This window comes from Tabrizicola sp. TH137 (assembly GCF_002855575.1).
Lineage (GTDB): Bacteria > Pseudomonadota > Alphaproteobacteria > Rhodobacterales > Rhodobacteraceae > Paragemmobacter.
The window spans coordinates 613,366-667,584 of the sequence record NZ_PKRQ01000002.1 but is presented as its reverse complement, the minus strand read 5'-3'; the positions used below and the strand labels follow the sequence as shown (position 1 = coordinate 667,584).

Below are 54,219 nucleotides of genomic sequence, written 5' to 3'. Positions count from 1 at the left end.
AAATGACAAGGCGAACCGCGAGATGGGGTCGGAGGATTTCTCCTACATGCTCGAAGCCCGTCCCGGCGCCTATCTCTTCCTTGGCACCGGACCGGGCGCGGGCCTCCACCACCCCGCCTATGACTTCAACGACGAGGCCGCCCCCATCGGCGCCAGCTTCTTCGCCCGCCTCGTCGAACGCGCCCAGCCCCTCGCCTGACCAGGCGGAGCGCTGCGCGCGTTCCTTTTGTCTCGCCTGCGCGCGTTCCGCGCTCCGGCTCGGGGTCAGGGGGCGCACGCGCCCCCTCTTGGCCTGCGGCCAATTCACCCCCTGTGGATATTTTCCGACAGAAAGTGGACAGGCCGCCGCGCCTGAGTCCCTAGGTTTCAGGTCTGCTGCACTTTCTGTCTGCAAATATCCTCGGGGGTGAATTGGCGCGCCGCAGGCGGGACAAGAGGGGGGCGAGCCCCCCTGACGCCGAGCCGGACGCGCGCAGGCGCGGGAGGCGAGACAAGAGGAACGCGCGCAGCGCGCCGCAGGATCACCGCCCACCGCTCTGGCGCGAATGGCCCCGATTTGTTATACTAATGTGCAATAACTCACTGCACGGATTCTCCCGATGTCGCCCCTCGCCGCGCTCAATTCGCCCTCTCCCGCCGATCTCTGGGAGATGGATCACAGCCACGCCCTTCATCCCTGGACGAATTTCGGCAGCTTCCAGAAGGAAGGCGCGCTGGTCATCACGCGGGGCGAGGGCTGCTGGCTCTGGGATGCCGATGGCAAGCGCTATCTCGATTCGGTGGGCGGGCTCTGGTGCACCAATATCGGGCTCGGGCGGCGCGAGATGGCGCAGGCCATCGCCGAACAGGCGGAACGGCTGGCCTTTTCCAATACCTTCGTGGACATGGCCAATGACCCCTCCGCCCGGCTGGCCGCGAAACTGGCCTCGCTGGCGCCCGGCGATCTGAACCGCGTGATGTTCACCACCGGCGGCTCGACCGCCGTGGATACCGCGATCCGCATGGTGGCCTATGTGCAATCCTGCCTCGGCCATCCCGACAAGACCGGGATCGTCGCGCGGGACCACAGCTATCACGGCTCCACCTATCTGTCGCAAAGCGTGGGCAAGCGTCCGGGCGACCGGGTGCCGGAATTCCGCTACAAGGAGGATGGCATCTGGCATCTTTCGCCGCCCGACACCTATCGCCGTCCGGAGGGGATGACAGAGGCCGAGTTCTGCGATGCGCTGGTGCAGGAATATGAAGACCTCATCGCCCGCGTGGGGGCCGACCGCATCGGCGGTTTCATCGCCGAGCCGATCCAGGCCTCGGGGGGCGTGATCGTCCCGCCCGAGGGCTATCTGCACCGGATGTGGCAGGTCTGCCAGCGTCACGGCATCCTCTTCATCGCCGATGAGGTGGTCACCGCCTTCGGCCGCCTCGGCCATTGGTTCGCCTCCGAAGATGTCTTCGGCGTCACGCCCGACATCATCACCACGGCCAAGGGCCTGACCTCGGGCTATGTGCCGCTGGGCGCGATGATCTTTTCCGATCGGCTGTGGCAGATCATGGGGCAGGACCCCGACCGCTGGTTCACCGCCGGGTTCACCTATTCCGGCCATCCCGTCGCCTGTGCCGCGGGCCTGAAGAACATCGAGATCATGGAACGCGAGGGTCTTCTGGCCAATGCCGCGCGCATGGGCGCGCTGTTCCAGGCGCGGCTGAAGCGGCTGGAAGACCTGCCGCTGGTGGGGCAGGTGCGGGGCCGGGGCCTGATGATCTGCACCGAGAATGTGATGGACAAGGCGACGAAGGCGCCGCTCCCCGATGGGGTGAATGAAAGCAAGCGCATCTCGAACGCGGCCGAGGCGATGGGTCTGATCGTGCGTCCGCTGGCGCATCTGAACGTGATGTCGCCGCCCCTCGTCATCTCTGAAGACGAGGTGGAATTCGTCGCCGTCACGCTGGAAAAGGCGATCCGTCAGGTGACGGATGAACTGGTGCGCGAAGGCTATCGTCTCGGCTGACCCTGAAACCCCGCCCCGGCGGCTGCACGCCCCGTGACCGTCCAGCCGCCGATTCGCGCGGCTTGGTTAACGCAACCTGCCGGTAAACCCGCCGTGCGCTGCGTGGCCACAGTTTGCTGCACAGAAGGCGGCACAGCATCCGGCACAGCCGGTGACGGGAAATCTTTCGCCATGTCAGAGGGTTACATCACCGCGCGCCGGATCGCCGCAGCCCGCCGCTTGACATGGCCACCCGGCATGGCACCTTCGCGGCACCCGATCCGCGCGTCTCGGCTTTCCAAACGACTGCGCTGCTGTTCAGGGACATCCCCATCATGGCACTTCTGGAAGACGCAAAGTCTGACATTGATACCGCTTTCACCCGCAAGGGCCTGCGCGGCCATTCCTTCGAGAATGCCTTCGCCGGCGCCACCTCCTTCCTGCGGCGGACCTATACCAAGGACCTGACCGGGGTAGATATCGCCATCACTGGCGTCTGCTTCGATCAGGCCACCAGCCACCGCGCCGGCACCCGCTTCGGCCCCCGCGCGATCCGCGAGGCATCCAGCCTCATCGCCTATGACCCGCCCTTCGGCTGGGGCACCGATCCGCTGGAGGAGATGGCGGTGGTCGATTACGGCGACCTCGCCTTCGACTATGCCCATACGCCCAGCTTTCCGGGCGCGCTGACCGACCATATCCGCACGATCCTGAACGCAGGCGCGGGGGCGATCACGCTGGGGGGCGATCACTACATCACCTATCCGATCCTGAAGGCCCATGCCGAAAAGCATGGCCCCCTCGGCGTGATCCATTTCGACGCCCATTCCGACCTCTGGCCCGATGACAACCCGGACCGGATCGACCATGGCACCATGCTCTACAAGGCCGTGAAGGAAGGCTATGTGGACCCCAAACGGTCGCTCCAGATCGGCATCCGCACGACGACCGAGGATTACCTTGGCGTCAACGTCCTCTCCGCGCGGGAGTTGCACGAAAAGGGCGTGGCCCATGCCGTGGCCCTGGCCAAGGAGATCGTGGGGGACAAGCCCGCCTATGTCACCTTCGACATCGACGCGCTCGACCCCGCCTATGCGCCGGGGACCGGCACGCCGGTCTGGGGCGGCCTGCATTCCTGGCAGGCGGCGGCGATCCTGCGGGATCTGGCGGGGATCAACATGGTGGGCGGCGATGTGGTGGAGGTTTCGCCCCCCTATGACACGACCGGGGCCACGGCGATTGCCGGGGCGCATGTCGCCTATGATCTGATCTGCCTCTATCATTGGGCGAGGACGCGGCGCTAAATGGCGGCAGGCAATCGGAAAAGGTGAATCGAGGTGGGCAGGATGGGCTTTGTCGCGGGGTTTCTGATCTTTCTGGTGATCGGCTTCGCCGCCTATGTCCGGCTTGCCCCCTCGGACCCGGCGCGCTGGCATGTCTCGCCCGCGCCCGCCCAGCAGCCCGATTGCAGCATCGCGGCGGGCGAGGGTGATGCCCGCGTCACCTGCCTGATCCCCGGCACGGCGGCAGAGGCTCTGGCGCGGATCGAGGCTGTCGCGATGGCCACGCCCCGCACCATCCGCCTGGCCGGATCGCCCGCCGAGGGCCGGATCACATGGATCACCCGTTCCGCGCTCTGGGGCTTTCCCGACTACACCACGGCCGAAGCCGTGGCGGAGGGTGCGCAAGCCCGCGTCACCCTCCATGCCCGCCTCCGCTTTGGCCGCAGCGATATGGGCGTGAACGCCGCCCGCCTGCGCGACTGGCTTGCCGCGCTCAACCCTTGACCGACCGCGCCGAACCCGCCAAACCCGCGCGCATGGTTCCGCTCGACAAACTCGCCCAGATCACCCAGCGCTTCGAATATCTCGAGGCCCGGCTGAACGCGGGCGCAAACCCGGCAGAGATTGCGAAAATCTCGCGCGAATACAGCGACCTGCGGCCCGTGGCGGACCAGATCGCCGCCTATCGCCGCGCGCTGGATGACCTTGCCGAAGCCGAGGCGATGCTGTCCGACCCGGAGATGAAGGCGCTGGCCGAGGATGAAATTCCCCGCCTGCGCGCCCTGATCCCCGTCTATGAACAGGCGCTGCGCATCGCGCTCCTGCCCAAGGATGCCGCCGATGCCCGCCCCGCCATCCTTGAAATCCGCCCCGGCACGGGGGGGGAAGAGGCGGCGCTCTTCGCGGGCGATCTCCTCCGCATGTATCAGCGTTATGCCGAACGGCAGGGCTGGCGCTTCGACATTCTGGATCAGCAATTGTCCGATCTTGGCGGGATCAAGGAGGTTACCGCCCATGTGCAGGGCGAAGGCGTCTTCGCCAAGCTGAAATTCGAATCCGGCGTCCACCGCGTGCAGCGCGTGCCAGAGACCGAGGCAGGTGGCCGCATCCACACCTCTGCCGCCACAGTCGCCGTCCTGCCCGAGGCCGAGGAGGTGGATATCGACATTCCCGCCGCCGACATCCGCATCGACACGATGCGCAGCAGCGGGGCAGGGGGCCAGCATGTGAACACCACCGACTCGGCGGTGCGCATCACCCATGTTCCCACCGGGATCGTCGTCACCTCATCAGAGAAATCCCAGCACCAGAACCGCGCCATCGCCATGCAGGTGCTGCGCGCAAGGCTTTACGAGATGGAACGCGAACGCCAGGCGCAGGACCGCGCCGCCGATCGCAAGGCGCAGGTGGGATCGGGCGACCGCTCCGAACGCATCCGCACCTACAACTTTCCGCAGGGCCGGATGACCGATCACCGCATCAACCTGACGCTCTATGCCCTGCCGCAGATCATGGGCGGCGAGCTGGATGCCGTGGTGGATGCGCTGGTTGCCCATGACCAGGCCGAAAAACTGGCCGAGATGGAAGGATGACGGGGAACGAGGCGCTGCGCGCCGCCATTCCCCGCCTTGCCGCGGCGGGCATCCCCGACGCCCCCCGCGATGCCCGCGCCCTGCTGGCCCATGCGGCAGGCATAGCGCCGGACCGGCTGACCCTGCATCTGGCCGATCCGCTGTCTCCCGAAGCTGCCGCCGCCTTCGAGGCCGCCATCACCCGCCGTGCCGCCCGCGACCCCGTCAGCCACATCACCGGCGCGCGGCTCTTCTGGGGGCGCAGCTTCCGCGTCACGCCCGATACGCTCGACCCCCGGCCCGAGACGGAAATCCTTGTTTCTGCCGCGCTTTCGGAACCTTTTTTCAAGCTTCTCGACCTTGGCACCGGCACCGGCTGCATCCTGCTCTCCTGCCTGGCCGACAGGCCGCTGGCGCGGGGCATCGGCACCGATATCCACCCCGCGACCCTAGCTGTGGCCGAGGCGAATGCCCGCGACCTCGGCCTCGCCGACCGCGCCGAATTCCTGGTGTCCGACTGGTTTGCCGCGGTTCCGGGGCGCTTTGACCTGATCCTGTCGAACCCGCCCTATATCGCCGAGGACGAGATGCCCGACCTCGCGCCCGAGGTGTTGCGCGAACCCCGCCGTGCCCTGACGCCGGGGGGCGACGGTCTGAATGCCTATCGTGCCATTGCGCGCGGCGCCCCGGCGCGGCTCATGCCCGGCGGGCGGCTGATCGTGGAGATCGGGCCGACCCAAGGGCAGGCGGTTGCCGCGCTTTTCGCCGCGCAGGGGCTGACGGAGCTTGCCATCCTGCCCGATCTGGATGGCCGGGACCGCGTCGTCGCCGCGCGCAAACCGATGGATGATACCGGCTGCGGCTCGGCCTGATCTGCGGGAATTCGGCCACATCCGCGCGCCCGAAACCGCGGAATCCGGCCCCCGGCAGCGTTCGCTGCGAGAATCAGCTTGTCATGCGCCGCCAAGAATGTTTAGTCGAAAGCAGGAGACGGGGCCGGGCGCAGGCTCCCCTGTCCCGGAACTGCCAGACAGCTTGAACGCCTTCCGGTCCCGCAAGGGACCACGCGACCCGAAGGCGCTTCGCAGAAAGCCAGGTCATCTGGACCAAAGGACAAGATGAGATCTTCCAAGTCCCGCTCGCGCAACAAGGCGAACCGCCCGCGCACCCTCGGCAACATCATCAACCGCGTGTTCGACAGCTCCGGCCCCGAAGGCAAGGTGCGCGGCACGCCGCAGCAGATCATCGAGAAATACCAGCTTCTCGCCCGTGATGCGCAGCTTTCCAATGACCGCGTGGCGGCGGAGAATTTCCTGCAACATGCGGAACATTACACCCGGATGTTGGGCGAGGCGCAGCGCGAAATGGCGGCCGAGCAGGAAGAACGCCAGCGCCAGCAACAGCAGAACGGTGGCGGAAACAACGGCAACAACGGCAATCGCGACGGGTTCCGTGACCGGGATCGCGACCGCGAACCCTGGCGCGACCGGCAGGATCGTGGCGACTATCGCGACAACCGCGACGAGCGCGGGGAAGACTCGGGCAGCGCCGAAGTGATCGAACTGGGCGAGGGCGAGGCGCAGCTTGTGGAAACGCCGGAGGCGCGCCCCTTCCAGTCGCGCCGCGATGACCGGGGCGAACGCCGCGATGATCGCGGTGACCGCCAGAACGACCGCCCCAATGACCGCCCCAATGATCGGCAGAATGATCGTCAGGGTGGCGGCGACCGCCCGAACGAACGCCGCAACGAACAGCAGGGCGGCGAACGCCGCGAATTCCGTCGCGACCGGGATCGCAACCGCGACCGTGACCGCGACGCCCGGCCCGATCAGGCCCCTGCCGCCGCAGCGCCCAAGCCCGAAGTGGTGACCATCGCCATCGAGACGCCCGTCGCGCCCAAGGCGGAAGCCCCGGTAAAGGACGCCCCGGTCAAGGACGCTCCGGCCAAGGAGGCTGCCGCCGAGGCGCCGAAAAAGGCCCGCGCCCCGCGCAAACCCAAGGCTGACAAGGCCCCGCCCGAAGGCGGCCCCGCCGAAGCGGCGGAATGAACGGCTGACTGGTTAACGTTTTCTTAATGACATCCGAAGACAGGCCGGGGCACCCCCCCGGCCTTTCTCATTCCGCAATCAGGCGGGCGAGGGCGCAGAACCGCTCCAGCGAAATCTCCTCCGCCCGCGCCGTGGGCTCGATCCCCGCAGCGACCAGCTTTTCCTCGATATCCGGCCCCAGCCCCTTCAGCGAGGATCGCAGCATCTTGCGCCGCTGGTTGAAGGCCATCGCCGTGATCCGCTGCAACACCGCCCCGTCCGCCGGGAAACGCGGCTCGGCCAGCCGGGTGATATGCACGACCGAGGAATGCACCTTCGGCGCTGGGGTAAAGGCTTCGGGCGGCAGATGCATCACGATCTTCGCCTCGGCCCGCCATTGCACCAGAAGGGCCAGCCGCCCGTAATGATCGCTGCGCGGCTTGGCCACGATCCGCTCCGCCACCTCCTTCTGGAACATGAGCGTCAGGCTCTCCCAGAAGGGCGGCCACTGGGCGGGTGTCAGCCAGCGGATCAGAAGCTCCGTCCCCACATTATAGGGCAGGTTCGCCACCACCCGAACGGGCGGCGTCAGATGTGCCAGCGCATCCACCTCCAGCGCGTCGCCATTGATGACCTGCAACCGCCCCGGATAGGCCGCCGCCACCTCGGCCAGCGCGGGCAGGCAGCGGGCATCCTTTTCTACCGCCAGCACTCGCCGCGCGCCTTCGGCCAGTAGGCCCCGCGTCAACCCGCCCGGTCCCGGCCCCACCTCCAGCACATCGCAGGCCGACAGGTCGCCCGCTTGCCGCGCGATCTTGGCCGTCAGGTTCAGGTCCAGAAGGAAGTTCTGGCCAAGCTGCTTTCTCGCCACCAGATCATGCGCCCGTATCACCTCGCGCAAGGGCGGCAGCCCGTCGATCGTCGCCATCCCTGAACCCGTCCCTTCATCTTGGCGAAAATACTCCGGGGTCCGGGGCGGCGCCCCGGTCCCGAACGTCACATCCCGCGTGCCGCCGCCATCTGTTGCGCCATCCGCAGCGCCGCGACAAGGCTTGTCGGATTGGCGATGCCCTGTCCCGCGATGTCGAAGGCCGTGCCGTGATCGGGCGAGGTGCGGATGAAGGGCAGGCCCAGCGTCACATTCACCCCCCCGTCGAAATCCACCGTCTTGATCGGGATCAGCGCCTGATCGTGATACATGCAGACCGCCACGTCATAACGCGCCCGCGCCGCCTTGTGGAACATCGTGTCGGGCGGCAGCGGCCCGGAAATCGCCATGCCTTCCGCCGCCAGCCGGGCGACCAGGGGGGCGATCCAGTCGAGCTCTTCCCGCCCCATCACCCCGCCTTCACCGGCATGAGGGTTCAGCCCCGCCACCACGATCCGGGGCCGGGCAATCCCGCAATCGCGGATCAGCCCGGCCTCGGTGATGCGGATCGTTTCTTCCAGCAGGGCAGGGGTAAGGGCCCGCGGCACCTCGGACAGGGCGATATGGATGGTCGCAGGCACCACCCGCAATTCGGGGCAGGCCAGCATCATCACCACCCGCTCCACCCCCGCCAGATGGGCGAGAAACTCGGTATGGCCGGGATAGGCGAAATCCGCGCCGTCCTTCAGCACCTTCTTGCTGATCGGCAGGGTGCACAGGGCAGAGGCCGCCCCCGCCTGCACCAGGGCCACCGCCCGTTCCAGCACGGCGATGACGGCGGCGGCATTGCGCAGGTCGGGACGGCCCGGCGGGGCAGGATGCGGAAAAGGATGGGCCAGCACCGGCAGCACCTCTGCCGCCACGCCCGCCGCCGCCTCTGGCGCGGCGATCACCGCATGGGCGGTGCCAGGGGGCAGATGCGCCGGATCACCGATCCAGAAGAAGGGCACCTCCCCGGCCAGGGCCTGCCGGGCCTGGATGGCCAGTTCCGTGCCGATGCCGGAAGGATCGCCACAGCTCAGCGCGATGGGGCGCGGGGCAGTCACCGTTCCTCGATGATGGCTTCCGACCGCAGCTCTTCCATATAGGCCTCGGCCATGGCGGTAAGCTGCGCATTGCCCAGCCGGTTGCGCAGCGCCTCGCGGTCCACCAGCGGCGTGGCCTCGGCCTCCTCGCCTTCCACCGCTTCGGCCTCTTCCGTCGTCACCGGCACCTGCGCGGCGGCGGCAGGGTCGGTCTCCGGCACCCCTGTCCGCAGGCAGAGCATCAGCAACTCGGTATATCCCGCGCGCTGGCGCAGGACGAATTCGCCGACGTCCAGCTTGGCCAGTTCCAGCCCGATATCCTGCGGCACCGCGCCCATCATCTGGGTCGTCAGGCGCAACTGTTCGGGCGGCAGGCCGCGGGCCAGCGGGTAAAGATCACCGCAGCCATCGACCTGGGCGCGGATCGTGGCCGGGTCGAGGTTCGGGGGCAGGGCGAATTGGGCATATTCCACTTCCACCTGCGCGGGCATGGCGCTTTCCACATCGCTGATGCCGTTCAACTGGAACAGGACCACCGCCTGCGGCACCACGATGGGATCGGAAACCTCGCCGGGCGACAGGGTCAGGACCTGGCTCACGATGGCCGGGGGAAGGTTCGTCACCTCCAGCCAGTCCAGCCGCCCGCCGCGCGCTGCCGAAGGGGCGGCGGAAAACTCGCGCGCCGCCGCGGCAAAGCCGTCGCCCGCCGCCTCGGCCTTGATGGCGCGGGCCTGATCCAGTGCCGGGGTCACGTCATCGCCCTGAATGGGCAGGATGAGTTCCGACAGCAGGATGCGGATCTGCGTCTTCTTGGCGTTCTCCGCCAGGGCGCGGTCGATCTGCGCTTCGGAAATGCGGATCTGCGGGCCGAATTTCGACCGCACCACCTCGCGCCACAAAAGGCCATTGGCGACGAAATCGCGGAAGGTTTCGGGCGCCACACCTTCGTCGGCCAGGGCGGCGGTAAACTGCTCCGCCGTCATGTTGGCGCGGGAGGCGAATTCCTCCAGCCCTTCCGACACCTGTTCGGCGGTGACCGTGATCCCGGCATCCTCGGCGGCCTGCGCCCCGAGCCGGTCGCGCATCAGCGCCTTGATCGCCTCCTTTTCCGGGTCGCCCGGTGCGCGCAGGGCGCGCAGGAACAGCATCCGCTGCTCCACCTCGAAATTCGTGATGGTCTGGCCGTTGATCACCATGCGGGGCGCGAAGAGGCTGCCGTCCTGCGCCGCCGCAGGCGCGGCCATGGCCCCGCCCCAGAGCACCAGACCGATGGCCGCCACCCGAAGGGCCGGCGCCGTCCTGTTCCGCAAAGCTTCCGTCATTCTCGTTTCCTGTTGTCCTGCCCGTCGCTTCATTCCCGGCACATCCGCGCGGCCCCGCTTTTCCCGGTGCCAAAGCCGATGAGGCCGAAGGAAAGATCGACCGTCGTGCTGGGCTGGAGATTAGTCGAGGAAGTCAGGCGACGCGAGATGGAAAGATTGAAGCTGACGCACTCGTTTCTATAGGCCAGTCCCAGATCGACACGGCTGTAGCTGTCGCCCTCGAAGTCATAGCGGCCCGAGGCCGTGCCGTTCCATTGCGGGGTGAACTGATAGCTTCCCGCTAGCACGATGTCGGACACGTCATCGACCCGCGCCTCCACCGCATCGGCGATGGAATTGATGTAGCCCGCGCTGATCGACATGCGGTTGTTGGAATAGGCGGCATGAACCTCGCCGCGCGTGACGTCCAGATCGGAAGAGGCGATCAGACGCCCCGCCAGTTGCAGACCGTTTGGCGCATCCACCGTCGCGCCCAGCATCCAGTCCGAGGTCGATCCGCTCAGCCCCGAAGCCTCGCCAAAGCTGGCGACCGGGTCTTCCCGCAAGACGCGCCCGCCGGTGACGCCGAAGCTCCAGCCCGAAGGCGCGATCCGCGTCCAGGACAGGCCAAGCGCCAGCCGCGCGCCCGTCTCCACCGCATCCGACCCCGGGAACCGGTTGAGCGAGAAGAGATTGCCTTCGTCGAATTCGACCAGACGGCTGTCCTCGTTCGGGATCAGCCCGCCATTGGCCGATGACCAGACGATCTGCGCGATCGGTTCGATCACCTGCGTCGCCTGCTCTCCGGCGCGGACCCAGGGCCAGCGCAGCTCCACCGCCCCCGCGCCGAAGCTGCGGGTGGATGAGCCGCCATAGGTCGCATCGTCCTGCACGTGATAGGCGTCAAGCCGCACCTCGCCCAGGGCGGCCAGCACCAGACCGCCGGGCGCGATCCAGTCGCGCCGCCAATCCGCCCCCAGCGACAACCGCCCGAGATCGGCCCCCTCGGCCACATCGTCGCTGTCATCGACGGAATCGGTGGTGACAGAGGATTGCCGCGTATGGGTGTGACCGCTCAGCCGCAGCATCCCCTCGCCCCCAAGGGCACCCAGGGTGAAGCGGCGCAGATAGGTGACATCGGTCACCAGATAGGGCGTGGCAGAACCCAGCTCGCCCTCGCGCAGCGACTGGAAGTTGATCACGCGCCCTTCAAAGAAACTCTCCCGCTGCACCTTGTCGATCAGCAGCGTATTGGTCAGCCGGTCGGTATCGCTGATGTCGTAATCGGCCAGATAGGCGTCATCGCTCACCCCTTCGGCATGGAAGGCAAGGCGGTGGCCGCTGGACAGCATGAAGGTGCCGTCGGCCATCACATAGCCGCGCATCTGCCCCGGTTGCAGATCGTCGCGGCTCACCGCGCCCTCGATCGACAGGCTGCCATTGTCGAAGGCCTGCCGGTAGCGCAGGCCCAGGGTGAAGGCCCCGGTCGTGGTCAGTGTGGGCGAGAAGGTCAGGTCGCGCGACGGGCCGAGCGTGACGAAATAGGGCAGGGTGAGGCCTGTCCCCAGATCGGTGCGCGCGACCAGAGAGGGTTGCAGAAAGCCGGTGCTGCGGTCGAGCGAGGGGTCGGGCATCCGGAGCCGCGGGATGTAGAAGACCGGCACCCCGCCGACGCGCATCTGCGCGTGGTCGAAATAGATCTGCCGTTCCACGGTATCGTGCAGGATGCGCCTTGCGCGGATTTCCCAAAGCGGCGTGCTGCTGCCGTTGCAGATGCGGCAACTGGAGGCGACGGCGTTGTCCAGTTGCATGTAGCGCCCGCCGCTGCGGCGCAATTCGGCGGCGGCGACCTGAAGCTGTTCCTGAAGGACGATCCGCGCGCTCTGCATCAGGCCTTCGGTCAGGTCGGCGGCCAGATCGGCCTGCGCCGCGACGATGACAGTGGTGCCTGCCTCATCGGTGAGGCGTATCGGGCCTTCGATGCGCAGGCGGTCGGTCGTCTGGTCGTAGATCACCTTGCTCGCCGTCAGGCGGCGGCCCTGATGGAACACCTCCACCGCGCCATCGGCGATCAGCGTGCTGTCGCCCGCGATCTCCAGCCGGTCGGCGATGAGGGTGGCCGTTTCCTGCGCCCGGACCGGATCGGTCGGCGCGGGCGCGACCACGAAGGTCGCGCAGAGAAGAAAGGCGATCAGATGCCGACGCATGGGTGTTCAGCCATCCTCGACATGCAGAAGAAGGCCCAGCGCCATCATGAAGGCTGCGACGGGCGGAGTCCATGCCGCCCAGATCACCGGGATCTGCCCGTTCGCCCCCAGAACCTGCGCGAAGTTCCGCAGGAAGAAGATCAGAAAGCCGCTCAGGATCGCCAGCAGCACAAGAATGCCGGTCCGGCCAAAGCGGGCCGGGCGCATGGTGAAGCCCGCCGCCACCAGAACCATGGCCGCCAGAAGCAGCGGCTGGGCCAGTTCCATCTGGAACCAGACACGATGGGCCAGCGAAGAGAACCCGGCGCGGTCAAGACCCTGAATATACTCGGGCAAGGCCCAGAAGGCGATTTCCGCAGGGGTGCCGAAACTGTCGCGTATGCCCTCGGCCGTCAGGTCGGAGTCGATCCGGCTGCCCTCTGGCATGGCTTCCACCCGGCTGGCGGGGTTGCTTTCCGACAGGGGCCAGCGCATCGCGCCCGACACCACCCAGGCCCCCGGTTCCAGCCGCGCGGACTCGGCCTCGATCCGGGTTTCGGGCTTGCCGTCCGGCCCGTAGAGAAGAAAGGTCACATCCAGCAGTTCCGTGCCGAAGGCATTGGCCCGCGCGGCCTGAATCACCGTCTGCCCGTTCGCCCCGCCCTGCCGCAGCCAGAGCCCGGTGGATGAGATCGACAACCGGCTTTCGCCGCTGCCCGTCAGTTGCGCGCGGGTGATTTCGTAACGGTTCGTGGTCGCCGCGACGAGGGGGTTGAACACCGCGACGGCCAGCATCCCGCACAGAAGCGAGACGATGATGGGGGCCACCAGAAAGCGCAGCCCCGACCGGCCCGCAGCGCGGATGATGACCAGCTCGCTCGTCCGGGCGAGGTTCATGAACAGCGCCACGGCGGCAAGAACCGTGATCAAGGGCAAGATGCGATACAGGCTTTCCGGCACGTTCAGAACCGCCAGGCGCAGCGCCGAGGCGAGGCCGGACTCCTGCCCGCTAAGCTGCCGAAGCTGGTCGATCACGTCGATCAGAAGCATGACGCCGAAAAAAATCGCCAGCACGACGAGGAAGGTCGTGAAGAAGCGACGGGCGATGTAGAAGCTCAGCGTCATGCGGGCCGCCTCCGCCAGGGCGGTACGCTTTGCGACAGATGCAGCATCGCCATGGCGATGGCGAACCCGGCCAGGGGCGCGATATAGATCGCAGGCCAGGCCGCAGCGTTCCGCCCGGCCATCGAGGCCCCGGTCGTGTTCAGAAGCTGAAGCACGATCAGCACCAGCACCGCCCCGAGGATCTGCCGCATCAGCCCAAAACGGCTGAAGGCGCCCAGTTGCAGCGCGGCAAAGCCCACGAGGGCCGCCGCAGCCGACAGGAAGGGCTGCGCAAGCCGCGAATGCAGTTCCTGCACGATGTATTCGTAGGAACTGTTGAAGCTTGTGCTCCAGTCCGCCGAGCCCATCTTCAGCAGGGCAAGCGTCGTCGTCGTCTCGACCGTGGGCGCAAAACCGCCCTCCGCTTCGATCAGCGAGAGGAGGTCGAAGCTGTAATCGCTGTAGCGCGTCACCGACAGCCGCCCATCGGCCCGCGCGATGGACTGGATCATGCCGTCGAACATCAGAAGAACCGGCCCCGCCGCCCCCTGGGCCAGAAGCGCGCGCTGTGCGGTATAGGTGCTGCTCGACGTCTCGTCGCGGTCGTCAAAGAGGAAGACGTTGCGCAATTGCCCGTCCTGCGACATCTCGCCGATGAAGAGGGTCACCCCCGCCGAGGGATGCATGAATTCGCCCACCTTCAGGTAACGGGCGGTCACGTCCTGCGACACCTGCGCCTCGCGTTCCTTCAGAAGGGCATCGCTGCGTGGCACCAGCACATTCATCAGCAGAAGATGCAGGCTTGTCACGATCAACCCGAAGATCAGCACCGGGCGGGCCAGGCGGAAGGCGCTGCTGCCGGTGGCCTGCATGGTGACCAGCTCGCTTTCCCGCATCATGCGGTTGGTCACATAGACGGCCGCGGCAAAGGCCGCGATGGGCAGGACTAGGCGGATCACATTGGGCAAGGCAAGCAGCGAGAATTCCACGAAGACGACGGCAGATTGCCCATCCCCGATCAGCCGGTCGAACAGGCCGACGGCCCGGTTCACCCAATAGACGGAAACAAGGACCAGCGCGAAGAAGCCGAAGACTGCCAGCAGTTGCGACAGCAGATATCGGTCAAATCTCGACAAGCCCTGGATGCCCCATTGTTTCTGCTTCGGACCCTATCGGAATTCCCCCGGAGGGAAAACTCATATCTGGTCATTCCGGGCCACAGCAGGTAGCGTTTTGCCGATCACGGTCGCCCCTCTGCCTGATAGCGCCCGCGGCGCAGGGTGTGGTGCCCCTCCTCCCGTCGAGAGAATGACCCATGACCCATCCCGTTCCGATCCATTTCCGCCCTGTGGAACTGGACCAGCTTGCCAGATTGACCGGCCGCATCGTGGCCTTCGCCGATGCGGCGGGCAGCCCTTCGCCCGGAGTCCGGCGGCTGGACCGGCTGACGAAGGGCGCGGTGCTGCGCTTTCTGAACAGCGAGGCATTCGGGCGGCTGAAACCCGGCGAGTCGGTGGAACTCGCCTGGCCTGCGGGATTGCTGGCCGAGGCGGTGCAGATCATCCGCCTGCCGCGCCGCGCCGATGCGGCCCTCGCGCGCAAGGCGGGCGGGGCCATCGGCAAGGTCCTGTCACCTGCCGGGACGACGGTTCTCGCCGAAAGCCATCCGATGGCTGCCGAGATCGCCTTCGGGGTTGCGATGCGGGCCTATGACTTCTCGGCCCACAAGACGGGAGAGAAGAAGGAACCGGGTTCCGTGCATGTGATGACCGCCAATCCCGAGGCCGTGGCCACCGCCGCGGCGCCGGGGGCGGCCGTTGCCGAAGGGGTGTTCTTCACCCGCGATCTGGTCAATGAACCGGCCAATATCCTGACCACCTATGATTTCGCGGCCCGCCTTGCCGCGATGCAGGAACTGGGGCTCGATGTCGAAATCCTTGAGGAAGAGCAGCTTGCCAAGCTGGGCATGGGTGCGCTTCTGGGCGTGGGGCAGGGGTCGGAAAGCCCGTCCAAGGTCGTGGTGATGCAATGGCATGGCGGTGAAAAGGGGGCGGCCCCCTTCGCCCTTGTGGGCAAGGGCGTGGTCTTCGATACCGGCGGCATCTCGATCAAGCCCGCCGCGGGCATGGAAGAGATGACGATGGACATGGGCGGCGCCGCCGTGGTGGCGGGCGTGATGCGGACGCTGGCCCTGCGCAAGGCGAAGGCCAATGTCGTGGGTCTGGTCGGTCTGGTCGAGAACATGCCCGACGGGCGCGCGCAGCGCCCGGGCGACGTGGTGCGCAGCATGAAGGGCGACACGATCGAGGTGATCAATACCGATGCCGAAGGCCGCCTCGTTCTGGCCGATGTGCTCTGGTACGCGCAGGAGCGGTTCAAGCCCGTGGGAATGATCGACCTCGCCACCCTGACCGGGGCGATCATCATCGCGCTCGGGCATGAGAATACAGGGGTCTTTTCCAACAACGATGACCTCTGCAACGCCTTTCTCAAGGCCGCGAAGGCCGAAGGCGAAGGGGCCTGGCGGATGCCGATGGGCGATGCCTATGACGCCAAACTGAAATCGCGCATCGCCGACATGATGAATGTGGGCGGGCGCGATGGCGGCGCCATCACGGCGGCGCAGTTCCTGCAACGCTTCGTGAAGCCTGAAACGCCCTGGTGCCATCTGGATATCGCAGGCACCGCCCTGCTGAAATCCGACAGCACGCTGGCGCCGAAGGGGGCGACGGGCTGGGGCGTGATGGCGCTGAACCGCCTGATCCAAGAGAAGTTCGAAGGCAAGTGAGGCCGCCATGGGCGTGGTGATGTTCTATCACCTGACCCGGTCTTCGCCGGATGACACGCTGGCCATGCTGCTGCCCCGCGCCCTGGGGCAGGGCTGGCGCGTCATGGTGCGCGGGCGGGATCCTGCCGTGCTGGAGCGGCTGGACACCCGGCTCTGGCTGGACGAGGCGCATCCCTTCCTGCCGCACGGGGTGCAGGGCGGACCGCATGATGCGGATCAGCCGATCCTGCTGGGCACAGGGGCCATCGCGAACGGGGCGCAGGGGCTGTTCCTGATCGACGGGGCCGAAACGACGGCCGAGGAAGCGCGGCCGCTGGAGCGGGTCTGGCTTCTGTTCGATGGATCGGACGGGGGGCAGCTTGCCGCCGCACGGGCAAAGTGGAAGGCCCTGACCGAGGCCGGACTGCCCGCGCAATATTGGTCTGAGGAAAGCGGGCGCTGGGAAAAGAAGGCCGAGAAGGGCTGATGCCCTCAGCGCCGCAGGATCATGCGGTCGCCCGCGATCTCCACCCGGTAGAGCGACAGGTAATCCATGCCGAGCAGGGATTTGTCCATCTCTCCCTGATTGACCCAGGCGGGGAAGACCTGCTCGCGATAGGGGCCAAGTTCGACCTGCTGCAATTCCACCCGCGCGGTGGCCACCATGCCATTGGCCGTCTGCGCCCGACCGATATAGACCAGCGCGTCAAGGTCGATTCCCAGACGGCGCGCATCATCGGCAGATAGAACCATGTTGGTCGCCCCGGTATCGGCCATGAATTGCACCGGCGTCCCGTTGATTGTCAGCGTCACATAGTAATGCCCGTCGGCGGCGCGCGGAATTTCGATCATGCCATCCTGCGTGACCATCTGCTGCGGCGCGAGATCGGTCTTCAGGTCCGCCCAAAGCCCGTAACCCGCCATCACCCCGACAAAGATCAACCCCCAGGCGGCGAAGTTCCGCAGGGCCTGACCCATCCGGTTGCGGTATTCGACCATGACATAGCCCGCCACCGCCACCAGCAGCAGGAGCAGATAGAACAGGCGACCGGTCGTTTCACCATCCATCAGGCAAACCCTCCTTTCTGTCGGATATGGGGGTGATCGGAACTGGGTGAAAGGGTCAGCCGATCAGCCCGGTGCCCTTGACCCCGTCGATGACGAATTGCACCGACAGGGCCGCCAGCAGCATCCCGAGCAGCCGGGTGATCACGATGGTTCCGGTCCGACCCAGCAGCCGCTCCAGCGGCGGCGAGGCCAGCAGGAAGAGAAAGGTCGTCATCATCACCACGGCCATCAGGCCAAGAACGGCAACAGTGCCGGGCCACCCCGGAGCCTCGCCCACCAGAAGGATCATCGTGGCAATCGCGCCCGGCCCCGCGATCAGGGGTATGGCGAGGGGGAAGACCGAAGGGTCGTGGTCATGTTCCGCCTTCTGCCCCTCGCGCCGCTGGGTCCGCCTCTCGAAGAGCATGTCGAGCGCCGTCAGGAACAGCAGGATGCCGCCCGCGATGCGGAAGGCGGGCATGGAGATGCCGATGAAATTCAGGATCGACTCCCCCGCCAGCCCGAAGAGCAGAAGCAGGAAGCCCGCGATCACGCAGGCCCGCAGCGCAAGACGGCGGCGGTGATCCGAACCCATGCCCTGGGTCAGAGCGATGAAAAGCGGCACAAGACCGGGCGGGTCGATCACCACGAAGAGGGTGGCGAAGGCCGTGATCAGAAAGGCGGTTTCGGGCAAGGGGCTGCCTTTCGCTGTTTGCCCGAGCTTAGGATGGACTGGCGGCCCGGCGCAACCTTGCGCACAGCCTTTCGCAGGTGCAGGCCCACGACGGTTCCCTGTCTATGGGCTGTGGTTGGACGCCGCGATCAGCCGGAGTTGCGCAAGAGTTTCTGCAACTCTTCCGTCAGGTCGCTCACGCTGCTGGCGCGGGTGGTGGTTTCATTGGCGATCCGCCCCACCTCACCTGCGACCACGGCAAAGCCGGCCCCCGCCTGGCCTGCCCGCGCCGCCTCGATCCGGGCATTGATGGCAAGGATGCGCAACTCGCGCAGAACGCTGAGGATCGGCTTGGTCTCCGAGACGAGGTTGCGGCAGAAGGCGGTGATCTGCTGGTTGCGGGCGCCGCGCGTCTCTTCCTCGCGCTTGCGGGCTTCGTGATCCAGAACGATACCTTCGAGGAATTGCAGCGTCCCGTTTGCATCGAAGACACCGCCGCCCACCTCATGCACCCAGCGGGTGGTGCCGTCCGGCCGGACGAGGCGGTAATCGACGGACCAGTTTTCGCCCTTTTCCAGCGCGGCATCGACGGCGGCGAAGACGGTTTCGGTATCCTCGGGGTGGGCGAGGCCGGAGTAGGAGCGTTGCGGTGTGGAGATGAAATCCTCGGCCGGATAGCCGGTCAGCGCGGTGACCGCGCCTTCCATCAGGATCATGGAATAGTCGCGGTCATTGCGGCACCGATAGACGAAGCCGTTGGTGCGATGCACGATGCTGCCGATGACTTCGCGCCCGTCGAGGAATGCGCCGTCCATGTCGTCTCCTTGCCCCAAGTCCATTCCAATCGGCGCCGCTTCGCGCCATTTCCGATCCGTGCCCAACCTCGCCTGAGGCTGCCGCCAGCCCCGCCCCTTTGTGCGACGATATTCTGCTTATACGGGTATTCCTGAAATCCGTTTACCGCATTGGGTGAGGGGCGCAGCTTGCATGTGCCCGCCCCACCAGACCGCCGCGCAGATTTGTTCGCGCCTGCCGGGCGTGACGCCGCAAGTCATCGTCCCCCGTTCGGAGACGAAGGTGGACCTGTATGGGAAAAGTGCAGCAGGGCAACCGAGGGACTTTGAGCGGTCAATCGGTAAAGGGACCCGGCCGATGCCGATGTTTCGGCGTGAAAAGGTGGGGCAGGCACCGACCGGTAGATCCTGCCGCGGCTGTTGTCTCGAAACGGGGAGGTCGATGATCTTCGGCATCAAGGGGGCAGAGACGACCCTTCTCGATCCCGCCTCAACCATTGGCACCGGACTGCTGCCCACGATCCGCCGGATGTGGCTTTTCCTTCCATCCTTCGGCGCAAGGGCCTGTCGCAGCACGTCTTGGCTGTCATCTTCCCGCGCGATCGCCGCTCGGCCATTGGCGCGGCGACCGGCCTTCACCGCGCCTCCGGCCTGCCTCTGTGACGCGGCGGTGCCGACGTCCTTGTGCGGGTCCGGGCAGATATCCAGAGGCACTACCTATTGGGAGGCGCCATCATCTGGATGAAAGACTTCGGGGATTTTGGCTCCGGCGGTAGGGATCGAACCTACGACCAATTGATTAACAGTCAACTGCTCTACCGCTGAGCTACGCCGGAACACGGGGGCCGTATAGCAAGGGTGTTTCGGGGGGACAAGGGGAAATGGTGGAAAAGTTTCGGATCGCCTCAGCGCAGGCGGAACAGGCTGTCCATGCTCGGCTGCGGATCGGTGGTGACGCGGTTTTTCCGTAACAGATCAAGCAGGTGGGCGAAGACGTTGCGACAGGCGGCAGGGTGCAGGGCGGGCGCGAGGTCGGGGTAGAGGCGGGTGGCGAGTCCGTCTGCGCCGGCGGGGCCTGCCTCCAGCGCGCGGCAGATTTCGGCCTCGCGCTGCTGGCGGTGGGCGATCAGGGCCTGCACGCGGTGTTGCGGTTCGGAGATGGGGTCGCCGTGACCGGGCAGGAATTGCCGCCAGTCGGGGCGGTTAAGGGCGGCGAGGCTGTCCATGTATTGCCCCATGTCGCCGTCGGGCGGGGCGATGACCGAACTGCTCCACCCCATCACGTGATCGCCGGAAAAGAGCACCTCTCCGGCAGAAAGGCAGAGATGGCCGCCGAGATGGCCGGGGGTGTGCAGGGCGGTGATCTCCCAATCCGGGCCGGTCAGCCGGTCGCCATCGCCCAGCCGCAGGTCGGGGGCGAAGGCGGTGTCGAGCCCGTCGCCCCCTGCCGAGAGGCCCTGCATGGCGAGGGCCTGCATCTGCGGGCTGCGGCCTTCGGCGGCGCTGCCATGGGCGAGGACGGGCGCAGCCGTCGCGGCGGCGAGGCGTGGGGCGAGTGCGGAATGGTCGCGATGGGCATGGGTGACAAGGATATGGCTGACGGTTTCGCCGGGGTCGAGGGCGGAAAGGATGGCGTCGAGATGGCTGTCATCGGCGGGGCCGGGGTCGATCACCGCCACCCTGCCGGTGCCGAGGAGATAGGTCCGTGTCCCGGTGAAGGTGAGGGGCGACGGGTTGGGGGCGAGCAGGCTGCGCAGGCGCGGGGCGCGGATCGGCTGTGGCGGGGGCGGCAAGGGGGCCTCCTCTTCCCTCGGGGCGGGGGGCAGGCTAGGCTCTGGTCCCATGACCCGCAAGTCCTTCCTGCCCCGCGGTCTTTACGGCCGCGCCGCGTTGATCCTGATCGTGCCGATCGTCACGATCCAGCTTGTCGTGTCCGTGACCTTCATACAGCGGCATTTCGAGCGGGTGACGGAGCAGCTGACCGGCGGCGTGGCCGCGGAGTTGCGGCTGCTTCTGGCCCTGGCCGAGCAGGCGGGATCGCTGCGCGAGGCGCAGGGGCAACTGGCGCGGGCCTCCGGGCCCTTGCAGGTGCAGGTGGCGCTTCCGGCGCGGGATGCCATCCCGGCGGCGGATCGGACCGAACTGCTGGATCTTTCGGGGCGGGTGGTGATCCGCACGCTGCGCGACCTGTTTCCGCGCCTTGCCCCTGTCGATCTGGTGGAGGGGGACGGGATGGTCCGCCTGCATCATCCCACACGCTGGGGCGAGATGGCGGTGACGGTGAACCGGTCGCGCATGTCGGCCACCAATCCGCATCAGCTTCTGGTGCTGATGATCGTCACGTCGATCCTGATGACCGTCATCGCTTATCTGTTCCTTTCCAATCAGTTGCGCCCCATCGCGCGGCTTTCTCTGGCGGCTGAGGCCTTTGGCAAGGGGCAGGTGATCCCCTACAGCCCGAGGGGGGCGACCGAAGTGCGGGCGGCGGGCCATGCCTTTCTGGACATGCGGGCGCGGATCGAGCGGCAGATCGAACAGCGCACCCTGATGCTGTCGGGGGTGAGCCATGACCTGCGCACCCCGCTGACGCGGATGCGGCTGGGCCTGTCGCTGCTGCCCGAAGATGAGGAGACGCGGGCGCTGCTGTCCGATGTGGCCGAGATGGAGCGGCTGGTGGATGAATTCCTGTCCTTTGCCCGCGGCGACGCGACCGAGGCGGTGGAGCCGGTGGACCCAGAGGCGCTTGCCCGGCGGGTGGTGGAGAATGCGGCGCGGATGGGCAAGCGGGTGGAGTTGCGGCTGGACGGACCGCTGGCCAGCGTGCCGCTGCGGCCGCAGGCGATGGCGCGGGCGTTGGAGAATCTGGTGTCAAACGCGCTGCGCTATGGCGGCCGGGCCGAGGTGACGGTGGCGATGGGGGAACGCTGGCTGCGCTTCACGGTGGAGGATGACGGTCCGGGCATCCCCGCGGCGCGGCGGGCCGAGGCCGTGCAACCCTTCAGCCGTCTGGATGCCGCGCGCGACCCGAACCGGGGGGGCGGGGTGGGGTTGGGCCTGTCCATTGCCGCGGATATCGCGCGCAGCCATGGCGGGGAGTTGCGGCTTGGGGAAAGCGCGGCACTTGGCGGGTTGAAGGCGGAGCTGGTGGTGGCGCGCTAGGTTGTCGATCAAGATTGTGAAAATAATACAACAAAAACAATAGTTTATATTGAATTTCCGCTGCTATTCCCGGCCGAGTTTCAGCACCCAGTGCAGATCGCCATTGCTGCCGAGCGCAATGCCCACCCCTGCATCGCTGGCGCGCCGCATCAGGATGTTGCGGCGATGTCCGGGACTGTTCATCCAGCCCTCGGTGACGGCCTGCGGCGAGGGATAGCCCTGCGCGACATTCTCGGCGATCTCGCGATAGGCATAGCCGGCGCGGGCGGCGCGGGTGCCAAGATCGCTGCCATCGCTGCCGTCATGGCCCATCCGGTTGCGGGTGGCGCTGTCGCAGGCATGGGCCTGGGCTGCCTCTTGCAGTCGCGTATCCGGGCTGAGCGGGGCCATGCCCTTGGCCTGCCGTTCGGCATTGATCGCGGCGAGCGTGTCCTCTGCCAGTGCCGCGATCCCTGCCGGGAGGCGGCAGGCGGCAGCGGGCGTGGCGAAGGCGAGGATCAGCGCGAGGGTGGCGAGGGGGCGGATCATGGGGCACCTGTGGGCGGGCGGCTTCGGGCGTGTCGAGGGGCAGGATAGACGAGGCGGAGGCGCCGGGCGAGGGCGCGGGTGTCAGAGGGGCAGGGAGTCGCCGAGCGGCGACAGGACGGGGCCGCCTGCGGCGCGGGCATCTTCGGCATCATGGGTGACGAGCAAGGTGGGAATGCCTGCGGCGCGGGCGCGTTGAAAGGTGAAGGCGCGGATCTGGCTGCGCAGGTCGGCATCCAGCCGCGAGAAGGGTTCATCAAGAAGCAGCGCCTTCGGTTCCGCAAGCAGGGTGCGGAGCAGGGCGACGCGGGCCTTCTGACCACCCGAGAGCGTGGCGGGGTCGCGCTCTGCCAGCCCCTCCAACCCCGCCGAGGCGAGGGCCTGTTCGATCCGGGCGCGGCGGGCGGCGCGGCCGGTGACATGGGCGGGCAGCGCGAAGGCGAGGTTGCCTGCGACGGAGAGATGGGGAAAGAGAACCGGGTCCTGGAACATCAGGCCGACCCCGCGCAGCCGGGTGGGGATGTCCGTTATGTCGTTATCGTTCAACAGGATGCGGCCGGTTCTTTTGAACTCTGGCGGCAGTGTTCCAGTGATTGCGGCAAGAGCGGTGGATTTGCCCGAACCGGAGGCGCCCATGATCGTTGCCACTTCGCCCCCCGGGATGGTGAGGGTCAGGTCCACGAGGCGGCGCGCACCGAGGGTGATGGTCAGCCTGTCGAGGATGAGGGGTGAAGCCGTGGTCATCCCAGCCCCCGCATCAGGCGGCGGTTGCGCCAGAGGATCAGCGGCAGGGCCAGCGCAGCGGTGAAGGCCAGCGCCGGAATGAGCAGTTGCAGTACGGCATAGGCCCCGATCAGGCGGCGGTTGCCGCCCGAGGACAGGGCGACGGCTTCGGTCGTCAGGGTTTCGACCCGTCCGCCGCCGATGAGCAGCGTGGGCAGATACTGGCCGATGGACACGGCGATGCCCACGGCGGCGGCGGTCAGCACCGGCCCGGCCAGCATGGGCAGGCGCAGGCGCCAGAAGATCCGCGCCTGAGAGGCGCCCAGCGTCGCGGCGGCAGTGGCGATGCGGCCATCCCAGGCGCGGAAAGGGCCGGAGAGCGACAGGAAGACATAGGGCAGGACGAAGACCAGATGGATCGCGGCAACGGCGGCGAGGCTGCTGTCGAGACCGAGCGACAGCGCCAATCCCTGCAACCCCGGCAGGAAGGCGATCTGCGGCACCAGAAGCGGCAGGTAGAGCAGCACCATTGCGCGGGATGTCGGCCGCAGATGCAGCCGCGCCTCCGCCTCGAGGCAGGCGAGGGCGAGGGCCAGCGCCGCCAGCGTGGCAAGGGCCGCGATGGCCAGCGTTGTCAGCGCGGTATCGGCAAGCGCGGGCGCGGCAGTGGCCCAGGTCTGCAAGGTGAAGGCGCGCGGCAGGGCATCGGGAAACTGCCACGGCCCTGCCACCGACCAGAGCGCCAGCCCGGCCAGCCCGAAGGTAAGGCTGCCTGCAACGGCAAGGCTGGCGATCCGGGCCATCAGCGCGGCGGGGCGGTCCAGCCGCGTGGCACGGGGCGCGCGGAAGGCGGTTGCAACCAGCGCCCATTTCGCCGCGATCTCCATGATACGCCAGAGGCTTATGGCGAGGATTGCAAGCAAAAGCTGAAGCAGCGCGGCAGCGGCGGCCGTGTCGCGCATGGCGAGGCTGGGGTCGCCCATCCAGAGGGTGATCTGGGTGGAAAGCGTGGGTGGCAGCGTAGGGCCGAGGATCATCGCCATATCCACCGTCGTCATCCCATAGGCGAGCACCGCATAGGTGGGCAGGCGCAACTGGCGATAGAGGTCGGGCAGCAGGGTGAAGGCGAAGGCGGCGATGCGGCCATAGCCCAGCGTGGCAGCGGTGGTCAGGCGGCGGTCGGCATCCACCTGCGGCAGGGCGGCCAGCGCCATGAGCAGAAGGAAGGGCAGTTCCTTGGCGATCAGCCCGAGCGTGAGGGACAGCCCCCAGGGATCGTTCAGGATGAGCAGGTCGGGCGGACGGTCCCATCCCGTGAGTTCGGGCGAGAGTATCCGCGCGATCCAGCCCGAGGGGGCAATCAGGAAGGCAAGCCCCAGCGCCGCGGCGGCATGGGGCACCGAGAGCAGCGGCGCAAGGCTGCGGCGGATGCGGGCGAAGGCCGGGGTGCCCGCGAAGGCCGCAAGGATCAGGACCGTCAGTCCAAGGGCCAGAAGCGTGGAGGTAAGCCCGGTGACCAGCGACAGGGCCGCCGCGCGGGGCAGGCCGGGCCAGGCCAGCACCATGTCAAGGCCGGCGGCGCCGTCGCGCAGGGCGGGCAGCGCCGTCCCGGCAAGGCCTGCCGCGACGGGCAACAGCATCAGGCCGAGCGTGAGCGGCGGCGCCAGCCGGAGAAGACCACCGCGCCGCCTGCCTGCTGTCACTGGGCAACCCCGTAGCGGGCTGTCCAGTCCTGCGCGATGCGGGTCATCCAGCTTGCATGGGGTTCCAGCAGCACCGGGCCGAGATCGGCGGGGGAGAGGGTGGCGATGCCAAGCTCCAGCGCGTCGAACCGGGCGCGGTCTTCGGGAGTGAGGGCCGCGAGATCGAGGACGGTCTGGAAACCGAGGATGGCCGGGTCTTGCGCGCGGGCCTGCACTTCCGGGTCGAGGAGGAGGTTGGCCATGACCATGGCTCCGGCCCTGTGGGCGGCGTTGAAGGGGATTGCGACGAAAGAGGCGTTGCCGATGGTCCCGCCTTGCAGGACGAAGGTCCGCACGCTGTTGGGCAGGGTGCCTGCGGCGATCTCGGCGCTGGCGCGACCGGGGTTGAAGGCGAAGGAAATGTCGATCTCGCCATCGGCAAGCAACTGGCCAAGCGCCGGTTCGTTCTGCGGAAAGGCCTGCGCCTGCCGCCAGAGCGCGGGATGGAGGCGGTCGAGATAGGCCCAGAGGGGGGCGACCTGTGCCTCGTAACCGGCATCATCGACGGGGGATTGCAGGACCGACGGGTCGGCCATCACGCCATAGAGCACCTGTTTCAGGAAGGTGGTGCCCAGATAGTCGGGCGGCTGCGGATAGGTGAAGCGGCCGGGATTTTCAATCGCCCATTCAAGAAGGGAATCAATGGTTTGCGGCGGGTTCTGCACGCGAGCCGTATCGTACTCGAAGACCAGTTGCGCCATGGCCCAGGGGCTTTCGAAACCCTCGGTTGGCAGGGTGAAATCGGTCACGGTGGCGGGTTTGCCGGCCACATCCACCAGGGGCCAGTTCGGCAGGGCTTCGGCAAAGGGTCCGTAAAGCAGGCCCTGCGCCTTCATCGCGGCGAAGTTTTCGCCATTGATCCAGATGAGATCGACAGCGCCGCCTTCCGTCTGTCCGGCCTGCTGTTCGGCCAGAACGCGAGCCACGGCATCGGAAGTGGCGGCGAGTTTGACATGTTCGAGGGAGACTCCGTAACGCTCCTGCGCCTTATCCCCGATCCAGGTTATGAAATCGTTGATCTTGGGATCGCCGCCCCAGGCGTGCCAATAGACGGTCTGGCCCTTGGCTTCGGAAAGGATGCCATCCCATTCTGCGGCAAGGGCTTTTGTCGAAAACCCGGCAAAGGCGGGCAGGGTGGCGAGCAGGCGCAGGGCGGTGCGGCGGTGCATGATCTCTCCCATGGCGGCGCTTGTTTTGCGCCTCTTCACCGGGATAGCTAGGGGCTGGGGCGGCTGGCAACAGTCTTCTGTTCAAGCATACGGAAAGGTGAATGGATGCTGGATGGCTGGATGCGCGGCGTGATTGATCCGGGTCTGAACCGTCTGGGAAAAGGCCTTGCGGATCGCGGGGTTACGGCGGATGCGGTGACGCTGGCGGGGCTTGCGCTGGGGCTACTGGCGGCAGGGGTGCTGGCATCGGGCGGGCCGGGATGGGCGGCGGTGCTGCCCCTGATGGCCAGTCGGGTGGCGGATGGGCTGGACGGGGCGGTGGCGCGGGCGCGGGGGAAGACGGATTTCGGCGGCTATCTGGATATCGTCTGCGATTTCGTCTTTTACGCCGCGATTCCAATGGCTTTCGTGATGCGCGATCCGATGGCGAATGGGGTGGCGGGGGCCTTTCTGCTGGCCAGCTTCTACATCAATGGCAGCACCTTCCTTGGCTATGCCGTGCTGGCCGAAAAGCGCGGGATGGAGACGCGGTCGCGGGGGGAGAAGTCGCTCTACTTCACCGCCGGTCTGCTGGAAGGCACGGAAACCATTGCCTTTTTCCTGATCCTTTGCCTGTTCCCCGCGGCCTTTGCGCCGCTGGCCTGGGGCTTTGCTGCGCTTTGCCTTGTGACCGCGTTAAGCAGGGTGCTGCTGGCCCGGCGGAGCTTTCGCTGACTGTGCCGCATTCTGTGCCGTAAACTGTGCAGCAAATTGTGGCCACGCAGCGGGCGCTGCGGTGAGGGGGCGGTAAGGTTAACGGTGCGCCGAGGGGCGGTCGCTTTTGGCAGGCCTGTCGGTGGCCGGCATCCGGACCCTTGATCCGGGCCCTGTGTCGGTCGGTGCGGGGAGGACCCGGGGCAAGCCCGGGACGGGATTTCCTGTGGGGTCAGCCCATCACCCCTTCGCGGAAGCGGAAGAAGCCATGCGTCGCATGAGGCCATGCCCGCGCATCATGGTCGCGGAGCAGCCGCGCAAGCCGGATGCCCCGGTCATCGAGCAGCGGGGCCAGCCGTTGCAGCGCGGCGGCGGTGGGGCCGATGGGTGCGTAAGGTGTGACAAGCTGCCGGATGCCGGTTGCGGCAAGATGGTCGGCCAGGGGCATCAAGCTTTCGTCGGTGAAGCGGGCGGCCTCGGGCTGGCCATGGCGGCGGGCAGTATCGGCCAGCGCCTCATCCACGAAGTGATGGACCAGCGGATTGACGGCAAGGGTGGAGCGGCGGGCGGTGGTGGTGAGGAAGAGGAGCGGCGTGCCTTCGGGCAGATGGGGGAAGCCGTCTCCCGCCAGATCATCCTCGTGCAAGAGAAGCGCGGTGGGCAGGTCCGGGACGATGGCATCGCCCTCCGGCACCGGGCGCGGCGCGGGGTGCGGGGCCATGCGCAAGGGCGCGCAGTCGCGGGCGAGGCCCGTGGGCCGGAACCGCCCCCCGGTATTCTTGGCTATATTGTCGGCCGTTGCCGCATAGGTCTTGCCCGGCGTGTGCAGCCCCCCGACCCAGCGCCATGACAGGGTGTTGGAGGCGGGATCGCCGTCAATCAGATGGCGCAGGAAGAAATCCGCCCCCAATTCCCAGGGCAGGCGCAGGGTGAAGATCCAGATCGAGGCGAACCACATCCGCGCGTGATTGTGCAGATAGCCGGTGGCGGCCAGGTCCCGCGCCCAATGGTCAAAGCCGTCGATGCCCGTTTCGCCCGTGCAGGCGGATTGCCATTGCTGGCGCAAGCCTGCCTCGGCCTGAAGCCGGTTTGTCGCCTCGGCCAGACCCTGACGATAGGCCGACCAGATGCCGGGGCGGCGTTCCAGCCAGCCCTTCCAATAAGTGCGCCACCAGAGTTCTGCCAGAAACTTGTCGGCCCCCTGCGGATGGGCGCGCAGCGTGGCGTCGATCGCCTCGGCCTCGGTCAGCAGGCGGTGACGGATATAGGGGGCGAGACCCGAGACATGCGGATGGCCCGGAAGATCCTCGTTGCGGCGCGCGGCATAGGCGAGGCCCGCGCGGGGCAGGAAGGCGGCCAGCCGGGCGGTGGCGGCGGCGCGGGTGGCGGGCAAGGGAAGGGAAAGGGCTGTCATGGCGGCCAAGCTAGGGGCCGGCGCGGGCGCAGCAAGGGGCACAGCCTGTCGCAGGGTCCTGTCTCCTTCGCTTCACTTTCTGTCGGAAAATATCCTCGGGGGGGAGGAGCGTCAGCGACGAGGGGGGCAGACGGCCCCCCTGCAACGGTGCGGCCGGGCGGGCCATTCGACCACCTGCCCTTGCAGCCCCCGGCCCGCGGAACTAAGACTCCGGCAAGACACCGTCGTTATGACCCTTGTACGAGAAAGAGGCAGCCCGCCATGCGCGATCCGGTCGAGCACTACATGAACACCCTTGTCCCGATGGTCGTGGAACAGACCAGCCGGGGCGAGCGGGCCTATGACATCTTCTCGCGCATGCTGAAGGAGCGGATCATCTTCCTCTCCGGCCCCGTGCATGACGGGATGTCGTCGCTGATCTGCGCGCAGCTTCTGTTCCTTGAGGCGGAGAATCCGTCGAAGGAAATCAGCATGTATATCAACAGCCCCGGTGGCGTGGTGACATCTGGCCTGTCGATCTATGACACGATGCAATACATCAAGCCAAAGGTTTCCACGCTGGTCATCGGGCAGGCTGCCTCCATGGGGTCGCTGCTCTTGACGGCGGGGGAAAAGGGGATGCGCTTCTCGCTGCCCAACAGCCGCGTGATGGTGCACCAGCCTTCGGGCGGCTATCAGGGGCAGGCCACGGATATCATGATCCATGCCCGCGAGACCGAAAAGCTGAAGCGTCGGCTGAACGAGATCTACGTGAAACATACCGGCAATACCTATGACACGGTTGAGGCGGCGCTGGAGCGGGACAATTTCATGTCCGCCGAGGATGCCAAGGCCTGGGGCCTGATCGACGAGATCGTCGAAAGCCGCGGCAAGGCGGACGACACGGCGAAGTGACGACATGCCTCCGGGCGGCCTGTCCGGCCGGGGGCTTTTTGGCATTGTGGGGGCGCGGGCCTTGGCCTAGACTTTCACGCAAGTCCGGCCGCAGGGCCGGGACCTGGCAGAGGACGACCTGATGGCGAACAACTCCGGCAGCGACAGCAAGAACACGCTCTATTGTTCTTTCTGCGGCAAGAGCCAGCACGAGGTGCGCAAGCTGATTGCAGGGCCGACGGTGTTCATCTGCGACGAATGCGTCGAACTGTGCATGGACATCATCCGCGAAGAGACGAAGACCTCGGGTCTGAAGTCTTCGGAAGGGGTGCCGACGCCGCGCGAGATCTGCAAGGTGCTGGACGATTACGTGATCGGCCAGATCCATGCCAAGCGCGTGCTGTCTGTCGCGGTGCACAACCATTACAAGCGGCTGAACAATTCGTCGAAGACGGATATCGAACTGTCGAAGTCGAACATCCTGCTGATCGGCCCCACCGGCTGTGGCAAGACGCTGCTGGCGCAGACGCTGGCGCGCATCCTTGACGTGCCCTTCACCATGGCCGATGCGACGACGCTGACGGAAGCCGGCTATGTCGGCGAGGATGTGGAGAACATAATCCTGAAGCTGTTGCAGGCCAGCGAGTATAACGTGGAGCGGGCGCAGCGCGGCATCGTCTATATCGACGAGGTGGACAAGATCACCCGCAAGTCGGACAACCCGTCGATCACCCGCGATGTGTCGGGCGAAGGGGTGCAGCAGGCGCTGCTGAAGATCATGGAAGGCACCGTGGCATCTGTGCCGCCGCAGGGCGGGCGCAAGCATCCGCAGCAGGAATTCCTGCAAGTGGACACGACGAATATCCTCTTCATCTGCGGCGGGGCCTTTGCCGGGCTGGAAAAGATCATCGCGCAGCGCAACAAAGGCAGCGCGATCGGCTTTGGCGCGGATGTGAAGGACCCGGATGCGCGCGGGGCCGGGGAGCTGTTCAAGGAGTTGGAGCCGGAGGACCTGCTGAAATTCGGGCTGATCCCTGAATTCGTCGGCCGTCTGCCGGTGATCGCCACGCTGAACGATCTGGACGAGGCGGCGCTGGTCACCATTCTGACCGAGCCGAAGAATGCGCTGGTCAAGCAGTATCAGCGCCTGTTCGAGATCGAGGGCGTGAAGCTGACCTTCACGCCGGATGCCCTGTCGGCCATCGCCAAGCGCGCGATCAAGCGCAAGACGGGCGCGCGGGGGCTGCGGTCGATCATGGAGGATATCCTGCTGGATACCATGTTCGAACTGCCGGGCATGGAGAGCGTGGCCGAGGTCGTGGTGAACGAAGAGGCGGTGAACGCCGCCGAGGCGAAGCCGATGCTCGTCTATACGGATGCGAAGAAGAAGGAGCCTGCGACGGCGGGGTGATCCGGGGCGTCCCCCAAAGGGGAGCAGAGCGATTTCGGGCAAGCGCCCGCCGACCGAAGGGTTGGCGGGCGCTTCCCTTTCCTGCGGGCCGGGAGGGGCGCTTTCAGCGCCTGAGATCGGAGAAGGGGCAGACGTCCGCCTCAAACGGGACATGGCGGCGGCGGAAGGTCGTTCCCTCCACCGCTTCGGGGGTGCGGATGCGGTCCATACGGAACTGGCGGAAATCGTCCCGCGCGGGGTCCCAGGCCACCAGATACCAGAGCGGCGGCAGGATCAGCATGGCCTGCGGTTCCACCTCGCGCTGAGAGGGGCGCCCCTTGGCATCGCGATAGGCAAAGCGCAGAAGCTGGCGGCGGAGGAAGGCTGTCTCGAAGGCCGACAGCAACGCCGGGTCCATCCTTCCCATGTCCGACAGGTCCTGCTCGGGTGACAGGCGGCCGACATGCAGGCAGTCCAGAAAGGCGCGCAGATCCTTGACCTTGTCGGGGGGCAGGGCTTTCTCGATCCGGGCAAGCCCGGCATCGGCGAGGTCGGAGAAGGGCAGGTTGCCCGCCGCGCGCATCGCGGCCACGCTGAGGAGAAGGGCAAAGACCTCGGGCACCGAAAGCCGCGCCGTGGTCTGGACAGAGCGCGGGTCAAGCTGCAACCCGCCGCCGCGCCCGACATCGGCATGGATCACATAGCCCTGATCGCGCAGGGCCGAGAGGTCGCGCAGCACCGTGCGGCGCGAGGCGCCCACTTCGCGCGCCAGGGCGGCGACGGTGGTGCTGCCGGTGCGGCGCAGGCTTCGGACAAGGGCGTCATGGCGAAGGCGGATATCCATGCGGACAGTCTAGCAGGAATGGTGACAGGTTGTGGCACCAATTTCCGCTAGCCCTGTGTCACCACGCAGAAAAAGGAGAAGTGGATCATGGAACGTGTCGCGGTGAATCCCTGGGACTGGTCGCTACCCCTCGGCTATCATCAGGCGGAGGTGATCACGGGCGCGACCCGGCAGGTCATCTGTGCGGGACAGACGGCGGTGGATGGCGCAGGCCGTCCGCAGCATCCGGGCGACATGCGCGCCCAGATCGGGCTTGCGCTGGACAATCTGGAGGCGGTGCTGGCGGGGGCGGGGATGACGCTTGGAAATGTGATCCGGCTTGGCGTCTATGCCACGGATGTGGACGCGGCGCTGCAGAACTTCGACCTGATGGGCAAGCGTTTCGGGCCGCATCGCGTGGCCCCGCCGATGACGCTTGTCGGTGTCACGCGGCTGGCCGTACCGGGGCTTCTGTTCGAGATCGAGGCGATGGCAGCGGCCTGAGCGGAGGGCGGGGCAGGGCCGGATCGGGCCTTGCCCCGGCTTCACGCGCCCTCTCCGGACGGTCACTTTCCGCCGGGCGCGGCGGCTTGGCGCTGGACCTTTGCGGTGGCTTCGGCCATATGGGACGCAAAGGGTTCCCGGAGGGTTACGATGGATTTCCTCAAGCGGCTTGTCACATGGTGGAACGGCCAGACGCTGGGCACGCAGCTTTACACCTCGCGCAAGGGCGTGAAGGTGGGCGAGGATGACCAGGGGAACGTCTATTACGAAACGCGCGACGGCAAGCGGCGCTGGGTGATCTACAACGGTGAGGCGGAGGCGAGCCGGGTTTCGCCCGACTGGCATGGCTGGCTGCACCACACCTGGGACGAGCCGCCGACCAAGGCGCCCTTGAAGCACAAGGCCTGGGAAAAGCCGCATCAGGAGAACCTGACCGGCACCTCTGCCGCCTATGCGCCGCCCGGTTCCATTCGCCGTCCCGATCCGGTGGCGCGGCGCGATTACGAGGCATGGCAGCCCGAGTGACGGGTCTTTCTGGAACGGGGCGGGGCGATGGCTGAGAATCGGGCCGAGGTTCTGGCCGGGGCGGCGGTGTTGGCCGCGGCGATCGGCTTTCTGATCTATGCGGGGCGTGAGACGGGTGTTTCAGGGCCTGCGGGCAGCTATGAGCTGACAGCCTCCTTCCGGTCGGTGGAAGGGGTGCGGGTGGGCACGGATGTGCGGCTGGCGGGCGTGAAGGTCGGCACGGTGACGGCGCTGGACTTGAACCCGCAGACTTTTTTCGCCGATGCGGTGCTGAGCGTGCAGGAAAATGTGGTCCTGCCCGATGACTCGGCGGCGCTGATCTCGTCGGAAGGGTTGCTGGGCGGGAATTTTGTGGAACTGGTGCCGGGCGGATCGCTGGACAATCTGAGCCCGGGGGCCGAGATCGAGGATACGCAGGGGGCCGTTTCCGTCATCTCGCTGATGATGAAATTCGCGGGCGGCGGGTCGGATGAGGGCGACGCCGCGGGGGATGGGGCGGTCGAATGATCCGGCCCGCCCTGACCGCGCTTGCGCTGATGGCGGCGCTGCCTGCCATGGCGCAGGACTTTGCCGATAGCGAGGCGGGCATCCTGCGCTGGCTGGACAAGCTGACGGGCGAGGTTGCGGATATCGAGCTGATGCGCGGGCAGGAGGCGGTGTCGGGGCGGCTGACGATCCGGCTGGATGCCTGCCGCTATCCGGCGGACAACCCCACCTCGGACGCGCAGGCGCATCTGACGATCCTTGATGCGGGCGTGGCGGAGCCGGTGTTCGAGGGCTGGATGGTGGCCTCTTCGCCCGCGCTATCGGCGCTGGACCATCCGCGCTATGACGTCTGGGTGCTGCGCTGCGTGACGCCGGAACCCGCGCCTCAGGCCGAAGAGACGACGTCGGAGGGCGAGGGCGAATAGCCCGGCGGGTGGAATTGCGCCGTGGTCTGAAGGGCGGCGGCGAGGCGGCGGTGATAGTCGGCGCGCGGGATTTCGATGCCGCCGAGGCTGCGCAGATGCGGCGTCAGGAATTGCGTGTCAAACAGGGTGAAGCCGCCTGCGCGCAGGCGGTGTACGGCGTAGGCCAGCGCGGCCTTTGATGCATCCGTGCGGCGCGAGAACATGCTTTCCCCGAAGAAGGCGCTGCCCAGCGTCACGCCATAGACGCCACCGATGAGGGTTTCGTCCTCCCATAGCTCGATCGAATGGGCATGGCCCTTGCGGTGCAGGGCGACATAGAGGGCGAAGATCGTGTCGTTGATCCAGGTTTCGTCCCGGTCGGCGCAGGATTCGACCGTGGCGGCGAAGGCGGTGTCGGCGGTGACGCGCCAGGGCGCGGTCAGGATGCGGCGACGGAGCGAGCGCGAGATGTGGAAGCCGTCCAGCGGCAGGATGCCCCGGCGGCGCGGATCGACCCAGTGAATCTCGGGGTCGTCGCGGCCTTCGGCCATGGGAAAGATGCCCGCCGCATAGGCGCGCAGCAGGATTTCCGGGGTGATGGCGTTCGTGGTCATGGCCGGGGCGTAGGATGGGCAATGCTGCCCATCCTACATGTCATTCCGCGAATTGCGCGGCCAACCATTTTTCCAGCCAGTGGATGTTGTATTCCCCGTTCTGGATATCGGGTTCCGCCAGCAGCATGTGGAAGAGCGGGACCGAGGTGTCGATGCCGTCGATGATGAGTTCCCCCAGCGCGCGCTTCAGCCGGGCGAGCGCCTCGGGCCGGTCGCGGCCATGCACGATCAGCTTGCCGATCAGGCTGTCGTAATAGGGCGGGATGGAATAGCCGCCATAGAGCGCCGAATCCATCCGCACGCCAAGGCCGCCCGGCGCGTGGAAGACGCGGACCTTGCCGGGGCAGGGGGCGAAGTTCGGCAGTTTCTCGGCATTGATGCGCACTTCGATGGCATGGCCATTGATCTCCAGATCGCCCTGCGAAAAGGACATCGGCAGGCCGGCCGCGACGCGGATCTGTTCGCGCACCAGATCGACGCCGAAAATCGCCTCGGTCACCGGGTGTTCGACCTGAAGCCGGGTGTTCATTTCGATGAAATAGAACTTCCCGTCCTCGTAGAGGAATTCGATGGTGCCCGCGCCGATATAGTTGATCTTGGCCACGGCATTGGCGCAGATCGCGCCGATTTCGGCGCGCATCTTGGGGGTGATGGCGGGACCCGGGGCCTCTTCGAACACCTTCTGGTGGCGGCGCTGGAGCGAGCAGTCGCGTTCGCCCAGATGCACCGCCTTGCCCTTGCCATCGCCGAAGACCTGAATCTCGATATGGCGGGGCTTCTGGAGGTATTTCTCGATATAGACCTCGTCATTGCCGAAGGCGGCCTTCGCCTCGGACCGCGCGGTGCGGAAGGAGACTTCCAGTTCCTCGGCGTTCCGCGCGACCTTCATGCCCCGGCCGCCGCCGCCGGCGGTGGCCTTGATGATGACGGGATAACCGATCTGTTCGGCCACGGTCTGGGCGGTTTCATAATCCGGCACGCCGCCATCGGAGCCGGGGACGACCGGGATGCCCAGTTCCTTGGCGGTTTCCTTGGCGGTGATCTTGTCGCCCATGATGCGGATATGTTCCGCCGAGGGGCCGATGAAGGTGATGCCGTGATCTTCCAGCGCCTGCGCGAAGGCGGCGTTTTCGGACAGGAAGCCGTAACCCGGATGCACGGCCTGCGCCCCCGTGATCTCGCAGGCCGAGATGATGGCGGCCTTGTTGAGATAGGATTGGGTGGAGGAGGCGGGGCCGATGCAGACGCTTTCATCGGCCATGCGGACATGCATCGCATCGGCATCGGCAGTGGAATGCACCGCCACCGACTTGATCCCCATTTCGCGGGCAGCCCGGATCACGCGCAGCGCGATCTCGCCCCGGTTGGCGATCAGGATCTTTTCGAACATCGGGTTTCCCTTATTCGATGATCATCAGGGGCGCGCCATATTCGACCGGCGTGCCGTCTTCGACGAGGATGCGCTTCACCACCCCGGCCTTGGGCGCGGGGATGTGGTTCATGGTCTTCATCGCCTCGATGATGAGGACGGTCTGGCCTTCGGCCACGGTCGCGCCCAGGGTGACGAAGGGCGTGGCGCCGGGTTCGGCGGCCAGGTAGCAGGTGCCGACCATGGGCGAGGTGACCGCGCCCGGATGCTGGGCCGGGTCTTCGGGGGCGGCGGCAGGGGCGGCCGCGGCAGGCGCGGCTGCGGCAGGGGCAGCGGCATAGGCGACCGGAGCAGGGGCAGCGGCGGCGACGGTCACCACATTGGACTGCTTGACCACGCGCACCTCGAGGCTGTCATCCTCGCCATATTCGCGCTTCACCGAAAGCTCGGTAAGTTCGTTCTTGTTCAGAAGTTCCGCGAGCGCCTGGATGAAGGCGACATCGGCTTCGGAAGTGTGCTTGCTCATGCCGGTCCTCTGCTGGCGACGTTGCGCCGGGGGTCATTCGTTGCTGCCGGTCCGGGCGCGCCAGAGGGGCGGCCCGGCTGGGTTCGGTGCTTATACGCCAGCGCGCCGGGGGTGAAAAGCGGCGATCTTCGGCAGCGGAGCGACGGGCGGATGCCTGCTTTTTCAGCATCCAAAGCGGATTGGAGTGCTGTGGGCGGGAAAATCGCGGTCGGGGCGTATTTTACCGTTTGATAAAAATATGGGCCTGTGGCAGCCTTTCCTTTAACGAGAAAAGCCAGCAGGGAGAAGGTGCCTTGTCCAACAGCCAGCTTACGCCCGGGGTCGTGCCGGGTCGTCTGCCCGCCGATGCCTATGCGAAGAATTTCGGCGACCATGAGCCGCCGCTTGACATGCACGAGGCGCGGGTCGCGGCGGATCGCTGCTATTTCTGCCATGACGCCCCCTGCATCACGGCCTGCCCGACCTCGATCGACATCCCGCTTTTCATCCGCCAGATCGCGACCGGCACGCCCGAGGCGGCGGCGAAGACGATCCTGAGCCAGAACATCCTGGGCGGCATGTGCGCCCGTGTCTGCCCGACGGAAACGCTCTGTGAAGAGGCCTGCGTGCGCGAGGCGGCGGAAGGCAAGCCGGTGGAGATCGGGCGGTTGCAGCGCTATGCGACCGATACGGTGATGGCGGCGGGGGTGCATCCCTTCACCCGTGCCGCGCCCACGGGGCGCAGCGTGGCAGTGGTGGGGGCCGGGCCTGCGGGCCTTGCTGCGGCGCATCGTCTGGCGATGCTCGGCCATGACGTGGTGATCTATGACGCGCGGCCCAAGGCCGGGGGTCTGAACGAATACGGGATCGCGCAATACAAGGCCGTGGGCGATTTCGCGCAGGCCGAGGTGGAGTGGCTGCTCAAGATCGGCGGGATCACGGTGAAGACCGGGATGGCGCTGGGGCAGGGGATCACGCTGGCCGAATTGCAGAAGGCGCATGATGCGGTGTTCCTTGGCATGGGTCTGGCGGGGGTGAACGCCCTGCGCGCGGCGGGCGAGGACCTGCCGGGCGTGCGGCCCGCGGTGGATTTCATCGCGGAACTGCGGCAGGCGAAGGACAAGTCGGCCCTGCCCATCGGCCGCGATGTGGTGGTGATCGGCGGTGGCATGACGGCCGTGGATGCGGCGGTGCAGTCGCGGCTTCTGGGTGCCCTCAACGTCACCATCGTCTATCGGCGCGGGCAGGAAAAGATGAGCGCCTCGGGCTATGAGCAGGACCATGCGACGAGCGCGGGCGTGCGGATCATCTGCAATGCCTCGCCCGTTGCGGTGCATCCGGCGGGTGGCGCGCTGGAGGTGGAATTTGCCTACACGGTCGATGGGCCGGACGGGTTGAAACCCACGGGCGAGACCTTCCGTCTGCGCGCCGATCAGGTGTTCAAGGCGATCGGGCAGACGCTTTCGGGCGCGCCCGAGGGGCTGGAGCTTGCGGGCGGCAAGATCGCGGTGACGGGTGCGGGGCGGACCTCGGTTCCCGGCATCTGGGCGGGCGGCGATTGCGCGGCGGGGGGCGAGGACCTGACAGTGACGGCCGTGGCCGAGGGCCGCGATGCCGCGCTGGACATTCATGCCACGCTGATGGCGGCGCGGTCATGAATTTCGCCCGCCCCCCTTTACCGGGGCGCGGAAATGCCCCATCTGCCCCACCGGAAACGGTGAGGCAGAATGGACAGCTGGACGCAGGCGGCGATCGCCTTCATGGAGCGGCATCAGGAGTGGTCCTTCTGGCTGGCCCTGGTCTTTGCAGCAGCCGAGACGACGGCCTTCCTGTCGCTCGCCGTGCCATCGACTGCGATCCTTGTGGGCGTCGGCGCGACCGTGGCCACGGGGGCGATCCCCTTCTTTCCGATCTGGGCCGGGGCGGCGTTGGGGGCAATCCTGGGATCGACCTTCAGCTATTGGCTGGGCCTGCGCTTCGGCGCGCGGATCCTGACCATGTGGCCGCTGCGCGATCAGCCCGAACTGGTGGAAAAGGGCGCCGAGTATTTCCGCAAATGGGGCGCGGGCGCGGTCTTCCTTGGCCATTTCATCGGGCCGCTGCGCCCGGTGATCTTTCTCTTTGCCGGGATGATGCGGATGGGATTCCCTGTCTTTCTGGCCGTGAACGTCGTGGGGGCACTGGCCTGGGCCTATGTCATCCCGAAATTCGGCGAGATCGGCGGCCTCATCATCGGCTGGTTCTGGAACCTGCTGGGCTTCTGACCCTTTCCTTCACGCATAGCAAAACGCCGGGAGGGGCCAAGGGCCACCGTCCCGCACGCCAACATGGAGGCTTTCATGGCTGACCTCACGTCGCATTTCATCGGGATCAAGTCCCCCAACCCGTTCTGGCTGGCCTCGGCCCCGCCGACGGACAAGGAATACAATGTCCGCCGCGCCTTCGAGGCGGGCTGGGGCGGGGTGGTGTGGAAGACGCTGGGCAGCGAAGGCCCGCCCATCGTGAATGTGAACGGCCCGCGCTATGGCGCGATCTGGGGCGCGGATCGGCGTCTGCTGGGGCTGAACAACATCGAGTTGATCACCGACCGCCCGCTGGAGGTGAACCTGGCCGAGATTCGGCGGGTGAAGAAGGATTACCCGGACCGGGCGATGATCATCTCGCTGATGGTGCCCTGCGACGAGGAAAGCTGGAAGGACATCCTTCACCGGATCGAGGATACCGGGGCCGACGGGGTGGAGCTGAACTTCGGCTGCCCGCACGGGATGGCCGAGCGCGGCATGGGATCGGCCGTGGGGCAGGTGCCGGAATATATCGAGATGGTCACCGCCTGGGTGAAGCATTACTCCAAGATGCCCTGCATCGTGAAGCTGACGCCCAATGTCACCTCGATCCTGCCGCCTGCCATGGCGGCGAAGCGGGGCGGGGCGGATGCGGTCAGCCTGATCAACACGGTGAAGTCGATCACCAATGTCGATCTCGACAGTTTCTCGCCCTTCCCGATGATCGACGGGAAAGGGTCGCATGGCGGCTATTGCGGGCCTGCGGTGAAGCCCATCGCGCTGAACATGGTGGGCGAGATCGCGCGGCATGACGTGACGCGGGGCCTGCCGATTTCCGGCATCGGCGGCGTGACCACATGGCGCGATGCGGCGGAGTTCCTGGCCATGGGGGCGGGCAATGTGCAGGTCTGCACGGCGGCCATGACCTATGGGTTCAAGATCGTGCAGGAGATGATCTCGGGCCTGTCGCAATATCTGGACGAGAAGGGCATGACGCTGGACCAGCTTGTCGGTCGCGCGGTGCCGAACTTCGTGGAATGGCAGGACCTGAACCTGAACTACGTCACCAAGGCGCATATCGACCAGGATGCCTGCATCAAATGCGGGCGCTGCTACGCGGCCTGCGAGGATACGAGCCATCAGGCCATCGCCATGACGCCCGAGCGCGTCTTCACCGTCAAGGATGAGGAATGCGTGGCCTGCAACCTCTGCGTCAATGTCTGCCCGGTGGACAATTGCATTACCATGGTCGAGATGCCGAAAGGCGCGACCGACCCGCGCACGGGCAAGGTGGTGGGCGATTACGCCAACTGGACGACCCATCCGAACAATCCGTCGGCGCAGGCGGCGGAGTAACCGGTATCGACGCACCGACCGAAAATTTTTCCCGAAAAATTTTCGGTCACGGACCCGGAAATCTTCCAGTGGAAGATTTCCGGTGGTGCGGCCAGAAAGTTTTCGGGAAAACTTTCTGGCCTGCGGCAGGTTTCAGCAGATCACGTTGATGCGTCCTGCGTTGCAGATGACGATATACTGGTTGTCGCATTCGATGAGGTGATACCCCCGGCGCCGCACTTCGAGTTCGAAGGCTGCACGGCCGATGTCACGGTCGACGTCACGGATGGCACGGCGGATGACGCCGCCCTTTGCAACCGCCTTCGCGGCAAAAAGGCTTTCTGCCCAGGATGTTCGGCGGGGATATGTCATGTCATGTGCCATGCCCGCAGTCTCGCCGCCAAAGGTGAAGGCCCGGTTAACGCCCTTCACACCGCCAGCAGCTTGCGGAACAGCGCCTCCAGATAATCCCCCGCCTCGGCGAAGGGGTCCCGGTCGGGGCCGAGGACGGCGCGGACCTGCATGTCGAAATCGGCATAGTGCTGGGTCAGGGCCCAGATGGAAAAGACAAGGTGATGCGGGGGCAGGCGGGCGATGCGGCCCTGCTCCATCCAGCGCAGCATGACGGCGGCCTTTTCATCCACCAGACGTTTCAGATCGCCTTCGATGGCCTCGCGCATCCGGGGGGCGCCTTGCAGGATCTCATTGGCGAAGAGGCGGCTTTCGCGGGGATAGTCGCGGCTGAGTTCGATCTTGCGCCGCACATAGGCCAGGATTTCGGCCACCGGATCGCCGGCCTCGTCCATCTCGCGCAGGGGGTCGAGCCAGGTTTCCAGCAGGCGTGTGAGCAGGGCCTGATGCATCGCCTCCTTGGAGGGGAAGTAGTAGAGGAGGTTCGGTTTCGACAGGCCCGCGACATCGGCGATCTGGTCCAGCGTCGCGCCGCGGAAGCCATAGGTGGAAAACACCTCAAGCGCCGCTTCGAGGATGGTTTCGGAATTCTTCTGCTGGATGCGGGTGCGGGGACGGGTCATCATGGGTTTCGGGACTTGCGGGGTCGGGCGCTGTGCCTGACCTTGGCGCAATTCCGCGGCGGATGCAAAGCGGTAGGGGGAAGAGGGATGCGGCAGGCTTGCGTGGCGACGGTTCTGGTGGAGGATGCGCGGGTGCGGGTGACGCGCTTCGACTTTGCCCCCGGGGCGGAGACGGGGTGGCATCGGCATGGCCATGACTACGTGATCACCGCGATCACGGATTGCGAGATGGCGCTGGAAGAGCCGGGGGGCGGGGTGCGTCGTGTCACGGTGCCGGCCGGCACGGCCTATCGGCGTGCGGCGGGGGTGGAGCACAATGTCGTCAATGCCGGGACGGCGGAGATGCGCTTTGTCGAGGTCGAACTGCTGTAGCCCGGGCGCGGCAGGGGCCTGGCCCCGCCGCGCCCTGCGCCGTCATTCGACGGCGAGGATCATCAGATATGGCACGGCCACAAGCATGCCCACCACGATGGCGAGCGAGCGGGTCAATCCCTTGAAGTTCATCGGTTCCCTCGTCTGTTGGTTCTGCGTTCCCCTGATCTAGGCATCGCGCGGGCCGGGGGAAGCGGGCAATCACGGGAACGTGAGCGGGAAGGGTCAGGCGCCTTGCAGCAGCGTCTCGATCGCCCGCACGACGAGCCGGTGATCTTCCACTTGCGGCAGGCCCGACACGGTGGCGCAGGCGACTACGCCGGCGCCGGCCACGCAGATCGGCACCGCGCCGCCATTGACGGCGAATTCCGTCTCGGACAGGCCATGTTTCAGCAGCGTGTCGCCCTTGGCCGCCATGTTGCGCCCGACATGAAGTGAGGCGAGGTGGAAATGCAGAGCGGTGTTCGACTTGCGCAGGGCCCAGCGGTCGTTGATCGGGGCCGAGCCGGGCATTGCTAGGTGGAAGAGCGTGCGGTCGGCGGTGCGGATGTCGATGACGATGGGCAGGCGGTCGAGCTTGGCCATGTTCATCAGCGTGAGGCCAAGCCGCAGCGCGGCCTCTTCGGAAAAGGCGGGCAGGATCAGGCGGGCGGCTTCTGCTTCGAGTTCGGAGATGTCCATGGTGGTCCTGCGGTTCCTTCAGGGAGGGGTCAGCCCGCCTTGCGCGCGGTCTTGCGCGTTGCGGTGCGGGTCTTGGCCGGGGCGGCGGTGGCGGCAGCGGCAGCGGCGGCAGCCTGGCGGCGGGCGAGTTCCTCGTCCGACAGAAGCCGTTCCGGCAGCAGATCGACATAGCGGGCGGGCAGGTCATGGGCGCAGGCGCTGCGCCGCACCAGTTCATCCAGCGCCCAGAGCGCGAGGCTGTGGCTGTCGAAGACGGCAGCGGCCAGCAGCGCGACATGCATGAGCTGCCCGTCGGACCAGTCGCCGACATGGCCCGGCTGGCGCAGATAGACCGCGTCGCCATCGACAAGCTGGTCGCCGGTGCGGCGGCGGTTCAGCCGGGCGGCTTGCGAATGGGGCATGGCGATGGATTTGTTGAACAGGAACTTGTGCAGCGTGAAACCCTGTTCGCGCAGGGCGCCATCCACGCCGCCCAGCATCGGTTCGCCCTCGTAGAGTTGCAGGTAGCGGAGTTCGACGATCACGGCCACGGCTTCGGCCAGGGTGCGGCGGGCGTGATCGAAGACCAGTTTCTCGCCCCCCTGGATGTCGATTTTCAGCAGGTCGCAGGGGCCGAGATCGGGCAGGTCGTCCAAGGCGACCGTGGGCAGGGGAACGATCCGGTCCACCCGGCACCAGCGTGGCCGGTCGATGGCGGCATAGGTCGGCAGATAGGGCGGGAAGAGCGAGGTCATGCCGTCGAAGCGGAAGATGTGCAGGTCATGCGTCCTTCCATCCGCCACGGCATGGGGGAAATAGGTTTCGTCCGGCCCCTTGACCTTCTGCAAGGCGGCGAAGGCCTCTTCCTGCGGTTCGAACCCGGTCACCGCGCAGCCGCCCGCGCGCAGCAGCGGCGTATAGGGGGCGGGGTTTATCGGATTGGCCCCGACATCGACGATGGCCGTCTTGCGCGGGAAGGCCAGCCGGTCGAGCAGAAGCCGCGCGGCGGGGTCGAGCGGGGTGCCGGAGCGGGGCTTTGCGGTGGGACCGGGTGGGGCAGGGGCGTCAACCATCACATGTTTCATCTGCAAGGGGCTTTGCACCAAGTCTAGGGGAAGGACGGGCGGATGAATAGCACGAGTTGTGGGGGGGCAGAGCCCGCACCGATCAGGCGGCGCGCTGCACCGTGCCGCGCTGCGGCCGTCCTAACGCGGGGCGACCAGAAGGTTTTCGTTGGCACGGCAGCGCCGGAACCGGGCGCGCAGGGTATAGCCGTTCTCATCGGCCCAGGTCTTGAAGGCGGCCCGGTTGGCATTGTCCACCTCGACGAAGAAGACGGGGCGGCAGCGCTCCAGCATGCCGGACAGGCCGGAGAGAACGGACATCTCCATCCCCTCCACGTCGATCTTGACGAAATCGGGGGTGATGTCGGCCAGCAATTCGTCGCCCCGGCGCAGGGTAATGCTGCCGGGGGCAGCTTCGGCATCGGCGGCTTCCTGAATACGGCCACCGCCGAGGTTGCGGCGGCGGGCCTTGATCACCAGCCCGTCCTCGTTGCGGTCGGACAGGCCGTAGCCGAGTTTCGACCTGTCGCAGCGGTCCAGGAGGCCGTTGAGGCCGAGATTGGTGAGCAGGATTTCGATGGCGAGCGGATTGGGTTCGCAGAGGATGACGCGCGCCGCATGCAGGTATTTCAGCGCATAGATCGCGTGGTTGCCGACATTCGACCCGATATCGCAGAAGACGGCGCCGGGCGGGCACCACTGGCGGATGATCTCAAGCTCTTCCGCCTCGTAGAACTGGCCGGTGGCATGGACTTTCTGGATCGTGTCGCGCGGATCGGCGATGAAGAACTGCACGGGCTGGCCATGGATCACGCTGCGCACGATCTGGCCGGGGGGCGTGACGGTCAACCCTTCCGTCGCCACGGGTTCAACCCGGTGTCTTCTTCCCTGTCCCACGATACCTGCCCCCGACCTGACCCGCCTTCTGGCACGCCCAGTAAGAAAGGAAGGCCGGGGAAGGTCAATGCCCCCACATGGCGGCGCAGGGGGTGGGGGGCAGGGGGTGGGGATTGGCGGTCACAGCGCGCCGATGCCGCGCAGGATGATCTGCTTGACGCTTTCGGTGGCCTCGCGCCATTGCCGGTCTGACAGTGCTGCGCCCGCGTTCAAGGTTTCGATCTGATGGCCGAAATCGGCATAATGCTGCGTCGTGGCCCAGAGCATGTAGAGCAGGTGGCGCGGGTCGATGGGGGCCATCTTGCCTTCGTCGATCCAGCGCCGGATGACCGCGATGCGGCCTTCGGTCCAGTCGCGGAGCGTGGTTTCCAGATAGTCCTGGATGACCGGCGCGCCATGCATCACCTCGGCCGCCCAGACCTTGGACCCGTGCGGGTGGCGGCGCGAAATGTCCATCTTCGCCTCGATATAGGCGCCGATGCCTTCCACCGGGCCTGCCGCGCCGTCGAAGGAGGAGGCGGCGTCGAGCCAGATTTCGAAGATGTTCTGCACCACGCGGCGATAGAGATCTTCCTTGGTGGGGAAGTAGTAATGCAGATTGGCCTTGGGCAGACCGGCCATGTCGGCGATCAGTTGCATGGTCGCCCCGCCGAAGCCCGCCTCGGCAAAGACCTTTTCGGCGGCATCGAGGATGAGGCGTTCATTCTGTTGCCTGATATCCGTGCGGCGGCCGGAGCGGATGCGTGAAACGTGGGCAGATTCGGGCATTGTCGCCTGTGTTTTTCGTTGACCGTCTGGTCAGGTTGTGGTGGCCTTCGTATTGACCATACGGTCAGGATGCGAGTCGATCAACGACGTGGGTGAGCGGGCCGGAGAGCCCGCAGCGCACAGGGAGAGCAAGCGAATGCCAGCACCCGGGGAAAACCTGAGGATCAATTCCGCGCGGCTGTGGGACAGCCTGGAGGAGATGGCCTTGATCGGCCCCGGCGTGGCCGGGGGCTGCAACCGCCAGACGCTGACCGATGCCGACAGCGAGGGGCGGCATCTGTTCCAGCGCTGGTGCGAGGCGGCGGGAATGACCATGGGTGTGGACAGCATGGGCAACATGTTCGCCACGCGGGCAGGGGCGGACCCTGATGCCCTGCCTGTCTATATGGGGTCGCATCTGGATACCCAGCCCACGGGGGGGAAATATGACGGCGTCCTCGGCGTGCTGGGCGCGCTGGAGGTGGTGCGGACGATGAATGACATGGGGGTGAAGACCCGCCGCCCCATCGTGGTGACGAACTGGACCAATGAGGAAGGCGCGCGGTTTGCGCCGGCGATGCTGGCCTCGGGCGTGTTCGCGGGCATCCATACGGAGGACTATGCGAAGTCGCGCAAGGACCTGGAGGGCAAGGTCTTTGGCGAGGAACTGGCGCGCATCGGCTGGGTCGGGACAGAGAAGGTCGGCGCGCGCAAGATGCATGCGATGCTGGAGCTGCATATCGAACAGGGGCCGATCCTGGAGGCGGAAGGGAAGACCATCGGGGTTGTCACCCACGGTCAGGGCCTGTGGTGGCTGGAGATCACGCTGACGGGGAAGGATGCGCATACGGGTTCGACGCCGATGCATATGCGGGTGAATGCGGGGCTGGGCATGGCGCGGATCACCGAGCGGGTGCATCAGATCGCGATGAGCCATCAGCCGAATGCGGTGGGCGCGGTGGGGCAGGTGAAGGTCTTCCCGAATTCGCGCAACGTGATTCCGGGGAAGGTGGTCTTCACGGTGGATATCCGCAGCCCGGAGCAGGCCAAGCTCGACGCGATGAAGGCCGAGGTGATGCGGGCGGCCCATGCGGTGGCGAAGGAGCTGGGTCTGGGCTGCGAGATCGAGGATGTGGGGCATTTCGATCCCGTCACCTTCGACCCCGGCCTGGTGGCCGTGGTGCGCGGCGCGGCAGAGCGGCTGGGCTATTCCCACATGGATATCGTGTCGGGCGCGGGGCATGACGCCTGCTGGATCAACCGCGTGGCGCCGACGGTGATGGTGATGTGTCCCTGCGTGGACGGGCTTTCGCATAACGAGGCGGAGGCGATTTCCCCGGAATGGGCGGCGGCGGGGACGGATGTGCTGCTGCACGCGGCGCTTGAGGTGGCGGAGGTGGTTTCCTGATGGCAACCCCCGGGGGCTGTCTGCCCCCGGACCCCCGAGGATATTTTCGAACAGATGAAGCCGGCAGGTTTCGAGAGGGAGATGAGCCGATGAGCGTGACGATCATCAAGAACGGGACGGTGGTGACGGCGGACCTGTCCTACAAGGCCGATGTGCGGATCGAGGGGGGGAAGATCACCGAGATCGGGCCGGGGCTGAAGGGCGGGACGGAGCTGGATGCGACGGGCTGCTATGTGATGCCGGGGGGCATCGACCCGCATACGCATCTGGAGATGCCCTTCATGGGCACCTATTCGGCCGATGATTTCGAGAGCGGGACGCGGGCGGCGCTGTCGGGTGGCACCACCATGGTCGTCGATTTCGTGCTGCCGGGGCAGGGGCAGGGGCTGATGGATGCGGCCCAGATGTGGCACAACAAATCGGGCCGGGCGAATTGCGACTATTCCTACCACATGGCCGTGACATGGTGGGGCGAGAAGGTCTGGGAGGGCATGGAAGAGAGCGTGAAGGCGGGGATCACCTCCTTCAAGCATTTCATGGCCTATAAGGGCGCGCTGATGGTGAATGATGACGAGTTGTTCTCGTCCTTCCGCCGGGTGGGCGATCTGGGCGGCCTTGCCATGGTCCATGCCGAGAATGGCGATGTGGTGGCGGAACTGACGGCGAAGCTCTTGGCCGAGGGGAATACCGGGCCGGAGGGCCATGCCTATTCCCGCCCGCCGCAGGTGGAGGGGGAGGCCACGAACCGCGCCATCATGATTGCCGACATGGCCGGGGTGCCATTGTATGTCGTCCATGTCTCTTGCGAGGATGCGCATGAGGCGATCCGGCGCGCGCGGGCGGCGGGCAAGCGGGTCTGGGGGGAGCCGCTGATCCAGCATCTGACGCTGGATGAGAGCGAGTATTTCCATCCCGACTGGGACCATGCCGCGCGGCGCGTCATGTCGCCCCCGTTCCGCAACAAGGAGCATCAGGCGTCCTTGTGGGCCGGGCTCATGTCGGGGTCGCTGTCGGTGGTGGCGACGGATCATTGCGCCTTCACGACGGAGCAGAAGCGCTTCGGTCTGGGGAATTTTGCGAAGATACCGAACGGGACAGGGGGATTGGAGGACCGTATCCCGATGCTCTGGACGCATGGGGTGGGGACGGGGCGGTTGACGCCGAATGAGTTCGTGGCCGTCACCTCGACCAATATCGCGAAGATTCTGAACCTCTACCCGAAGAAGGGGGCGGTTCTAGTGGGGGCGGATGCCGATCTTGTGGTGCTGGACCCTTCGAGGGAGAAGGTGATTTCGGCCAGCACGCAGCAATCGGCAATCGACTACAATGTGTTCGAGGGTCACAAAGTGAAGGGTCTGCCGCGTTACGTTCTGACGCGGGGGCAGGTGGCCATCGACGACGGGGCGGTCAAGACGCAGGAAGGGCACGGGAAATTCGTCGGGCGCGAGGCGCGGCCTGCGGTGAACCGGGCGCTGAGCCAGTGGAAGGACCTGACGGCACCGCGCCCTGTGGTGCGGACGGGCATTCCGGCGACGGGGGTGTGATGTGAAGGTCGCCCTCGTCACCGCAGGGGGCAGCGGCATGGGGGCCGCTGCGGCGCGCAAGCTGGCCGAGGACGGGTTTGCCCTGGGCATCCTGTCTTCGTCCGGCAAGGGCGAGGCCTTGGCCGCTGCGCTGGGTGGCTTTGGGGTGACGGGGTCCAATCAATCCGTGGCCGATCTTCAGGCGCTGGTCGATGGGGCGATGGCGCGTTGGGGGCGGGTGGATGTGCTGGTGAACAGTGCCGGACACGGGCCGCGCGGGCCACTCCTGGAAATCACGGATGAGGACTGGCTGCGCGGGCAGGAGGTGTATTTCCTGAACGTGGTGCGCCCCACGCGGTTGGTGACGCCGATCATGCAGGCGCAGGGTGGGGGGGCGATCATCAATATCTCCACCGCCTGGGCCTTTGAACCATCGGCGATGTTTCCCACCAGTGCCGTGGCGCGGGCGGGGCTGGCGGCCTTTACCAAGCTCTTCGCCGACAGCTATGCGGCGGCGAATATCCGGATGAACAATGTGCTGCCGGGCTGGATCGACAGCCTGCCGGGGACGGAGGAACGCGCCGCGATGGTGCCGATGAAGCGCTATGGCACGATGGCGGAGATCGCCGCCGTGGTGGGATTTCTGGCGTCAGACGGCGCGGGGTATATCACCGGGCAGAACCTGCGCGTCGATGGCGGATTGACGAGGTCGGTATGAGGTCAGTCCGCGACCAGCGCCTCAAGCTCCGGCAGCAGGATCACGCTTTCCTGTTCATGCGGGTCTGTGCGCGCGATGACGGCGCGGGCGGGGCCGGGGCCGGGGTTGAAGGGCAGATGCGGCATGTCGGCGGGGATGTAGAGAAGATCACCCGCCTCCACCTCCATCCGATGCTCCAGCGCATTGCCCCAGAACATGGTGGTGACGCCTTCCAGCATGAAGATCGCGGTTTCATGGGTGGCGTGCTTGTGCGCCTTGGCGCGGCCGCCGGGCGGGATGGTCAGGAGATGCATGCAGATCGCCTGCGCGCCGGTCGTCTCGCGGGCGATGCCTTCGAAATAGCTGAAGCCCTGCTTGCCCGCATAGGTCTGATCGGCAGAGGGGCGCAGCTTGCGGCAGAGGGGGCGAGTGTCGGTCGGGGGGGCACTGGTCATGGCGGATGGCTCCGGTCTGGGGACCGGCAGAGCATGGCATGGGTCGGGGGCGGGCGTCAGCCCTCTTCTTCTTCCGTCTCTGCGCCCGGGGCTGGGGCGAAGGTCAGGACCGGGACGGTGAACAAGTCGTCATCCAGGTCTTCGGGCGTGGGGGCGAAGGCGAGTGTTCCGGGCATGGGCTTGGGGGTCCGTCTGGGGGCGCAGGGCAAGACTGCCCGAGGGGCGCAAAGATTTCATGACGGTGCGCGGGGCCGCGCCGGGGAACAGGTGGGATGAAGGATACGTTGACCGCAGGCGCGCCGGTGATCGAGGCGAAGGGGTTGAACCTGACGTTCCAGACGGGGGACGGGCCGGTTCATGCGCTGAAGGATGTGAACCTGACGGTGAACCGGGGGGATTTCGTGTCCTTCATCGGGCCGTCCGGCTGTGGCAAGACCACCTTCCTGCGCTGCGTGGCGGCGCTGGAACATCCGACGGGCGGCAGCCTGACGGTGAACGGGATGAGCCCTGACGAGGCGCGGCGGAAGCGGGCCTATGGCTATGTGTTTCAGGCGGCGGGGCTTTACCCGTGGCGGACGATTGCGGGGAACATCGCGCTGCCATTGGAGATCATGGGGTTTTCCAAGGCCGAACAGGCGGAGCGGATCGAGCGGGTGCTGGATCTGGTGGAGTTGAAGGGGTTCGGGAAGAAATTCCCGTGGCAGCTTTCGGGCGGGATGCAGCAGCGGGCGAGCATCGCGCGGGCCCTGGCCTTTGATGCCGATATCCTGCTGATGGATGAACCTTTCGGCGCGCTGGACGAGATCGTGCGCGACCGTCTGAACGAGGAAGTGCTGAAGCTCTGGGCGGCGACGGGCAAGACCATCGGTTTCGTCACCCATTCGATCCCGGAGGCTGTCTATCTGTCCACCAAGATCGTGGTGATGTCGCCCCGTCCGGGGCGGATCACCGATGTGATCGACAGCCCCTTGCCGAAGGAGCGGCCCTTGGACATCCGCGACAGCCGCGAATTCATCGAGATCGCCCATCGCGTGCGCGAGGGCTTGCGGGCGGGGCATGGCGATGAGGTGTGACGCTTTGCGCAACGGGATGCGGCGATGGGAAAAGGCGCGGGGCCTTGCGCCCGCCACGGGCGTTGCGCTTAGGTATTTGGGCCAGGGTGAAGCCGGGGGTGGCGCATGAGCGCGGGGCTGGTGCTGTGGCTGTCGGGGGCGATGGCGGCCTTCATCGCGGCCAATTCGGTGCTGCGCGCCTATGCCGGATCGGGGGCCTGGCCGACGCTGGTTCTGGCCCTGTTCTGCTTTCTTGTGGGCAATCTGATGATGGTGCGCCTGATGCGGGAAAGCGGGCTGGCGCTGGCGGTGTCGATCTCGTCCGTCGTGCAACTGGTGGCGCTGGCTCTAATCGGGGTGTTCTGGTTCGGCGAAAGGCTGACGGGGTTGCAGACGGCGGGCGTGGTGCTGGGCATCGTGGCAGTGGCGATGATCGCCTGGCCGCAGGGAGCGCAGAGATGAGGGAGAAGGCGCTTCCCGTTCTGGCCGTGCTGGGGATCATCGTGGTGATCTGGTATGCGGCGGCGGTCTGGATGAATTCGACCTGGGTCTATGACCAGGCCGAGCGGGCGGGGACGACCGTCAGCTTTGCCGAGATGGTGCCGCAGACCATGGCGCAGGAGCGGCCCCTGCTGCCGCCCCCGCATCAGGTGGCGGCGGAGCTTTGGAAAGGCGTCGCCGGGCAGGCGGTCACCAGCAAGCGCAGCCTTGTCTATCATGGCTTTGTCACCTTCCGGGGCACGATGATGGGCTTTGCCCTGGGCATCGTCTTCGGCGTGGCGATGGCCGTGTCCATCGTGCGCTTCCGGGTGATGGAGATGAGCGTGATGCCCTGGGCGATCATCAGCCAGACCATCCCCATCGTGGCGCTGGCGCCGATGATCCTGACGGTGGCGAACCAGTTGGGCATCGACAGCCGCGAGGTGCCGAAGGCGATCATCAGCGCTTATCTGTCCTTCTTCCCTGTGCTTGTCAGCATGGTGAAGGGGCTGCGGTCGCCCGATGCGATGCAGCTTGACCTGCTAAAGACCTATAATGCCTCGGAGGGTGAGACCTTCTGGAAGCTGCGGCTGCCCGCCTCCATGCCCTATTTCTTTGCCAGTCTGAAAGTGGCGGTGGCGGCGGCGCTGATCGGGACGATCGTGGGCGAATTGCCGACGGGCGCGATCGAGGGCCTTGGCGCGCGGATGCTGATCGGCAGCCAGTTCGGCGAGCCGCTGATCATGTGGGCGGCGCTGTTCGCGGCGGCGATCCTGGCGGGGCTGCTGATCCTTGTGGTGGGCGCGGTGGAGCAGATGGCGCGGCGGCGGATGGGGGTTCCGGCATGACCTGGCTGGGCGGGGCGATCCTGTTCTGGATGGCGGCTTGGGCGGTGAATGCCGCCGTGGCGCGGTCCGCCTTTGGCAAGGGCCGGGCGGGACGGCTGTTCGTGCCTGTGCTCTTTGGCATCACGGTGCTGGTGCTGTGGGAAGGTGTGGTGCGCGGCTTTGGCGTGCAGCCCGTGATCCTGCCCGCGCCCAGCCTGATCGGGGTGAAGATCGCCGGGTCGCTGGAGGTGCTCTGGGCGGATTTCATGCAGACCGTGGTGAAGGGGGCGCTGTCGGGCTTTGTCATGGGGGTGGGGGCGGCCTTCGCCACGGCCATCGCCATCGACCGCGTTCCCTTCCTGCAACGGGGGTTGCTGCCCATCGGGAATTTCGTGGCGGCCCTGCCCATCGTCGGCCTCGCCCCCATCCTCGTGATGTGGTTCGGCTTTGACTGGCAGTCCAAGGCGGCGGTTGTCGTCGTCATGGTCTTCTTCCCGGTGCTGGTGAACCTTGTCGCGGGCCTTCAGGCGAGCGAGCGGATGCAGCGCGACTTGATGGCCACCTGGGGGGCAAGCTACTGGCAGACGCTGCTGAAGCTGCGGCTGCCGGCGGCCATGCCCTTCTTCTTCAACGGACTTAAAATTGCATCGACTCTGGCCCTGATCGGGGCGATTGTGGCCGAGTTCTTCGGCAGTCCGATCTATGGCATGGGGTTCCGCATCTCGACCGAGGTGGGGCGACTTGGCCTTGACATGGTTTGGGCCACGATTGCCGTGGCGGCCCTGGCGGGGTCGATGCTCTACGGGGCGATCACGCTGATCGAGAAATGGGTGACCTTCTGGCATCCGTCGCAGAGGCATTAACGAAGGTCCGCGCAGAACGCGGGCCGCAACATGGAGGTTGAACGATGAAGAAATGGCTGACTGGCGCGCTGTTTGCGGCCATGGCAGGCACGGCGCAGGCCGAGGATGTGACGCTGCAACTGAAATGGGTCACGCAGGCCCAGTTCGCGGGCTATTACGTGGCGCAGGCCAAGGGGTTCTATGAAGAGGAAGGTCTGAACGTCACGATCAAGCCGGGTGGCCCGGACATCGCGCCGACGCAGGTGATCGCGGGCGGCGGGGCCGATGTGATCGTGGAATGGATGCCGGCCGCGCTGGCCGCGCGGGAAAAGGGCCTGCCGCTGGTGAACATCGCGCAGCCCTTTGCCAGCTCGGGCATGATGCTGACCTGCCTGAAGGAGACGGGCATCACCAGCCCCGCCGATTTCGCCGACAAGACGCTGGGCGTGTGGTTCTTCGGGAATGAATATCCCTTCCTGAGCTGGATGAGCCAGCTTGGCCTTGCCACCGATGGTTCGGCGGGCGGCGTGACGGTGCTGAAGCAGGGCTTCAACGTCGATCCACTGTTGCAGAAGCAGGCGGCCTGCATCTCGACCATGACCTATAACGAATACTGGCAGGTGATCGACGCGGGCATCGCGCCCGAGGATCTGGTGACCTTCAAGTATGAGGATCAGGGCGTGGCGACGCTGGAGGACGGGCTTTATGTCCTTGAAGACCGTCTGGCTGACCCGGCCTTCCAGGAGACGATGGTGAAATTCGTCCGCGCCTCTATGAAGGGCTGGAAATACGCCGAGGCGAATCCGGACGAGGCGGCGATGATCGTGCTGGAGAATGACGAGACCGGCGCACAGACCGAGAACCACCAGAAGCGGATGATGGGCGAAGTGGCCAAGCTGACCGCCGGGTCGAATGGCGCGCTGGACGTGGCAGCGGCGGAGCGCACGGTCGCCTCGCTTCTGTCGGGCGGGTCGGACCCTGTCATCACCAAGGCGCCGGAAGGGGCCTGGACCAGCGTCATCACCGACGCGGCGCTGCAATAATCGTCTGACGGCGTGAAACCGGGGCGCGCGCGGGGCAACCTGCGCGCGCCCTTTTCATGCCTGCACCTCGGATGCCGGAGTGCAGCCGGGGGATTTGTAAAGTTTTCAACCTCCTGTAAATTCCGGCCCGTGGATGGAGGAACGGCATGGCACGGGCGGCGCTGACGGGAACGCGGCTGCGGGAGCGGCGCATGGCGCTGGGGCTGCGGCAGGCCGATGTGGCGGCGGCGGTGGGCGTTTCGGCCCCCTATCTGAACCTGATCGAACATAACCGGCGGCGGGTGTCGCCCCGGCTCCTTGAGGCGCTGGCTGGCCGTCTGGGCGTGGATGTGGAGATGCTGGCCGAGGGGGCAGAGGGCGCGCAGATCGAGGAGTTGCGCACCGCCGCGACGGCCCTGCCCGGCAGCGGCGCGGAACTGGACCGGGCCGAGGAATTCGCCGGCCGCTTTCCCGGCTGGGCGGCGCTGGCGCGGGGTCTGGCGCGGCGGGTCGCCTCGCTGGAGCGGGCGGTCGAGGCGCTGAATGACCGGCTGACCCATGATCCGCATCTGTCGGATTCGCTGCATGAGGTGCTGTCGGCGGTGGCATCGGTCCGGTCCACCGCATCGATCCTGGCCGAGACGGAGGATATCGAACCGGAATGGCGGGCGCGCTTTCTGAAGAACCTGCATGGCGACAGTGAGAGGCTTGCACTGGGGGCAGAGGCGCTGGTGGCCTTTCTGGATGGGTCCGACCGGGCCGAGGCGCAGGTCGGCATCGCGCCGCAGGAAGAGGTGGAGGCCTGGCTTGCGGGGCGCGGCTGGCATCTGGCCGAGCTGGAGCCGGGCGGGCCGGGGGCTGCGGCGCTGGAGGCCGAGATTGCCGGGCTGGCCTCTGCGGCGGCGCGGGGGCTGGCGCGGGACTGGATCGCCGTCATGGCGCGGGATGCGGCGCGGGTGCCGCTGGCCGCGCTGGAGCCGGGGGCCGATCCGGTGCGGCTTGCCACCATGCTGGGGGTGGAGGTGACGGTGGTGCTGCGGCGCCTCGCGCTGTCGCCGGGGGCGGAGGCCGGGCTTGCCATCTGCGATGCATCGGGCGCGCTGGTGCTGCGCAAGCCTGCGGAAGGCTTCGGCTTTCCCCGATTTGGATCGGCCTGCCCGCTCTGGCCGCTTTATGCGGCGCTGGGGCGGCCGGGCAGCCCGGTCACGGCCGATCTGGTGGCGGCGGGGCGCGGCGGGCGGCGTTTTCGGGCCGTGGCCTTCTGCGCGTCGCGGCATCCGGAAGGCCTGGGCGGGGTGGAACTGCGCGAGGCGGTGATGCTGGTTGCGCCGCTGCGCGGGGGGACGCAGCCGGGGGGAGGGGCGCAGGTTGTGGGATCGTCCTGCCGGGTCTGCGCCCGCGGCGATTGCCCGGCGCGGCGCGAGCCTTCGATCCTGACGGATGCGGCGGTAGGCTAGGCCCGTCCACATGCCCTTTTGACAGGCGCGTGGGTTCTGGGGCATCGTTCGGCAAGAGCCGCGCGTCAGACGCGGCGGGGAGAGGGCCGCGCATGCGCCCCTTTCTCGGGAGGGGAACGGAATGACAAGCCATGTCCTGCTGATCGAGGACGAACCCAATATCGCCGAGGCGATCCGCTTCCTGCTGAGCCGCGAAGGCTGCCGCGTTTCCACCCTGCATGACGGGATCGGCGCCGCCGAGGCAGTGCGGACGGAACGGCCCGATCTGGTGATCCTCGACCTGATGCTGCCGGGCTGTTCGGGGCTCGACGTGGTGGAGGCGATCCGCGCCCATCCCGAGACCGGCGATACGCCGGTGATGATGCTGACGGCCAAGGGGCAGGGCCGCGACCGCGAGGCGGCGGAAAAGGCGGGCGTGACGCTGTTCATGACCAAGCCCTTCTCGAATGCCGAAAT

Annotated in this window: 57 protein-coding genes and 1 tRNA gene (2 of these 58 cut by a window edge); 31 read left to right on the top strand and 27 right to left on the bottom strand. The window is 66.6% G+C overall.

Annotated elements, in window-relative coordinates; all coding sequences use genetic code 11:
- From C0V75_RS08665 to C0V75_RS08635, 7 genes are all read left to right on the top strand, one after another.
- Positions 1–199, top strand: the 3' portion of a protein-coding gene (locus C0V75_RS08665) for a M20 aminoacylase family protein (protein WP_101920473.1). 977 nt of this gene lie to the left of the window's left edge; 199 of the gene's 1,176 nt are visible here — the last part of the coding sequence; the start codon falls outside the window, past its left edge; it ends in the stop codon at positions 197–199.
- 400 nt (positions 200–599) lie between these two features.
- The gene (locus C0V75_RS08660; protein WP_101920472.1) at positions 600–2,006 is read left to right on the top strand and encodes an aminotransferase; all 1,407 of its coding nucleotides are present in this window, start codon (positions 600–602) and stop codon (positions 2,004–2,006) included.
- A 314-nt stretch (positions 2,007–2,320) separates the two neighbouring features.
- Positions 2,321–3,289, top strand: a complete 969-nt coding sequence (speB, locus tag C0V75_RS08655) for an agmatinase (protein WP_101920782.1) — start codon at positions 2,321–2,323, stop codon at positions 3,287–3,289.
- A 42-nt stretch (positions 3,290–3,331) separates the two neighbouring features.
- Positions 3,332–3,772: a DUF1499 domain-containing protein gene (locus tag C0V75_RS08650; protein WP_101920471.1), complete on the top strand. Its 441-nt coding sequence runs from the start codon at positions 3,332–3,334 to the stop codon at positions 3,770–3,772.
- A 32-nt stretch (positions 3,773–3,804) separates the two neighbouring features.
- A complete protein-coding gene (gene prfA / locus C0V75_RS08645; protein WP_101920781.1) occupies positions 3,805–4,860 on the top strand; it encodes a peptide chain release factor 1 in 1,056 nt (351 codons plus the stop codon).
- Complete coding sequence (prmC, locus tag C0V75_RS08640; protein ID WP_101920470.1) at positions 4,857–5,711, top strand: peptide chain release factor N(5)-glutamine methyltransferase; 855 nt, start codon at positions 4,857–4,859, stop codon at positions 5,709–5,711. The genes prfA and prmC overlap by 4 nt, the downstream gene beginning before the upstream one ends.
- 246 nt (positions 5,712–5,957) lie before the next feature.
- Complete coding sequence (locus C0V75_RS08635; protein WP_101920469.1) at positions 5,958–6,887, top strand: DUF4167 domain-containing protein; 930 nt, start codon at positions 5,958–5,960, stop codon at positions 6,885–6,887.
- A 67-nt stretch (positions 6,888–6,954) separates the two neighbouring features.
- Here C0V75_RS08635 and rsmA read toward each other — a convergent pair whose 3' ends face one another.
- The 6 genes from rsmA to lptF form a co-directional block, all read right to left on the bottom strand.
- Complete coding sequence (gene rsmA, locus C0V75_RS08630; RefSeq protein ID WP_101920468.1) at positions 6,955–7,794, bottom strand: 16S rRNA (adenine(1518)-N(6)/adenine(1519)-N(6))-dimethyltransferase RsmA; 840 nt, start codon at positions 7,792–7,794, stop codon at positions 6,955–6,957.
- A gap of 68 nt (positions 7,795–7,862) precedes the next feature.
- The gene (gene pdxA, locus C0V75_RS08625) at positions 7,863–8,840 is read right to left on the bottom strand and encodes a 4-hydroxythreonine-4-phosphate dehydrogenase PdxA (protein WP_101920467.1); all 978 of its coding nucleotides are present in this window, start codon (positions 8,838–8,840) and stop codon (positions 7,863–7,865) included.
- Positions 8,837–10,141 (bottom strand): peptidylprolyl isomerase, encoded by a 1,305-nt coding sequence (locus C0V75_RS08620; RefSeq protein ID WP_158241808.1) that lies wholly within the window; start codon positions 10,139–10,141, stop codon positions 8,837–8,839. Before C0V75_RS08620 ends, pdxA begins: the two co-directional genes overlap by 4 nt.
- Before the next feature lie 29 nt (positions 10,142–10,170).
- Complete coding sequence (locus C0V75_RS08615; RefSeq protein ID WP_101920465.1) at positions 10,171–12,327, bottom strand: LPS-assembly protein LptD; 2,157 nt, start codon at positions 12,325–12,327, stop codon at positions 10,171–10,173.
- Positions 12,328–12,333: 6 nt separating this feature from the next.
- Entirely contained in the window at positions 12,334–13,431 is a 1,098-nt protein-coding gene (lptG, locus tag C0V75_RS08610) for an LPS export ABC transporter permease LptG (RefSeq protein WP_101920464.1), read from the bottom strand.
- Positions 13,428–14,546 (bottom strand): LPS export ABC transporter permease LptF, encoded by a 1,119-nt coding sequence (gene lptF, locus C0V75_RS08605; RefSeq protein WP_101920463.1) that lies wholly within the window; start codon positions 14,544–14,546, stop codon positions 13,428–13,430. Before lptF ends, lptG begins: the two co-directional genes overlap by 4 nt.
- 179 nt (positions 14,547–14,725) lie before the next feature.
- Here lptF and C0V75_RS08600 point away from each other — a divergent pair, with 179 nt between their 5' ends.
- The gene (locus tag C0V75_RS08600) at positions 14,726–16,198 is read left to right on the top strand and encodes a leucyl aminopeptidase (protein ID WP_101920462.1); all 1,473 of its coding nucleotides are present in this window, start codon (positions 14,726–14,728) and stop codon (positions 16,196–16,198) included.
- 7 nt (positions 16,199–16,205) lie between these two features.
- Positions 16,206–16,664 (top strand): DNA polymerase III subunit chi, encoded by a 459-nt coding sequence (locus C0V75_RS08595; RefSeq protein WP_101920461.1) that lies wholly within the window; start codon positions 16,206–16,208, stop codon positions 16,662–16,664.
- A gap of 5 nt (positions 16,665–16,669) precedes the next feature.
- Here C0V75_RS08595 and C0V75_RS08590 read toward each other — a convergent pair whose 3' ends face one another.
- The 5 genes from C0V75_RS08590 to C0V75_RS08570 all read right to left on the bottom strand — a co-directional run bounded on the left by C0V75_RS08590 (position 16,670) and on the right by C0V75_RS08570 (position 20,484).
- Positions 16,670–17,245, bottom strand: coding sequence for a TIGR02281 family clan AA aspartic protease (locus C0V75_RS08590; RefSeq protein ID WP_101920460.1), 576 nt, complete (start codon positions 17,243–17,245; stop codon positions 16,670–16,672).
- A 55-nt stretch (positions 17,246–17,300) separates the two neighbouring features.
- Entirely contained in the window at positions 17,301–17,918 is a 618-nt protein-coding gene (locus C0V75_RS08585) for a MarC family protein (RefSeq protein WP_101920459.1), read from the bottom strand.
- A 128-nt stretch (positions 17,919–18,046) separates the two neighbouring features.
- Positions 18,047–18,712, bottom strand: a complete 666-nt coding sequence (locus C0V75_RS24050) for a PAS domain-containing protein (protein ID WP_305791142.1) — start codon at positions 18,710–18,712, stop codon at positions 18,047–18,049.
- A gap of 740 nt (positions 18,713–19,452) precedes the next feature.
- Positions 19,453–19,527, bottom strand: a tRNA-Asn gene (locus C0V75_RS08575).
- Between the two features lie 69 nt (positions 19,528–19,596).
- A complete protein-coding gene (locus C0V75_RS08570) occupies positions 19,597–20,484 on the bottom strand; it encodes an MBL fold metallo-hydrolase (protein ID WP_254216409.1) in 888 nt (295 codons plus the stop codon).
- A gap of 49 nt (positions 20,485–20,533) precedes the next feature.
- Here C0V75_RS08570 and C0V75_RS08565 point away from each other — a divergent pair, with 49 nt between their 5' ends.
- Positions 20,534–21,850, top strand: coding sequence for an ATP-binding protein (locus C0V75_RS08565; RefSeq protein WP_101920456.1), 1,317 nt, complete (start codon positions 20,534–20,536; stop codon positions 21,848–21,850).
- A 63-nt stretch (positions 21,851–21,913) separates the two neighbouring features.
- Here the strand turns inward: C0V75_RS08565 and C0V75_RS08560 are convergent, their stop codons facing one another.
- From C0V75_RS08560 to C0V75_RS08545, 4 genes are all read right to left on the bottom strand, one after another.
- A complete protein-coding gene (locus C0V75_RS08560; protein ID WP_216821428.1) occupies positions 21,914–22,378 on the bottom strand; it encodes a CAP domain-containing protein in 465 nt (154 codons plus the stop codon).
- Between the two features lie 81 nt (positions 22,379–22,459).
- Entirely contained in the window at positions 22,460–23,119 is a 660-nt protein-coding gene (locus C0V75_RS08555) for an ATP-binding cassette domain-containing protein (protein WP_101920455.1), read from the bottom strand.
- A complete protein-coding gene (locus tag C0V75_RS08550) occupies positions 23,116–24,738 on the bottom strand; it encodes an ABC transporter permease (RefSeq protein ID WP_101920779.1) in 1,623 nt (540 codons plus the stop codon). The genes C0V75_RS08555 and C0V75_RS08550 overlap by 4 nt, the downstream gene beginning before the upstream one ends.
- A gap of 59 nt (positions 24,739–24,797) precedes the next feature.
- Positions 24,798–26,009, bottom strand: a complete 1,212-nt coding sequence (locus tag C0V75_RS08545; RefSeq protein WP_101920778.1) for an ABC transporter substrate-binding protein — start codon at positions 26,007–26,009, stop codon at positions 24,798–24,800.
- Positions 26,010–26,114: 105 nt separating this feature from the next.
- Between C0V75_RS08545 and C0V75_RS08540 the strand changes: the two genes are divergently transcribed.
- A complete protein-coding gene (locus C0V75_RS08540) occupies positions 26,115–26,723 on the top strand; it encodes a CDP-alcohol phosphatidyltransferase family protein (RefSeq protein WP_101920454.1) in 609 nt (202 codons plus the stop codon).
- A 211-nt stretch (positions 26,724–26,934) separates the two neighbouring features.
- Here the strand turns inward: C0V75_RS08540 and C0V75_RS08535 are convergent, their stop codons facing one another.
- Positions 26,935–28,116: an FAD-binding domain-containing protein gene (locus C0V75_RS08535; RefSeq protein ID WP_101920453.1), complete on the bottom strand. Its 1,182-nt coding sequence runs from the start codon at positions 28,114–28,116 to the stop codon at positions 26,935–26,937.
- Positions 28,117–28,377: 261 nt separating this feature from the next.
- Between C0V75_RS08535 and C0V75_RS08530 the strand changes: the two genes are divergently transcribed.
- Both C0V75_RS08530 and clpX read left to right on the top strand, forming a co-directional pair.
- A complete protein-coding gene (locus C0V75_RS08530) occupies positions 28,378–29,010 on the top strand; it encodes an ATP-dependent Clp protease proteolytic subunit (RefSeq protein WP_101920452.1) in 633 nt (210 codons plus the stop codon).
- A 121-nt stretch (positions 29,011–29,131) separates the two neighbouring features.
- A complete protein-coding gene (gene clpX, locus C0V75_RS08525; RefSeq protein WP_101920451.1) occupies positions 29,132–30,400 on the top strand; it encodes an ATP-dependent Clp protease ATP-binding subunit ClpX in 1,269 nt (422 codons plus the stop codon).
- Between the two features lie 103 nt (positions 30,401–30,503).
- Here clpX and C0V75_RS08520 read toward each other — a convergent pair whose 3' ends face one another.
- Positions 30,504–31,223 carry a YafY family protein gene (locus C0V75_RS08520; RefSeq protein WP_101920450.1) on the bottom strand — a complete coding sequence of 240 codons (720 nt, stop codon included), beginning with the start codon at positions 31,221–31,223 and terminating at the stop codon, positions 30,504–30,506.
- An 87-nt stretch (positions 31,224–31,310) separates the two neighbouring features.
- Here C0V75_RS08520 and C0V75_RS08515 point away from each other — a divergent pair, with 87 nt between their 5' ends.
- From C0V75_RS08515 to C0V75_RS08500, 4 genes are all read left to right on the top strand, one after another.
- Entirely contained in the window at positions 31,311–31,706 is a 396-nt protein-coding gene (locus tag C0V75_RS08515) for a RidA family protein (RefSeq protein ID WP_101920449.1), read from the top strand.
- Between the two features lie 150 nt (positions 31,707–31,856).
- The gene (locus C0V75_RS08510; protein ID WP_101920448.1) at positions 31,857–32,231 is read left to right on the top strand and encodes an NADH:ubiquinone oxidoreductase subunit NDUFA12; all 375 of its coding nucleotides are present in this window, start codon (positions 31,857–31,859) and stop codon (positions 32,229–32,231) included.
- 27 nt (positions 32,232–32,258) lie between these two features.
- Complete coding sequence (mlaD, locus tag C0V75_RS08505; protein ID WP_101920447.1) at positions 32,259–32,738, top strand: outer membrane lipid asymmetry maintenance protein MlaD; 480 nt, start codon at positions 32,259–32,261, stop codon at positions 32,736–32,738.
- On the top strand, positions 32,735–33,142 hold the full coding sequence (locus tag C0V75_RS08500) for a DUF2155 domain-containing protein (RefSeq protein ID WP_101920446.1): 408 nt from the start codon (positions 32,735–32,737) through the stop codon (positions 33,140–33,142). Before mlaD ends, C0V75_RS08500 begins: the two co-directional genes overlap by 4 nt.
- Here the strand turns inward: C0V75_RS08500 and aat are convergent.
- Genes aat through accB form a run of 3 tightly spaced genes read right to left on the bottom strand, consistent with a single transcriptional unit; the run spans position 33,103 to position 35,630 of the window.
- A complete protein-coding gene (gene aat, locus C0V75_RS08495) occupies positions 33,103–33,735 on the bottom strand; it encodes a leucyl/phenylalanyl-tRNA--protein transferase (protein WP_101920445.1) in 633 nt (210 codons plus the stop codon). The genes C0V75_RS08500 and aat overlap by 40 nt on opposite strands.
- A 40-nt stretch (positions 33,736–33,775) precedes the next feature.
- Positions 33,776–35,125 (bottom strand): acetyl-CoA carboxylase biotin carboxylase subunit, encoded by a 1,350-nt coding sequence (accC, locus tag C0V75_RS08490; RefSeq protein ID WP_101920444.1) that lies wholly within the window; start codon positions 35,123–35,125, stop codon positions 33,776–33,778.
- A 10-nt stretch (positions 35,126–35,135) separates the two neighbouring features.
- A complete protein-coding gene (gene accB, locus C0V75_RS08485; protein WP_101920443.1) occupies positions 35,136–35,630 on the bottom strand; it encodes an acetyl-CoA carboxylase biotin carboxyl carrier protein in 495 nt (164 codons plus the stop codon).
- A gap of 293 nt (positions 35,631–35,923) precedes the next feature.
- Between accB and C0V75_RS08480 the strand changes: the two genes are divergently transcribed.
- From C0V75_RS08480 to preA, 3 genes are all read left to right on the top strand, one after another.
- Positions 35,924–37,267: an NAD(P)-dependent oxidoreductase gene (locus C0V75_RS08480; protein WP_101920442.1), complete on the top strand. Its 1,344-nt coding sequence runs from the start codon at positions 35,924–35,926 to the stop codon at positions 37,265–37,267.
- A gap of 69 nt (positions 37,268–37,336) precedes the next feature.
- On the top strand, positions 37,337–37,873 hold the full coding sequence (locus tag C0V75_RS08475; RefSeq protein ID WP_101920441.1) for a DedA family protein: 537 nt from the start codon (positions 37,337–37,339) through the stop codon (positions 37,871–37,873).
- A gap of 75 nt (positions 37,874–37,948) precedes the next feature.
- Positions 37,949–39,247: an NAD-dependent dihydropyrimidine dehydrogenase subunit PreA gene (gene preA / locus C0V75_RS08470; protein WP_101920777.1), complete on the top strand. Its 1,299-nt coding sequence runs from the start codon at positions 37,949–37,951 to the stop codon at positions 39,245–39,247.
- A 132-nt stretch (positions 39,248–39,379) separates the two neighbouring features.
- On the opposite strand, the gene C0V75_RS08465 is transcribed toward preA, so the two are convergent.
- Entirely contained in the window at positions 39,380–39,598 is a 219-nt protein-coding gene (locus C0V75_RS08465) for a hypothetical protein (protein ID WP_254216408.1), read from the bottom strand.
- Positions 39,599–39,654: 56 nt separating this feature from the next.
- Entirely contained in the window at positions 39,655–40,260 is a 606-nt protein-coding gene (locus tag C0V75_RS08460; RefSeq protein WP_101920775.1) for a TetR family transcriptional regulator C-terminal domain-containing protein, read from the bottom strand.
- Positions 40,261–40,347: 87 nt separating this feature from the next.
- Here C0V75_RS08460 and C0V75_RS08455 point away from each other — a divergent pair, with 87 nt between their 5' ends.
- On the top strand, positions 40,348–40,632 hold the full coding sequence (locus C0V75_RS08455) for a cupin domain-containing protein (protein ID WP_101920440.1): 285 nt from the start codon (positions 40,348–40,350) through the stop codon (positions 40,630–40,632).
- A gap of 225 nt (positions 40,633–40,857) precedes the next feature.
- Here C0V75_RS08455 and C0V75_RS08450 read toward each other — a convergent pair whose 3' ends face one another.
- From C0V75_RS08450 to C0V75_RS08435, 4 genes are all read right to left on the bottom strand, one after another.
- A complete protein-coding gene (locus C0V75_RS08450) occupies positions 40,858–41,313 on the bottom strand; it encodes a heme-degrading domain-containing protein (RefSeq protein ID WP_101920439.1) in 456 nt (151 codons plus the stop codon).
- A gap of 29 nt (positions 41,314–41,342) precedes the next feature.
- Positions 41,343–42,365 (bottom strand): FkbM family methyltransferase, encoded by a 1,023-nt coding sequence (locus tag C0V75_RS08445; protein ID WP_158241807.1) that lies wholly within the window; start codon positions 42,363–42,365, stop codon positions 41,343–41,345.
- A gap of 132 nt (positions 42,366–42,497) precedes the next feature.
- A complete protein-coding gene (locus C0V75_RS08440) occupies positions 42,498–43,205 on the bottom strand; it encodes an FkbM family methyltransferase (RefSeq protein ID WP_158241806.1) in 708 nt (235 codons plus the stop codon).
- A 168-nt stretch (positions 43,206–43,373) separates the two neighbouring features.
- A complete protein-coding gene (locus C0V75_RS08435) occupies positions 43,374–44,021 on the bottom strand; it encodes a TetR/AcrR family transcriptional regulator (protein WP_101920436.1) in 648 nt (215 codons plus the stop codon).
- 136 nt (positions 44,022–44,157) lie between these two features.
- Between C0V75_RS08435 and C0V75_RS08430 the strand changes: the two genes are divergently transcribed.
- From C0V75_RS08430 to C0V75_RS08420, 3 genes are all read left to right on the top strand, one after another.
- Entirely contained in the window at positions 44,158–45,408 is a 1,251-nt protein-coding gene (locus C0V75_RS08430; RefSeq protein ID WP_101920435.1) for a Zn-dependent hydrolase, read from the top strand.
- Positions 45,409–45,497: 89 nt separating this feature from the next.
- Positions 45,498–46,952, top strand: coding sequence for a dihydropyrimidinase (gene hydA / locus C0V75_RS08425; RefSeq protein WP_101920434.1), 1,455 nt, complete (start codon positions 45,498–45,500; stop codon positions 46,950–46,952).
- A 1-nt stretch (position 46,953) separates the two neighbouring features.
- Complete coding sequence (locus C0V75_RS08420; protein ID WP_256377157.1) at positions 46,954–47,649, top strand: SDR family oxidoreductase; 696 nt, start codon at positions 46,954–46,956, stop codon at positions 47,647–47,649.
- A gap of 2 nt (positions 47,650–47,651) precedes the next feature.
- Here the strand turns inward: C0V75_RS08420 and C0V75_RS08415 are convergent, their stop codons facing one another.
- Complete coding sequence (locus C0V75_RS08415) at positions 47,652–48,083, bottom strand: cupin domain-containing protein (protein WP_101920433.1); 432 nt, start codon at positions 48,081–48,083, stop codon at positions 47,652–47,654.
- A 272-nt stretch (positions 48,084–48,355) separates the two neighbouring features.
- On the opposite strand from C0V75_RS08415, the gene C0V75_RS08410 reads away from it, so the two are divergent.
- From C0V75_RS08410 to C0V75_RS08380, 7 genes are all read left to right on the top strand, one after another.
- Positions 48,356–49,156, top strand: coding sequence for an ABC transporter ATP-binding protein (locus C0V75_RS08410; protein WP_101920432.1), 801 nt, complete (start codon positions 48,356–48,358; stop codon positions 49,154–49,156).
- A gap of 105 nt (positions 49,157–49,261) precedes the next feature.
- Complete coding sequence (locus C0V75_RS08405) at positions 49,262–49,597, top strand: EamA family transporter (protein ID WP_101920431.1); 336 nt, start codon at positions 49,262–49,264, stop codon at positions 49,595–49,597.
- A complete protein-coding gene (locus C0V75_RS08400) occupies positions 49,594–50,463 on the top strand; it encodes an ABC transporter permease (protein WP_101920430.1) in 870 nt (289 codons plus the stop codon). Before C0V75_RS08405 ends, C0V75_RS08400 begins: the two co-directional genes overlap by 4 nt.
- Positions 50,460–51,305: an ABC transporter permease gene (locus tag C0V75_RS08395; protein ID WP_101920429.1), complete on the top strand. Its 846-nt coding sequence runs from the start codon at positions 50,460–50,462 to the stop codon at positions 51,303–51,305. Before C0V75_RS08400 ends, C0V75_RS08395 begins: the two co-directional genes overlap by 4 nt.
- A gap of 44 nt (positions 51,306–51,349) precedes the next feature.
- Entirely contained in the window at positions 51,350–52,327 is a 978-nt protein-coding gene (locus C0V75_RS08390) for an ABC transporter substrate-binding protein (protein WP_101920428.1), read from the top strand.
- Positions 52,328–52,473: 146 nt separating this feature from the next.
- Positions 52,474–53,763: an XRE family transcriptional regulator gene (locus C0V75_RS08385; protein ID WP_101920427.1), complete on the top strand. Its 1,290-nt coding sequence runs from the start codon at positions 52,474–52,476 to the stop codon at positions 53,761–53,763.
- 121 nt (positions 53,764–53,884) lie between these two features.
- Positions 53,885–54,219, top strand: the 5' portion of a protein-coding gene (locus C0V75_RS08380) for a response regulator transcription factor (RefSeq protein WP_101920426.1). 34 nt of this gene lie beyond the right edge of the window; only the first 335 of its 369 coding nucleotides appear in the window; it begins with the start codon at positions 53,885–53,887; the stop codon falls past the right edge of the window.

What these genes read in the sequence shown, in the direction of transcription:
- C0V75_RS08475 (WP_101920441.1), top strand. Translation starts at nt 37,337, where the DNA reads ATGGACAGCTGGACGCAGGCGGCGATCGCCTTCATGGAGCGGCATCAG.
- C0V75_RS08400 (WP_101920430.1), top strand. Translation starts at nt 49,594, where the DNA reads ATGAGGGAGAAGGCGCTTCCCGTTCTGGCCGTGCTGGGGATCATCGTG.
- C0V75_RS08530 (WP_101920452.1), top strand. Translation starts at nt 28,378, where the DNA reads ATGCGCGATCCGGTCGAGCACTACATGAACACCCTTGTCCCGATGGTC.
- C0V75_RS08555 (WP_101920455.1), bottom strand. Translation starts at nt 23,119, where the DNA reads ATGACCACGGCTTCACCCCTCATCCTCGACAGGCTGACCATCACCCTC.
- C0V75_RS08565 (WP_101920456.1), top strand. Translation starts at nt 20,534, where the DNA reads ATGACCCGCAAGTCCTTCCTGCCCCGCGGTCTTTACGGCCGCGCCGCG.
- C0V75_RS08510 (WP_101920448.1), top strand. Translation starts at nt 31,857, where the DNA reads ATGGATTTCCTCAAGCGGCTTGTCACATGGTGGAACGGCCAGACGCTG.
- rsmA (WP_101920468.1), bottom strand. Translation starts at nt 7,794, where the DNA reads ATGGCGACGATCGACGGGCTGCCGCCCTTGCGCGAGGTGATACGGGCG.
- C0V75_RS08445 (WP_158241807.1), bottom strand. Translation starts at nt 42,365, where the DNA reads ATGGTTGACGCCCCTGCCCCACCCGGTCCCACCGCAAAGCCCCGCTCC.
- C0V75_RS08515 (WP_101920449.1), top strand. Translation starts at nt 31,311, where the DNA reads ATGGAACGTGTCGCGGTGAATCCCTGGGACTGGTCGCTACCCCTCGGC.
- C0V75_RS08385 (WP_101920427.1), top strand. Translation starts at nt 52,474, where the DNA reads ATGGCACGGGCGGCGCTGACGGGAACGCGGCTGCGGGAGCGGCGCATG.
- C0V75_RS08450 (WP_101920439.1), bottom strand. Translation starts at nt 41,313, where the DNA reads ATGGACATCTCCGAACTCGAAGCAGAAGCCGCCCGCCTGATCCTGCCC.
- speB (WP_101920782.1), top strand. Translation starts at nt 2,321, where the DNA reads ATGGCACTTCTGGAAGACGCAAAGTCTGACATTGATACCGCTTTCACC.
- C0V75_RS24050 (WP_305791142.1), bottom strand. Translation starts at nt 18,712, where the DNA reads ATGGACGGCGCATTCCTCGACGGGCGCGAAGTCATCGGCAGCATCGTG.
- C0V75_RS08455 (WP_101920440.1), top strand. Translation starts at nt 40,348, where the DNA reads ATGCGGCAGGCTTGCGTGGCGACGGTTCTGGTGGAGGATGCGCGGGTG.
- prmC (WP_101920470.1), top strand. Translation starts at nt 4,857, where the DNA reads ATGACGGGGAACGAGGCGCTGCGCGCCGCCATTCCCCGCCTTGCCGCG.
- C0V75_RS08435 (WP_101920436.1), bottom strand. Translation starts at nt 44,021, where the DNA reads ATGCCCGAATCTGCCCACGTTTCACGCATCCGCTCCGGCCGCCGCACG.
- C0V75_RS08395 (WP_101920429.1), top strand. Translation starts at nt 50,460, where the DNA reads ATGACCTGGCTGGGCGGGGCGATCCTGTTCTGGATGGCGGCTTGGGCG.
- preA (WP_101920777.1), top strand. Translation starts at nt 37,949, where the DNA reads ATGGCTGACCTCACGTCGCATTTCATCGGGATCAAGTCCCCCAACCCG.
- C0V75_RS08545 (WP_101920778.1), bottom strand. Translation starts at nt 26,009, where the DNA reads ATGCACCGCCGCACCGCCCTGCGCCTGCTCGCCACCCTGCCCGCCTTT.
- C0V75_RS08600 (WP_101920462.1), top strand. Translation starts at nt 14,726, where the DNA reads ATGACCCATCCCGTTCCGATCCATTTCCGCCCTGTGGAACTGGACCAG.
- C0V75_RS08660 (WP_101920472.1), top strand. Translation starts at nt 600, where the DNA reads ATGTCGCCCCTCGCCGCGCTCAATTCGCCCTCTCCCGCCGATCTCTGG.
- C0V75_RS08635 (WP_101920469.1), top strand. Translation starts at nt 5,958, where the DNA reads ATGAGATCTTCCAAGTCCCGCTCGCGCAACAAGGCGAACCGCCCGCGC.
- lptG (WP_101920464.1), bottom strand. Translation starts at nt 13,431, where the DNA reads ATGACGCTGAGCTTCTACATCGCCCGTCGCTTCTTCACGACCTTCCTC.
- C0V75_RS08500 (WP_101920446.1), top strand. Translation starts at nt 32,735, where the DNA reads ATGATCCGGCCCGCCCTGACCGCGCTTGCGCTGATGGCGGCGCTGCCT.
- C0V75_RS08535 (WP_101920453.1), bottom strand. Translation starts at nt 28,116, where the DNA reads ATGACAGCCCTTTCCCTTCCCTTGCCCGCCACCCGCGCCGCCGCCACC.
- clpX (WP_101920451.1), top strand. Translation starts at nt 29,132, where the DNA reads ATGGCGAACAACTCCGGCAGCGACAGCAAGAACACGCTCTATTGTTCT.
- C0V75_RS08430 (WP_101920435.1), top strand. Translation starts at nt 44,158, where the DNA reads ATGCCAGCACCCGGGGAAAACCTGAGGATCAATTCCGCGCGGCTGTGG.
- C0V75_RS08590 (WP_101920460.1), bottom strand. Translation starts at nt 17,245, where the DNA reads ATGGATGGTGAAACGACCGGTCGCCTGTTCTATCTGCTCCTGCTGCTG.
- C0V75_RS08540 (WP_101920454.1), top strand. Translation starts at nt 26,115, where the DNA reads ATGCTGGATGGCTGGATGCGCGGCGTGATTGATCCGGGTCTGAACCGT.
- mlaD (WP_101920447.1), top strand. Translation starts at nt 32,259, where the DNA reads ATGGCTGAGAATCGGGCCGAGGTTCTGGCCGGGGCGGCGGTGTTGGCC.
- C0V75_RS08550 (WP_101920779.1), bottom strand. Translation starts at nt 24,738, where the DNA reads ATGCTGTTGCCCGTCGCGGCAGGCCTTGCCGGGACGGCGCTGCCCGCC.
- C0V75_RS08520 (WP_101920450.1), bottom strand. Translation starts at nt 31,223, where the DNA reads ATGGATATCCGCCTTCGCCATGACGCCCTTGTCCGAAGCCTGCGCCGC.
- prfA (WP_101920781.1), top strand. Translation starts at nt 3,805, where the DNA reads ATGGTTCCGCTCGACAAACTCGCCCAGATCACCCAGCGCTTCGAATAT.
- C0V75_RS08560 (WP_216821428.1), bottom strand. Translation starts at nt 22,378, where the DNA reads ATGATCCGCCCCCTCGCCACCCTCGCGCTGATCCTCGCCTTCGCCACG.
- C0V75_RS08615 (WP_101920465.1), bottom strand. Translation starts at nt 12,327, where the DNA reads ATGCGTCGGCATCTGATCGCCTTTCTTCTCTGCGCGACCTTCGTGGTC.
- C0V75_RS08410 (WP_101920432.1), top strand. Translation starts at nt 48,356, where the DNA reads ATGAAGGATACGTTGACCGCAGGCGCGCCGGTGATCGAGGCGAAGGGG.
- C0V75_RS08460 (WP_101920775.1), bottom strand. Translation starts at nt 40,260, where the DNA reads ATGACCCGTCCCCGCACCCGCATCCAGCAGAAGAATTCCGAAACCATC.
- C0V75_RS08405 (WP_101920431.1), top strand. Translation starts at nt 49,262, where the DNA reads ATGAGCGCGGGGCTGGTGCTGTGGCTGTCGGGGGCGATGGCGGCCTTC.
- aat (WP_101920445.1), bottom strand. Translation starts at nt 33,735, where the DNA reads ATGACCACGAACGCCATCACCCCGGAAATCCTGCTGCGCGCCTATGCG.
- C0V75_RS08595 (WP_101920461.1), top strand. Translation starts at nt 16,206, where the DNA reads ATGGGCGTGGTGATGTTCTATCACCTGACCCGGTCTTCGCCGGATGAC.
- hydA (WP_101920434.1), top strand. Translation starts at nt 45,498, where the DNA reads ATGAGCGTGACGATCATCAAGAACGGGACGGTGGTGACGGCGGACCTG.
- C0V75_RS08465 (WP_254216408.1), bottom strand. Translation starts at nt 39,598, where the DNA reads ATGACATATCCCCGCCGAACATCCTGGGCAGAAAGCCTTTTTGCCGCG.
- accC (WP_101920444.1), bottom strand. Translation starts at nt 35,125, where the DNA reads ATGTTCGAAAAGATCCTGATCGCCAACCGGGGCGAGATCGCGCTGCGC.
- C0V75_RS08650 (WP_101920471.1), top strand. Translation starts at nt 3,332, where the DNA reads ATGGGCTTTGTCGCGGGGTTTCTGATCTTTCTGGTGATCGGCTTCGCC.
- C0V75_RS08415 (WP_101920433.1), bottom strand. Translation starts at nt 48,083, where the DNA reads ATGACCAGTGCCCCCCCGACCGACACTCGCCCCCTCTGCCGCAAGCTG.
- C0V75_RS08390 (WP_101920428.1), top strand. Translation starts at nt 51,350, where the DNA reads ATGAAGAAATGGCTGACTGGCGCGCTGTTTGCGGCCATGGCAGGCACG.
- C0V75_RS08620 (WP_158241808.1), bottom strand. Translation starts at nt 10,141, where the DNA reads ATGACGGAAGCTTTGCGGAACAGGACGGCGCCGGCCCTTCGGGTGGCG.
- accB (WP_101920443.1), bottom strand. Translation starts at nt 35,630, where the DNA reads ATGAGCAAGCACACTTCCGAAGCCGATGTCGCCTTCATCCAGGCGCTC.